Here is a 56,253-nt window from a genome sequence, read left to right as displayed (position 1 = left end):
CTCGGGCGGCACGGCCGCCCACCAGTGGCCGGCCGGCCCGTGCCGCGCGACCGCGCCGGCCTGCGACCACGAACCGGCGACGGTCGGATGCGTGGCCAGCCAGAAGAACCCCTTCGAGCGGACGACGCCCGGCCATTCGCTGTCGACGAGATCGAAGAAGCGCTGCGGATGGAACGGCCGCCGCGCACGATAGACGAAGCTGCGGATCCCGTATTCGTCGGTCTCCGGCGTGTGCGTGCCGCGCAACTCCTGCAACCAGCCCGGCGCGCGCGACGCCGCGTCGAAGTCGAACAGGCCGGTATCGAGCACACGTTCCAGCGGCACCTTGCCGAATTCGGCGATCTCGATCCGCGCACGCGGGTTCAGCCCGCGCAGCAAGGCAATCAGCCGCTCGCGCGCGCTGCCGTCGATCAGGTCGATCTTGTTGATCACGAGCACGTCGCAGAACTCGATCTGGTCGATCAGCAGATCGACGACCGTGCGTGCGTCCTCGTCGCCCATCGATTCGCCGCGCGATTGCAGGCTGTCGCGCGACGCGTAATCGCGCAGGAAATTGAACGCGTCGACCACCGTCACCATCGTGTCGAGCCGCGCGACTTCGCCGAGGCTCCGGCCATCCTCGCCTTCGAACGTGAACGTCTCGGCCACCGGCAGCGGCTCCGAGATGCCGGTCGATTCGATCACGAGCTGATCGAAGCGCCCTTCGCGCGCGAGCCGGTCGACCTCGATCAGCAGATCCTCGCGCAACGTGCAGCAGATGCAGCCGTTGCTCATCTCGACCAGCTTCTCGTCGGTGCGCGACAGCCCCGCGCCGCCGTCGCGCACGAGCGCGGCGTCGATGTTGACCTCGGACATGTCGTTGACGATCACCGCGACGCGCCGGCCTTCCCGGTTGTTGAGGATGTGGTTGAGCAGCGTCGTCTTGCCCGCGCCGAGAAAGCCGGACAGAACGGTCACGGGAAGCCGCGTGGACGGATGAAGGGCGGGGCGCATCGGGCGACTCCGGAACAGGACGTTGGGGATGAGATGATATATTGTATCGCTACGATATAACATATCATCTTGGACGTCCAGCGGGCCGTTCAACGATGTGCTTGCTGATAGCGAAGGCAGTACGCGGCGCCGTGCCGGTACTGCCCCGCTGCCCATTACGTATAGAGCGACGCCGGCGGCAACTCGCCCGTCAGCGCGAACCGGCCCACGTCGCGCAGCCGGTAGTCGAGCGGATCGTGCAGCGTATGCGTGCGCGCGTTCCGCCAGAAGCGGTCGAGGCCGAGCGACGCGGCCGTCGCGCGCGCACCGCACGCATCGAACAGCGCCTCGCCGTTATCCAGCGCCGCGCGCTGCGCGACGATCTTCGCTTCCGATACCGCGAGCGCGACTTCGGCGCGTTCGTCGGCAGTCAGCGCATCCTGCCGCGCCCACGCGTGCTGCAACGCGCTTGCCGCGCGATCGGCCAGCGCCGCCGCGGCAACCGCGCGCACGCGCATGTCGCCGAAGCGCTGCAGCGTGTACGGATCGTCTTCGGCCCGCTCGACGTCGGAGTGAATCCACGGGCGGCCATGCTGGCGCACGTAGTCGCGCGCCTCGGCCAGCGCGCCTTCCGCGAGGCCGACGAACAGGTTCGTCAGCACGAGCTGCGACACGAGCGTGCGCAGCGTCGCGCGCGGCGTCGGCGGCGCTTCCGACCGGTGCAGCACTTCGTCCGGCGCGAGCGTCACACCGTCGAAGCGCACGCTGCCGCTGTCGGTCTGACGCTGGCCGATCGGGTCCCAGTCGTCGTTGACCGTGATCCCCGCACGATCGGTCGGCACGACGCCGAACACGGTGCGGCCGATGGCCGGATCGTGCGCGGACACCGTCATCCGCTGCGAGCCGCGCGTGCCGGAACAGAAGCCCTTCACGCCGTCGAGCCGGTAGCCGCCGTCGGGCGTCGCCGTCGCGACGAGCCGCGTATCGAGCGGATTGACCGCGTTGCCCCACCACCAGCGCCCGTCGACCGTGCCGCGCAGGTAGCGCTCGCGCTGCGCGGCGTTGCCCCACACGTCGACGCTCACCACCTGCAGGCACTGGAAACCGACCAGATGCGCGAGCGCACTGTCGACTCGCGCGACCTGCCGGATGACGTCGTAGATCGCGGGCCACGCCGCTTCCTGCCCGCCGAACGCACGCGGCACCGCGAGCGTCAGCAGGCCCGCCTCGGCGAGCCATTGCTTCTCCTGGGCGGCATGACCGCCCGCGCGGTCGCGCTCGGCGGCGCTCACGCGCAGCGCATCGATCGCGCGCGCCAGCGCGGCGCGGTCGACGGCCGGTGTGTCGGTATCCGGCGCCAGCGTCGCCGGGCCGCGTGGATCGTTCATGCGACAGCTTCCTGTTCAACGGTTTCGCCCGACAGCGGCACGAGCGCGCCAAGCTGACGGCCGGTCAGTCGCGACAGGATCTCGCGCCGCCAGTCGTCGTAGACCGCACGATATTCGGCGATATCCGCGCCGAACACCAGTGCGGTATGCGCGTACTCGTCGTGCAGATAGCCGTCGAGCCGCGCCTGGGTCTCCTCGTCGGCCGCGATCACGCGATCGATCAGCGCGTCGCGCTCGGCCACCGGCAGCGCCTGCAGCGTGTCGAACCACCACTGGACGATCTGCACGCGATGCCATTCCTCGTCCGGGCGAATCCGGTTCTCGCCGTGCTCGCGCATCGCGCTGTCGCCGATCCGGCCGGTCTTGCGCTGGATCCACAGCTTCGCGAGGATGTGCAGCTCGTAATGCCATTCGAACGCGAGAAAGCCCGCGACGTCGCGCACCGCGATATCGCCGATGCGCGCCCAGTGCGCGGCGACGAGCTGGTCGACTTCCGGCAGCGGATCGCGCCCGGTCAGTTCGGTCACGCGTTCGCGGCCGATCACCGCATGCGCGCCATCGTCGCCGAGCTGGCGCGACAAGATTAGCTGGAAATGCGGATCGTCGCGGAACAGCGTGTCGATCGCCTTCGCGACGACCTGCACGATGAACAGGTCGTGCGACGCCATCTTCGTGTAGTAGTCGGCGACGGCAGCCAGCTCGTCGTCGTTGCGCGGCTCGCGCGGCGGCGTCGCCACCTTGTCGGGGAAGTCCGGACGATGGCGTCGCGCCACCTCCAGAAACAGCGCTTCCTCGAATTGTCCGTTCCATTCGCGCGGCGCGCCGATGGGCAAGGTCATGGTTTTTCTCTCAGGATCAGGAATGGAACGAGCGGACGCTTGTGGCGTCGCTCAGGTACGCCGGGTCACGCGTCGGACCAGGCGGTCGCCCGTGATTTGCACGGCCGAGACGAGCGCGATCAGGATCACGATCACGGTCGCCATGACGGTAGTGTCGAAACGTTGATAGCCGTAGCGGATCGCGAGATCGCCGAGGCCGCCCGCACCGACGGCGCCCGCCATCGCGGTCGAGCCGATCAGCGCGACGACGGTGATCGTGAAGCCGCCGAGCATGCCGGGCAGCGCTTCGGGTAACAGCACGTGCCATACGATGTGGCGGCGCTTCGCGCCCATCGCGAGCGCGGCCTCGATCAACCCGCGATCGACTTCGCGCAGGCTCACTTCGGCGATCCGCGCGAAGAACGGAATCGCGGCGATCGACAGCGGCACGACGGCCGCCCACACGCCGATCGTCGTACCGATCAGCACGCGCGTGAACGGCAGCAGCGCGACCAGCAGGATGATGAACGGCGTCGAGCGGAACACGTTGACGAGCGCGCCGAGCACCGCGTTCACGCCGCGCCGCGCGTAGATGCCGCCGGGCGCGGTGGTCACGAGGATCACCGCGAGCGGGATGCCGATCAGCGCGGCGATCGCGGCCGACGCGGCGACCATCGACAGCGTGTCGCGGATCGCGTCGAGCAGTTCGGGCCACCAGAGGTCAAACATAGCCGAGCACCTCCGCGTGATTCGCATGACGGCGTGCACGTTCGAGCAACGCGGCGACCGCACCGCCGCGTGCGGCCGACGGGCCGGTGTCATCCGCTCGCGGCGTCGCCGCGATCACGAGCCGCCCCTGCGCGTGCCCCTGGATGCGTTCGATACCGCCGTGCAGGAACCGCACGGAGCCGCCGAGCGCCGCCGCGAGGGCGCCGACATCCGGCTCGCCGCCGCTCTCGCCCGTATAGCGGACGTCGAGCACGATCTGCGCGCCGTCGGGCAGCGCGGCCTGTTCGGGCAGCGGCCGCACGCGCGCGGCCAGCTCGGCCGGCAGGTCATGCTGCAGCGTGCTCAGCAGCGCGCGCGTCGCGCCGTGGCGCGGATCGCCGAATACGCGCCACACAGGGCCGGTTTCGACGACTTCGCCCTGTTCGATCACCGCGACCGTGTCGCACACCGCGCGGATCACTTCCATCTCGTGCGTGATCAGCACGATCGTCAGCCCCAGGCGGCGATTGATGTCCGCGAGCAGCGCGAGAATCGATTGCGTGGTTTCCGGATCGAGCGCCGACGTCGCTTCGTCGCACAGCAGCACCTCGGGATCGTGCACGAGCGCACGCGCAATGCCGACCCGCTGCTTCTGCCCGCCCGACAGGCTCGCCGGGTACGCATCGCGCTTCGCGGCGAGCCCGACGAGATCGAGCAGCGCCTCGACCTTGCGCACGCGCTCGGCCTTCGGCACGCCGGCGATCTTCAGCGGCAGCGCGGCGTTCTCGAACACCGTCTTCGCGGACAGCAGGTTGAAATGCTGGAACACCATCCCGGTACGGCGCCGCAACGCGACGAGGCCATCCTCGTCGAGCGCGCCGACGTCGACGCCCTGCACGCGCACGCGGCCCGAGCTCGGCCGTTCGAGGCCGTTCAGGAGCCGCAGCAGCGTCGACTTGCCGGCGCCGCTGCGGCCGATGATCCCGAACACCTCGCCGCGCCGCACGTCGAGCGTCACGTCGCGCAGCGCAGCGGCGTGGCCGCGCGGTGTCGCGAACACCTTGCCGACCTGTTCGAGCGACACAGCCGCGCCGTCGGCCGGCACGACCGTTTCCTCATGCGCCGTTGCGCCGACACCGGCACCGGCACGCACGGCCGATGCCTCGATGAAACCCAGCGTATCGAACAATTGCGTCATCGCTTCGCTCCGTCACGTTCAGGCATGCGCGGGATGCGCGGGTTCGGCTACGGCCGCCGGCCGATGCTGCGCGCCGGTATGCCAGGCGGGCAGGCGCGGGCCCGCGCCGAACAGCTTCTCGCGCAGCGTCGGCGCAGGATCGTAGTCTTCCTTGTAGACGCCGCGGTTCTGCAGCTCGGGCACGACCCAGTCGACGAAATCCTCGAACGACTCGGGCATCACGGTGCGCGTCAGGTTGAAGCCGTCGATGCCGGTCTCGTCGATCCACGACTGCAGTTCGTCCGCGACCTGCGACGGCGAACCGACGATCGGCGCATAGCGGCCGCCGAGCGACATCTGTTCGAGCATGCGGCGCACGGTCCACGTGCCGGTCGTGCTCTTGCGCGAGATCGCGTCGACGGCCGACTGGATCGAATCGGTCTTCACATACGAGATCGGCTCGTCGAGGCCGTATTTCGCGAAGTCGATGCCGGTCGAACTCGCGAAATGCGCGAGGCCGGCTTCCGGGCTTGCGTAGCGCCGGTACTCGTCGAACTTCTCGCGGGCGAGCAATTCGGTCTCGGCCGTCACGACGCTCACGCCGGCAAAGATCTTGATCGACGCCGGATCGCGCCCTTGCCGTGCGGCGGCGGCACGAATGTCGAGCGTCGCCGCGCGCGCCGCGGCCTTGCTCTGCCCGTTCACGAACACGCATTCCGCGTGACGGCCCGCGAACTCGACGCCGCGCGCGGACGAGCCGGCCTGGTACAACACCGGCGTGCGTTGCAGCGACGGTTCGCTCAGATGAATCGCATCGATCGAATAGAACGGCCCGTCGTGCTTCACGCGCCGCACCTTGCCCGGCTGCGCGAACACGCGCGCCTGCGCGTCGCGAATCACCGCGTCGTCGTCCCAGCTCTGTTCCCACAGCTTGTAGACGACGTCCATGTAGTCGTCCGCGCGCTCGTAGCGGTCGTCGTGACCGATCTGCTGCGCGAGGCCCATCCCGCGCGCGGCGCTGTCGAGGTAGCCGGTGACGATGTTCCAGCCCACGCGCCCTTTCGTCAGATGATCGAGCGTCGACATGCGGCGCGCGAACAGGTACGGCGGCTCGTAGGTCAGGTTCGCGGTCACGCCGAAGCCGAGATACCGCGTGACCTGCGCCATCGCCGGCACGAGCAGCAGCGGATCGTTGACGGGCACCTGCACCGATTCGCGCAGCGCGGCGTCCGGGCCGCCGCCGAACACGTCGTACACGCCGACGATGTCCGCGAGAAAGATCCCGTCGAACTTGCCGCGTTCGAGCGTCCGCGCGAGATCGGCCCAGTAGTCGAGGTCGGTGTAGTGCGCGGAGCGGTCGCGCGGATGCGTCCACAGCCCGTGGTTGATGTGCCCGACGCAGTTCATGTTGAACGCGTTGAGCAGGATCTTCTTGCGGTTCGCCGTCGTCATGCCGCCTCCGTCACCACGCGATCGCGTACAGCGAGCCGAACGCGTTGTCGAGCGCACGGCGCACCGCCGGCGAGTGCTGGTAGATCGAGATGAACTTGCGGATGCGCGGATCGTTCGCGCTCTCGGGCCGCACGACCCACTGGATCGCGAAGTTCTTGTTCTCGGTGCCGTCGAACAGCAGCGCGCTGTTCGGGTCCGTCGTGCCGGCGAGCTTGATGAAGCTCGGGTAGCCCTGCGCGAGATCGACGTCGTCGAGCGAGCGCGCGAGCTGCGACGCTTCGAGCGGGATGATCTTCAGGTGCTTCGGGTTGGCGACGATGTCGTGCGTGGTCGCGCGGTAGTCGGCGCCCGGCTTCAGCGTGATGAGCCCCGCGCGCTGCAGCAGCAACAGCCCGCGCCCGCCGTTGACCGGATCGTTCGCGATCGCGACGCGCGCGCCGTCCTTCAGCTCGGCGAAGCTTTTCACCTTCTTCGAATAGAGGCCGATCTTCATGATCGTGCCGGGCGCGATCGAGATGAAGTTGTAGCCGCCCTGCTTCTTCGCGTTCTCGAGAAACGGGATGTGCTGGAAGTAGTTGACGTCGATGTCCTTGTTCGCGAGCGCCGCGTTCGGCGTATTCCAGTCGGTGAATTCGACGATCTTCACGTCGAGGCCCTGCTCCTTCGCCTCCTTGGCGGCGATCTTCAGCGCCTCGATCTGCGGGCTGGTCGAGATGCCGACCTTCAGCGGCGCGGTGTCGGCGCGCGCGCCGTTCAGCAGCACGACGCCGAGCAGCGCGGCCGTCAGCAGGCGGGCGAGACGGGCCACTCGGCCGGCGGAAAAGCGGGCGGAAAACACGGGATGCAGCATGGGAACCACTCTCCTGTCCAAAGACGGTATCGATGGTTGAGCGAAGCCGCGGCGAACGCGCGGGCGTTCTCCGGACAGTCGTCGTTTCATCGGAAAAAGATCAGCCGATGATAGAGAGCGGCGGGAAGGCGGTCTACGAAGCGATTGTGCGAAGAAAATCGCGCGCGGCGATATGGCGGACGGTACGTCGGGCGGCGGGCATGGCCGGGCGCCCGGGCCGCCATGAGGCCGAAATCTCGGCCTGGCCGCCCCGGGAATTCCGAAATCTCGGCCAGCCTGCGCGGAAAATCCTTTCCGCAGACGAAATAAATCCCTTATGAATCAATGGATTAAAAATATTCCGGCGGGTCGGAATTCTGGCACGGGGGTTGCGTAATAGACGGCACACGATGCCGCGAAGCGATGCAGGCATTCCAAACATCAGGAGACACGTCTTGCAGACCTCTATCCATACCCCGTCCCATCCCGAGCCGATTGCCGAAGCCGGTCCCGCCACGCGCGAACGCTTCTGGCCGGAAGGCTGGTGGAAGCTGATGGAAATCCGCATCGGCATCATCCCGCTGCCGGTCTACGTGATCCTGTTCGGGCTGATCGTCGGCTTCGCGGTGACGGGCAAGGTGCCCGGCGAAATCTCGATGGCGATCGCCGTCCTCGCGTTCTTCGGCTTCACCTGCGCCGAACTCGGCAAGCGCCTGCCGCTGCTGCGCAACATCGGCGCGGCGGCGATCTTCGCGACCTTCGTGCCGTCGGCGCTCACGTACTACCACGTGCTGCCGAAGCCGGTGCTGAACCTGACGGTCGAATTCACGAAGTCGACCAACTTCCTGTACCTGTTCATCGCGTCGATCATCGTCGGCAGCATCCTGAGCATGGATCGCCGCGTGCTGATCCAGGGCTTCGTGAAGATCTTCATTCCGCTCGCGGCCGGCTCGGTCGCCGCGGCGATCGTCGGCACGGCGGTCGGCACCGCGCTCGGCCTCGGCGCGCGCCACACGCTGCTGTACATCGTCGTGCCGATCATGGCGGGCGGCGTCGGCGAAGGCGCGATTCCGCTGTCGATCGGCTATTCGGAACTGATGCACCTGCCGCAAGGCGAGATGTTCGCGATGGTGCTCCCGCCGGTGATGCTCGGCAGCCTGACCGCGATCATCCTGTCGGGCGCGCTCGACATGCTCGGCAAGCGCCTGCCGCACCTGACCGGCAACGGCCGCCTGCAGGTCGGCGAAAGCGGCGACATGACGCCGGAAAACGAGGAGATCCGCGGCCACGTCGACGTCACGCACATCGCGGGCGCCGGCATCACCGCGATCACGCTGTACCTCGTCGGCCTGATGGCGCACAAGCTGTTCGGCCTGCCCGCGCCGGTCGCGATGCTGTTCCTCGCGGTGCTGGTGAAGCTCGCGCGCGCGGTGTCGCCGCCGCTGCAGGAAGGCGCGTTCGTCGTCTACAAGTTCTTCTCGACCGCCGTCACGTATCCGCTGCTGTTCGCGATCGGCGTCGCGATGACACCGTGGGACAAGCTGACCGCCGCGTTCACGATCGTCAACGTCGTCACGATCGTGTCGACCGTCGCGACGCTGATGGGCACCGGTTTCGTGGTCGGCCGCACGCTGAAGATGTACCCTATCGACACCGCAATCGTGAACGCCTGCCACAGCGGGCAAGGCGGCACCGGCGACGTCGCGATCCTGACCGCCGCGAACCGGATGCAGCTGATGCCGTTCGCGCAGATCGCCACCCGCATCGGCGGCGCGATCGTCGTCACGGTGACGCTGATCCTGGTCGCGCACTTCGGATAACGCGCGGCCGCGCGCACCGTCGCGCCGGCTGCTTCGCACGCGCCGCCGCCGGCCTTGGCCGGCGCGCGGCGCGCGTCGTTCCGGGCGGCCATGGCGGTTCACGCCGATCGCGGGCTTCGATGAGGGCGAACGTGCAGAAGAGCTTCAAGGGAATCCCGTGGTGGGGCTGGGCCTCGGCCGCGGTGCTGTATGTCGGCGTGGCCGGCGCGGCCGTCGATTTCGCGTGGGAACGCGCGATCGACGCGCTCGAGGAAGCCGGCGCGCACCGGCTCGACCTGTATGCGTCGAGCTTGAAAAGCGAGCTCGGCCGCTTCGAGATCCTGCCCGGCCTCGTCGCACGGCAGGACGGCGTGCGCGCGATGCTGAAAGCCGCGCCGAACGATGCACCCGAGCTCGTGCATGCGGTGAACACCTATCTCGAAGCCGTGAACCGCGACGCGGGCAGCGGCGCGGTCGACGTGATCGACCTGCAAGGCAACGTGATCGCCGCGAGCAACTGGAACGAGACGATCAGCTTCGTCGGCACCAACGTGTCGTACCGGCCGTACTTCAAGGACGCGCTCGCGCGCGGCAGCGGCCGCTTCTTCGGGATCGGCACCAACACCGGCGTGCCGGGCGTCTACTTCGCGAGCGCGGTGCGCAGCGACGGCGCGCCGATCGGCGTGGCCGCCGTGAAGATCAGCGTCGACCCGCTCGAATCGGCGTGGCGCGCGCCGGGTGTCGCCGCGCTGGTCGTCGACAGCAACGGCGTGGTCGTGATCTCGACCGAGCCCGCGTGGAAATTCACCGCGCTGCGCCCGATCACCGCGCAGCAGCAGCGCGACATCCAGGCGTCGCGCCAGTACGCGGGACGCACCGTCGACGCGCTGCCCTATCGCCGCATCGGCGACCGCAGCTCGGCCGCGTGGTTCGGCACCTTCCCCGATCCGCGCCACGCCGGCCGCACCACGCGCTATCTCGTGATGTCGCGCCCCGCGCCGCAGGCCGGCGATTCGCTGATGGTGCTGCTCGACATCGCGGGCGCGCGGCGCCAGCAGCAGACGGCGTTCGTGTTCGTCACCGGCGCGTTCCTGATCGTCGCGCTGCTGGTCGGCTATGCGATTCAGCGCCGCCGGGCGATCCTCGCGCGGCTGAGCGCGCAGGACGCGCTGCGCCGCGCGAACGACCGGCTCGAACTGACCGTCGCGCAGCGCACGGCCGCACTGACGGCCGCGAACGAGCGGATGCAGCGCGAGATCGACGAACGCGAGCGGACCGAGCAGCGGCTGCGCGATTCGCAGCAGGAAGTCGTGCACGCGGGCAAGCTCGCGGTGCTCGGACAGATGGCCGCCGGCCTCACGCACGAGCTGAACCAGCCGCTCGTCGCGATCCGCACGCTGTGCGACAACGCGCGCACGTTCTTCGAGCGCGGCCAGCCCACGCCGGCGCTCGCGAATCTCGAACGCGTCGGCAAGCTGGTCGACGGCATGGCCGTGCTCACCGGCGAGTTGAAGACCTTCGCGCGCAAGCCCGACGTCGAGCGCGTCGCGGTGTCGCTGAACGAGGCCGTCGCGCATGCGCGGCTGATCTACGATGCGCGGATTCGCGACGAAGGCGTGCGGCTCGACGTGAACATCGCGCCCGGCACGACGGTCTCGGCCGAATCGAGCCAGTTGCAGCAGGTGATCGTGAACCTGCTCGGCAACGCGCTCGACGCGGTGCACGACGCGCCGGTGCGCCGCATCGTCATCGACGCGGCCGGGCCGGACGACGACGGCCGCGTGCGCTTCACGGTGGCCGATAGCGGCGCCGGCATCGCGCCCGACGTGCTGCCGCACCTGTTCGAGCCGTTCGTCACGACCAAGCCGCGCGGCCAGGGCCTCGGGCTCGGCCTCGCGATCACGTCGCGCATCGTCGAGGCGTTCGGCGCGAAGATCGCCGCGACGAACCGCGACGAAGGCGGCGCGCAGTTCACCATCGAATTCGCGGCGGCGACGCCGCAACAAAGGACAGAGCATGGAAGATGAGATTCGGGTGCTGGTCGTCGAGGACGATGAAAACGTCCGGATCGGCGTCGAGCAGGCCGTCGCGCTCGCCGGGTTCCCGGTCGACGCGTTCGCGTCGGCCGCCGACGCGCTCGCGCATGTCGCGCCCGGCGCGCCGGTGGTGATCGTGTCGGACGTGCGGATGCCTGGCATCGACGGGCTGCAGCTGCTCGACCGCGTGATGGCCATCGATGCGCAGATTCCGGTCGTGCTGATCAGCGGCCATGCGGACATCTCGACGGCTGTCGGCGCGATGCAGGTCGGCGCGTACGACTTCATCGAGAAGCCGTTTTCGTCGGACGTGATCGCCGGCCGTGTCGCGCGTGCGGTCGAGAAGCGCCGCCTGACGCTCGAGGTGCAGGGCTTGCGCGCGGCGCTGAACAACTGGCAGGGCATCGAGGCGTTCGTGCTCGGCAAGTCGCCCGCGATGGCCGACGTGCGCAAGAAGATTTTGCGCCTCGCCGATACGTCGGTGTCGGTGCTGATCACCGGCGAGACGGGCACCGGCAAGGAGCTGATCGCGCGCAGCCTGCACGACTTCGGCAGCCGACGCGACGCGCATTTCGTCGCGCTGAACTGCGGCGGCCTGCCCGAGCAGGTGTTCGAGAGCGAACTGTTCGGCCACGAGGCCGGCGCGTTCACCGGCGCGATCAAGAAGCGCATCGGCAAGATCGAATGGGCGGATGGCGGCACGCTGTTCCTCGACGAGATCGAGACGATGCCGATCACGCTGCAGATCAAGATGCTGCGCGTGCTGCAGGAACGCGTGGTCGAGCGGCTCGGCGCGAACGACCTGATTCCGGTCGACTGCCGCGTGGTCGCCGCATCGAAGGCCGATCTCGCCGAACTCGCGGCCGACGGGCGCTTTCGTGCGGACTTGCTGTATCGCCTCAACGTCGCGCAGATCGAGCTGCCGCCGCTGCGCGAGCGGCGCGAGGACGTGCCGCTGCTGTTCGAGCATTTCGTGCTCGCGGCCGCGCGGCGCTTCGGGCAACCGGCGCCGGTCGTCACCGCCGCGCAGGTGTCCGAACTGATGACGCACGCGTGGCCCGGCAACGTGCGCGAGCTGCAGAACGTGGCCGACCGCTTCGTGCTCGGGCTGACCGGCGACAGCCTGCTGTCGTCCGGCGGCACGCCGACGGCCGGCAGCACGCTCGCGGAACAGCTCGCGTATTTCGAGCGGATGCTGATCGAGGACATGCTGCGGCGTCACAACGGCAACGTCGCGGACGCGAGCGAGGCGCTCGGCATGCCGAAGAAAACGCTCTATCACAAGCTGCGCAACCTGCGGATTCCCGCGCGCGGCGACGCGGCGGCCGACGGCGGCGAATGACGCGCACGAGGACACGCACAACAGCATGGATCGCATCGAAGTAACCGGACACGGCCGTATCGCCGGCCACCTGATCCGCGGCATCACGCGCGCGCAGAAAACCTTCCGCCCGAGCGACTGGCCCGAGCGCCTCGCGGGCGTCATCACGCTGTTCGTCGGCGAACGGCGGCCCGGCTATCCGTGCGCGCTGTCGCGGCTCGCGATGCCGGTCGTCGACGGCGGCGTCAAATGCCTGTTCGTGTCGGACGAATTGCGTGGCGTGTGCGCGGACGCATTCGAGTTCGCGATGCAGTTCGCGGCCGACAACGACCTGCCTGTCGAGCTTCAGGGTGTGCCGGCGTTGACGGTGCGGTGATGCGCCCCCTTCCCCGCTCTGATGCAAAAGCGCGTGCGCGCAGGCCGCCGCACGCCCCTTTCGGCACCGCAATCAATCGTCAGATGATTGAAGGCTTCGACACATGACCACGCTCCGACAGGGGTCTCCGGCGCAGCCATCAATAAAATTGATCGTCACGATGAAAATTATGCGTTTTCCTTGCAGGTCGCCGTGATGCATAGTTGCGTCGTGTTGACGCACCTTTGAGTCTTTCAGTCATGAACATGCGAATCGAGCCGTCCGTGCTCGCGAACCCCGACCTGCAATTTGCGACGCTTTCGTCAGGCATCAGCCTGCCGTATGTCGAGCGGGGCAGCGGTGCGCCGATGGTGTTCGTGCACGGCTCGCTGTGCGACTACCGCTATTGGGATCCGCAACTGGCGGCGCTGTCGACGCACTACCGCTGCATCGCGCCGAGCCTGAGCCACTACTGGCCGGCCGTCGAAGCGGGCATCCAGGACGAGTTCAGCTGGCAGAACCACGTCGACGAGCTCGCCGAATTCATCGACGCGCTCGATCTCGGCCCCGTGCATCTGGTCGGCCATTCCCGCGGCGGCAGCGTCGCGTTCAACGTCGCGCGCCAGCATCCGCACCTCGTCGAATCGCTGACGCTCGCCGATCCGGGCGGCCCGCTGCAACAGCCGGGCGTGCGCGAAGCCGCGCTGCCGGCCGCCGCGATCGCGCTGCGCACGAAGGCCGTGAACCTGATCGATCAAGGTGAAGTCGAAGCCGGCCTCGAGATGTTCGTCGATTCGGTGAGCCTGCCCGGCGCATGGAAGAAGAGCACGTCGCGCTTCCGCACGATGGCGATCGACAATGCGAGCACGCTGCCGAAGCAGCTGCGCGACCCGCTGCCCGCGTATTCGCAGCACACGGCCGGCGATATCGCGTGCCGCACGCTGCTGATCGACGGCCAGCGCAGCCCGAAGATGTTCCGCCACAACGTCGATACGCTGTCGCAGTGGATCGGCCATGCGCAACGGCAGACGGTTGCCGGTGCATCGCACGGGATGAATGCGGCGAGCCCCGCCGTGTTCAACCGTTACGTGCACGAGTTCGTCGCCGCGTAACGTCGCGGGCGGCATGCGCGCCGCCCGGCCTTCCTCTTTCTTGCAGAAGCGAAACGGCGCGGGCTGTCCGCATCGTTTCGCATCCCGCTGCATCCTTCTGCATCACGCCGCCGACGCCGCCTTGCGCGTCACCGCATCCGGCAACCCGAACACGCTGTCGAACGCCCAGTTGTACGCGAACGTGAAGATCGGGAAGAACACGATCAGCACCGCGTCGTACAGGAGCGCCTGCCATAACGACACGTCGAGCCACCACGCGATCAGCGGGATCAGGAACGTCACGAGCGCGACCTGAAACCCGATCGCATGCACGACACGCCGCCCGACGGTGCGCGTCGTTTCCGCACGCCGCCGCTCCCACGCCTCGAACCCGAGGTTGTACAGAAAATTGACGATGACGCCCGTCGTCGAGATCATCACGCCGAGCAGCCCGCTCGTCGCCGCGCTCGCGCCGCTCAGCATCCCGAGCACCGACGACGCGACGAGGATGCCGAGCACCTCGAACATCACGACGTAGACTATGCGTCTCTTCCATCCTTGCATGACCGACCACCTTCGTTTCGAACAAGGTGGCGAGACTACAGCGGGCACTGCGTCCGCCAAAGTCAGGTCCTTTCAATTTTTCTGACAGGAGGCGGCGGACCATGCTGACCAGCGATCACATCGACATGCTGCTGACCGTCATCGACAAAGGCTCGTTCTCGGCGGCCGCGCGTGCGCTCGGCCGCACGCCGTCGGCGGTCAGCATGGCGATCGCGAACCTCGAGGCCGAGCTGGACCTCGTGCTGTTCGATCGCGGCTCGCGCGAGCCGACGCCCACCGCCGCGATGACCGCGCTGCTGCCCGACGCGCGCGCAATCGCCGAACGGCTGCATGCGCTGCGTGCGCATGCGCAGCACTTGTCGGAAGGTGTCGAGGACACGCTGCGGCTGGGGCTCGCGGCCGAAGTCGACGGCGCGCCGATTGCGCGCGCGCTGACCGCCGTCGCCGCGAAATATCCGGCGCTCGTGGTCAGCGTCGTCACCGCGCCGCAGGATGCGATCGTCGATGCGCTGCATCGCGGCGCCGTCGATCTTTGCGTCGCGTACGGCGGGCTCGATCTTCATCCGCAGGAACAGATTCACGCGCTGTGGACCGAGACGCTGATCGCGGTTGCCGCGCCCGGTCATCCGGCGATTGCCGACGCCGCGCATCCGGAGGCGATCGAGCGGCTGTCGGGGTTTCGGCAGATCGTGATCGCCGATCCGGAGCGGCCGCTCACCGACGTGCGGCCGCTGATCGGCAACCGCACGTGGAAGGTGACCGACATGGCCACCGCGATCGCACTCGTGAAGGCCGGGCATGGCTGGGCGAATTTGCCGGAGTCGGTCATCGGCCGGTATGTCGACGGCGGCGAACTCGCGCCGCTCGTGTTCGCGAACATCCGCAACGGGTTGCCGCTGCCTGTGTATTTGCGGCGGCCGAAACATACGGGGCTCGGCAAGGCCGCCGGAGAACTCGTGCGGGCGCTGCGGGCTGAAGGCTGAAGACGGCCCGCATTCAGCGGTGCGGCGATGGCGTCGCCGCACCGTTCGTCAACGCATAACGGCTTGACCGTTAGTTGCGATCACTGCACCGCCGCCGCGCTCTGGATGGAATCGACCAGCGCCGCGTTGTCGTAACGGCGTCCGGCGATACCCCATCCGCCGTCGACCGCGTGAACGACGTTGACCCACACCTGCGTGGGCGTCAGCCGCCCGCGCGCGCGGCGCAGCACGATCTCGGTCGCCCGTTCGACGAATCGCCGCTGCGTGTCCGGCGCGGCAAGCGCGACGGCCGGCAGCTTCAGTTCGACGAACGCCGCCGCCTCCGCGCGGCCCTGCACGAAGGTCCGGTCACGCGGCAGCACGTTCAGCGTGCCGATCACGTTCGGCGCCAGGAACGCGTTCCCGGTCAATCCTTCAACCTCCAGCAGCGCATCGGTCAACTCGGCAAACACCGGCCCTTCGTCTTCCTGCGTGAAAACCCCTTCTGATACGGTCAGCGTAATCGGCATCGCACTTTCTCCAGGTCAGGTCATCGGGATCGTGACGTGATATAAATACCAGTCACTCTCTATACATTAGACACTGATCGCTCTCTATACAAGCAATAAAGAGCGATCGCTCTGAAGCGAGCCTGTCATGCGTTATTCCGCCGAGCACAAGAATGAAACCCGCACCCGCATCCTCGAAGCCGCGAGCCGCCTGTTCCGGCAGGAAGGGTATGGCGGCTCCGGCATCGGTCCGTTGACGAAGGCGGCAGGCGTCACCAACGGCGCGTTCTACGGGCATTTCAAGTCGAAGGGCGAAGCGTTCCGCCAGATCGTGCTCGACGGCCTCGACCAGCTCCGGCAAGGCGTCGCGACGTTCAAGGCCGAGCATGGCGCGCGTTGGCGGCGCCCGTTCGTGGCGTTCTATCTCGGGCCGCGACGCACCTGCGCCCTCGGCGAAAGCTGTGCGCTGCCGAGCCTGTCGCCCGAAGTGATGCGCGCCGACGACGACACGCGCGACGCCTATGAACAGGCGTTGCGGCAGATCGTCGACGAAGTGTCGTCCGGGCTCGGCGACACGCCCGACGACGATCGCGCGATCGCGTTCCTCGCGCTGCTGTCAGGCGGCGTCACGCTCGCGCGTGCGGTGCGCGACCCCGAACTCGCGCAGCGCATCGCCGATGCGGTCGGCCGTTATGCGGTGGTGATCGCCGAGCCTACCGACGTACGGCCCGAGTCGGCATGACGTCACTTATCGACACGTTGCTCGGAAAGTCAGCGGATAAGCTGTCCGGAAACCCGAGCCCACACCGCCCGAAGACGTCGCGCGCGGTCTTCTAATAGATATGAGGCTGCAAGCGTCAAGAGACCTGAAATCGCACCCGTCACGATGTGCTCGACATAGGGAATCCGGTAATGACTCGTGTGCGAGTAGGCGTCGCCCAACGTCGTCAGGACACCAACGACCAGCGCATTGCCGTATCGATGCGCGTAGAGTTTCCCTACAGGCGTGAAAGTCAACAGTACAGCCAGGAGTCCGGTAAGCAGACCGGTATGAAATGCGATGCTCCAGTGGGAAAGGCTCATGATGTTTCCCCAACTCCCCGGCATGCAGGTCATGCACGCACTGGTCGGCTGCCAGAAACGCTGGACGAACAGTCTGACGCGGTGCTTCCACTCGGTTGACATGATGCGTTCCCATCAATGCCGTTGCAACGGCTGGCGCGCCACTACACGTAGTGTTGAAGCAGTTTCCAAACTCTTGACGGACTCGCCGCTGTCGTCACCGATGGGTCGGCTGCGCGCCGTAGAGGCCGGGCAATCACCTGGACATGGGGGAATACTACTCCGCGATCAGACGGCCGCTGTTCTCTCGTCACCGCTCTTGACTTGAAGTTTGCTTGAATTTTTATCATGACGCTCATCCCTTCGATTGAGAGACGGCAATATGCGCGACGACTCCGACTCTGTTCGCCTCAAACTGAACGAGCTTCTCGATGCGAACGCACGCTTCGATCTTGCTGCCAAAGGTACGACGAACCACTGCCCGATGGCGCTCATTGCATTGGCCAATATGGGCGCCTCGTCAGCTCGTCTGCAGGAATTTTTCGATATGTGGGAGCGCAAATTCGCGTTACTTGCGCCACCAGTCGACACGATGATTTCTCGCGGGGACTGGACAAAACATTTGGGTAACCGGGCCGCGTTCGGCGCTCTGCGTCTTTGCTTTCAGGACTGGATAACAGATGCCGGCATCGTTCCAGTGATCGCGGCCGTGCTGCAAGCGGTTCCGTTCGCCCCCGCTAGCGGGGCCTTTCACGCCGTGATCCGACTGGCCTACGGCATTGAGGTCGGACATGCCGGCGAGATTGCTTCGGGCCTTGCATCGTTGATTTCGTCGCACCTGCCAATTGACGTTATTCCGGACCAAAACCCCACGGCGGACAGCATCGATGCCGGATTCGACCATGTCGCACAGGCATTGAGTGGTGTAACACTCCCGCGCGACTCGATCACGTCGCGTTTGCGTGCTGTTGCCGCCGATGTGCGGTTTGGCAAGGCGGTCCTTGCGCCTCCGACCAATGTCGCGTTGCTGGACGATCTGGCGCAGGCGACCATCGGCGCTTACTGGCGTAAGCCGAACTTCACACTGCTCCATACCGTTACCGCAACCCGTGCCGCACGAATCGTCTTTGCCCAGCTTCACGAAGACCTGATCAAGCAGTTGCTGCCGAACCTCTGGATTGCGCTATGCGCCGCTTACGCAACGGTCGGGAGACTCCCCCTCGCAGAAGCAAATGTTCCAGATATCGACATCGACTGGAGCGACGTCTGCCGGATGACGGTCGCCTCGGACGACGATCACGTGATCAAGATGACATACACCTGTCTTTGCGAGGACCGACGCGATCCATCATCGCGTTACCTCGCTGCAGCGGCAAGGCTCGTATCGTAGCCGGCTTACGTTTGCGACCAAAACCGTCGAGGATTTAGCTGCGCTCGTCGAGCGACCGTTCCTGGCCGATCGCCAACATCCCGCGAAATTTGCGAGCAACCATGAAAACCCCGGCACACAGACCTGAGCCTGCATACCGGGGTTTTTCGCTTCACGACCAGCGAGCAACGAATCGCCCGCCGTCCGCGCTTACCGCGCCGCCACTTCCGCCTTGACGGCCCCCGCATCGCCGACCGCCGTCGGCGCCGGGCCCCACCCGCCGCCCAACGCACGAATCAGATTGACGGTCGATACCGCCTGCGCCCCCGTCAACTGGTTCGCCTGCAACTGCGACTGCAACACCGACCGCTCGCTGTCGATCACATCCAGATACGCGACCTCACCTTCCTGATACTGCGTGCGCGACAACGTCGCCGCCCGGCGCGACGCGTTGACGGCCGCATCCTGCGCGCGGATCTGATCGTCGAGCAGACGCAGATCGGCGAGATTGTCCTCGACCTCGCGGAACGCGACGAGCACCTGCTGCCGGTAGTTCGCGACCTGTTCGTCGTACTGCGCGCGCGCCTGCTGCACGCCGGCCGCACGCCGCCCGCCGTCGAACAGCGGCAGCGTCAGCGCGGTGCCGGCGAACGGCCCGAGCAGGAACGTGCGGCTCGACCACAGGAACAGGTTGCCGAGCGTCGACGCTTCATACCCGAACGCCCCCGTGATATCGAGCTTCGGGAAATACGCCGACTTCGCCAGCCCGATCCGCGCATTCGCGGCGGCCATCGCGCGCTCGGCCGCCGACACGTCCGGGCGGCGTTCGAGCAGCGCGGACGGCAGGCCCGGCGGAATCTTCACCGCGACCGGCACGATCGGCGTTTCCTTGAACGCGAAATCCGCGGGCGCCTTGCCGAGCAGAATGGCCAGCGCATGCTCCGACGCCGCGCGCCGGCGCGCGACGCCGACCGCATCGGCCTGCGCGCTCGCCAGTTCGTTCTTCGCGCGCGACACGTCGAGTTCGCTGATGTCGCCTTCGTTGAAGCGGCGCTGCACGAGCTTCAGCGCCTGCTCGCGCAGCTCCACCGTGCGGCGGTACAGGTCCTGGTCCGAATCGAGCTGGCGCAGTTCGAAGTAGTTCTGCGCGACGTCGGCCTGCAGCGCGAGCTGCACCGAGCGGAACAGCGCCTCGCTCTGCGCCTGGTCGGCGCGCGACGCCTCGACGTTGCGGCCGACGCGGCCGAACAGGTCGGCTTCGTACGACACCGTGCCCTGCGCGCGCCACAGCGTCGCGTTGGTCGGGCCGGTGCCCTGCGGCTGGAACTGCGACGCCGACGACAGCCCTTCGCGCGTCGGCCCGAACCCGGCGCCGATCTGCGGGAACCATTGCGAGCGCGCGGAACGGGTCGCCGCACGCGCTTCCTCGACCCGCGCGGCCGCGGCCTTCAGGTTCTGGTTCGCGGCGAGCGCCTGCGTCTCGAGCGAATCGAGCACCGGGTCGCCGAACACCTTCCACCATTCGCCGCGATGTTCGCTGTCCGACGGCTCGGCCGTCTTCCACGTGCCGGCCTGCTCGCCGGCGGCGAGGGTCGGCGCTTCCTTGAACGCGGCGGGCGCCGCCGCGTCCGGACGCTTGTAGTCGGGGCCCACCGCGCACGCGGCGAGCAGCGTCGCGAGCAGGGTGCTCGCGGCCGCCACCTTCGCGAAGCGCATCAGGCCGTTCGTGTTGTGCAAGTTATTCATTTTCTGGTCCTCAAGCATCGGGCGCCGGCACGCCGTACCCCGTCGAATCCTTGCCGGCGACGTGGATCTTGCCGCCCGCGAGCGTACGCAGCACGACGTAGAACACCGGCGTCAGCATCAGCCCGAACAGCGTCACGCCGAGCATCCCGAAGAACACCGCGACACCCATCGCATGGCGCATTTCCGAACCGGCGCCGGTCGACGTGACGAGCGGCACCACACCCATGATGAAGGCGATCGACGTCATCAGGATCGGGCGCAGCCGCAGCCGGCTCGCCTCGATCGCGGCCTCGAGCGGCGTCCTGCCGTCGTGCTCCAGTTCGCGTGCGAATTCGACGATCAGGATCGCGTTCTTCGCGGACAGCCCCACCAGCACCATCAGGCCGATCTGCGTGAAGATGTTGTTGTCGCCCTGCGTGAGCCACACGCCCGTCAGCGCCGACAGAATGCTCATCGGCACGATCAGGATCACCGCGAGCGGCAGCGTCAGGCTTTCATACAGCGCGGCGAGCACGAGGAACACGAGCAGCACGCTGATCGGGAACACATACATCGCCGAATCGCCCGCGAGGATTTGCTGGTACGTGAGGTCGGTCCATTCGAACCGCACGCCGCGCGGCAGCGTCTCGTGCGCAATGCGCTCGACCGCGGCCTGCGCCTGCCCCGACGAGAAGCCGGGCGCCGGGCCGCCGTTGATGTCGGCCGCCGTGTAGCCGTTGTAGCGCACGACCATTTCGGGGCCGAACGTCGGCGTCACCGTCACCAGCGACGACAGCGGCACCATCTCGCCCTTGTCGTTGCGGGTCTTCAACTGCAGGATGTCGTCCGCGCGCTGACGGAACGGCGCATCGGCCTGCACGCGCACCTGGTACACGCGCCCGAAGCGGTTGAAGTCGTTCACGTACAGCGAACCGAGATACACCTGCATCGTGTTGAACACGTCGGTCACCGGCACACCGAGCTGCTTCGCCTTCACGCGGTCGAGATCGACGTTGAGCTGCGGCACGTTGATCTGGTAGCTCGTGAACAGCGGGCCGAGCTCAGGCGCCTGCTGCGCGCGCTTGATGAAGTCGTTGGTCGCATCCGACAGCTTCGCGTAACCGACCGCGCCGCGATCCTCGATCTGCATCTTGAACCCGCCGAGCGTACCGAGGCCGAGCACCGGCGGCGGCGGGAACACCGCGACGAACGAATCCTTCATCGCGCTGTATTGCTGGTTCAGCGCCCCCGCGATCGCACCGGCCGACAGCGCCTTGCCGTGCCGCTCCGAGAACGGCTTCAGCGTGACGAACACGATGCCCGCGCTCGAGCTGTTGGTGAAGCCGTTCACCGACAGCCCCGGGAACGCGACCGCGCTCTCGACGCCCGGCTGCTTCAGCGCGATCGAACCCATGTCGCGGATCACCTTCTCGGTGCGGTCGAGCGATGCACCGTTCGGCAACTGCGCGAACGCGATCAGGTATTCCTTGTCCTGCGCGGGCACGAAGCCGCCCGGCACGACCTTCGACACGAGCACGGTCGCCCCAACCAGCACGAGGTACACGCCGAGCATCAGCGTCTTGCGCGACAGCACGCCGCGCACGCCGCGGCCGTAGTTCTCCGCGCCGCGATGGAACACCTTGTTGAAGCCGCGGAAGAAGCCGCCGAGCACGCGGTTCATCACGCGCGTGAGCCAGTCTTCCTTGTCGCCGTGCCCCTTCAGCAGGATCGCGGACAGCGCCGGCGACAGCGTCAGCGAGTTGAACGCCGAGATCACCGTCGAGATCGCGATGGTCATCGCGAACTGCTTGTAGAACTGGCCGGTCAGGCCCGACATGAACGCGAGCGGCACGAACACGGCGACGAGCGTCAGCGCGATCGCGATGATCGGCCCGCTCACTTCCTGCATCGCCTTGTAGGTCGCCTGCCGCGCGTTCATCCCGCCCTCGATGTTGCGCTCGACGTTCTCGACGACGACGATCGCATCGTCGACCACGATCCCGATCGCGAGCACCATCCCGAACAGCGACAACGCGTTGATCGAATACCCGAACGCGAGCAGCAGCGAGAACGTGCCGATGATCGACACCGGCACCGCGATCAGCGGAATCAGCGACGCGCGCCAGGTCTGCAGGAACACGATCACGACGATCACGACCAGCGCGATCGCTTCGAGCAGCGTGTGCACGACGGCCTTGATCGACGAGCGCACGAACTGCGTCGGGTCATAGACGATCTTGTAGTCGACGCCCGCCGGCATGTCCTGCTTCAGCTCGGCCATCGTCTTGCGCACTTCGTCCGAGATCTGCAGCGAGTTCGCGCCCGGCGACTGGTTGATCGCCATCGCGACGGCCGGCTTGTTGTCGAGCAGCGAGCGCAGCCCGTATTCGGATGCGTCGAGCTCGATCCGCGCGATGTCGCGCAGGTGCGTGACGCCGCCGTCCGGCGTCGTCTTCACGACGATGTCGCCGAATTCGTCTTCCGTCTGCAGACGGCCGCGCGCGTTCACCGACAGCTGCAGCGGCGTGCCGGGCAGCGACGGCGATGCGCCGATCACGCCGGCCGCGACCTGCACGTTCTGCTCGCGGATCGACTGCACGACGTCCTCGGCCGACAGCCCGCGCTGCGCGACCTTCTGCGGATCGAGCCACACGCGCATCGCGTAGTCGCCCGAACCCCACAGCTGCACCTGGCCGACGCCCTGGATCCGCGACAGGCGATCCTTCACGTTGATCAGCGCGTAGTTGCGCAGGTAGGTCATGTCGTAGCGGTTGTCCGGCGAGATCAGGTGGACCACCATCGTCAGCGTCGGCGAGCTCTTCACCGTGGTGATGCCGAGCCGCTGCACGTCTTCCGGCAGGCGCGGCAGCGCCTGGTTCACGCGGTTCTGCACGAGCTGCGTGGCCTTGTCCGGATCGGTGCCGAGCTTGAACGTGACGGTGATCGTCATGTTGCCGTCGCTGTTCGCCTGCGACTGCATGTAGAGCATGTCCTCGACGCCGTTGATCTGCTCTTCCAGCGGCGACGCGACCGTCTCGGCGATCACTTTCGGGTTCGCGCCCGGGTACTGCGCCTTCACGATCACGGAAGGCGGCACGACTTCCGGATATTCCGAAATCGGCAGCAGGAACATCGCGATCACCCCGCCGAGCAGGATGATCACCGATAGGACTCCTGCAAAGATCGGCCGGTCGATAAAGAATTTGGAAATGTTCATGTGTGGCTCTGTCTGGTTGAACGCGGATGCGAAGCGGCGCGCCGCTTACGAATCCGCCTTCGCCGGTGCGGCCGGCTTCGCGTTATCCGCGAGCGGCGCGGACGGATCGTCGCCGCCCGTCATCGGGACCATGTGCGGCTTCACCTGCGCGCCGGGGCGCACGCGCTGCGTGCCGTTCACGACCACGCGGTCGCCGGCGGCCAGGCCGCTCACGATCACGCGCCGGTTGCCGTGCTGCATCCCCGGCTGCACTTCGCGATACGACACGCGGCCCTGCTGATCGACGACGAACACGAACTTCTTGTCCTGGTCGGTGTTGATCGCCGCGTCGTCGACGAGCAATGCCTGGTGCGGCGCGCTGCCGCCTACCTTCACGCGGGCATAGAGGCCGGGCACGAGCGTGCCGTCCGCGTTGTCGAAGCGTGCACGCACGCGGATCGTGCCGGACGACGTGTCGAGCCGGTTGTCGACCGAATCGATCTCGCCGCTGCGCGAGTAGCCGGATTCGTTCGCGAGGCCGAGCTCGACCGGCACCTTGCGGCCGCTGCGCGCGCCGTTGATGTATTGCAGGTAGGTCTGTTCGTCCGCGTCGAACGACGCGTAGATCGGCGACACCGACACCAGCGTCGTCAGCGGCGCGGCCGATGCGCCGGCCGACACGACGTTGCCGAGCGTGATTTCCGCGCGCGACACGCGACCCGACACCGGTGCCGTGATGCGCGTATAGCCGAGGTTGATGCGCGCCGTTTCCAGTGCGGCTTCGGCGGCCTTCAGGTTCGCGTTCGCTTCGCGCGCCGCGTTCTGCTTCTCGTCGTAGTCGCGCTTCGCGATCGCGTTGTCGCCGATCAGCCGCTGCGCGCGCTGCCAGTCGGTCTGCGTATAGCCGTTGCGCGCCTGCGCGGCCGCGAGCTGCGCGGCGGCGCGGTCGACTTCCGCCTGGTACGGGCGCGGGTCGATCACGAACAGCACGTCGCCCTTCTTCACGAGCGCGCCGTCCTTGAAGTTCACCGCGACGATCGTGCCCGACACCTGCGGGCGCACGTCGACTTTCTCGACCGCTTCGAGGCGGCCCGAATAGCTTTGCCAGTCGGTGACGGTCTGCGGCACGACGGTCGCGACGTCGACTTCGGGCAGCGGCGCCGCCGCTTTCTCGGGGGCGTTCGCGTTCACGCGCATCGCGCCGAACGTGCCGAGGCCGACGACGGCGAGCGTGACGATCGCCGCGGTCGCGATTCGGGAACGGGAGGTGCGTAGGATGGCCATGTGGATCTCCAGGAAACGTGGATTGGTCTGGTTATTGGTTATTCGGAACGGTTCGGCTGGCGCGCCTGGAAGCGGCACTGGAAGAAGCGCACGGCTTCCTCGAATGCGGCTTCGTGCGTGGCGAGCGCGGCGTGCGTGATGTCCGGATAGCGGATCACCTGCGTGAGCACGCCCGACGAGATCAGGCAGCCCGCATATTTCTCCGCTTCGACGTGCAGCACGTCGTTCTGCGCGGTGACGACGAGCGTCGGCGGCAGCCCCGCGAGGCGCACCGATTCGATCGGCGCCGCGTACGGGTGCATGCGCTGCGCCGCCTGCGGCAGATACGCGCGATAGCAAGCCGCGCATTCGCGCGCGGTGATGTCGGACGCGAGGCGCTCGGCGTCGCCGATGCGCGTCATGCTCGGGTCGAGCATCGGCCCGAAGAGCGCCTGCGCGGCGATCGACACTTCGCCGCGGTCGCGGGCGATGAAGGCGAGGCAGTTCGCGAGCTGGCCGCCCGCGTCGTGCCCGGCGACCCCGATCTTCTTCGGGTTGCCGCCGAACGCACGGGCGCGCGTCGCGGCCCACACGGCGGCGCGATACGCATCCTCCGGCGCGGCCGGGAAGGGAAAGGCCGGCGCGAGCGAATAATCGACCGACACTACGAGAGCTGGTAAGCGTTCTGCTAAAAAGCGCGCGGCGAAATCCGCGTCTTCGAGCGAACCGCGGACGAAGCCGCCGCCGTGGAAATAAAGCACTACTGGTAACCCGGTCTTGTCCGGGCGGCGGTAGAGGCGCAGCACGATGTCCTGTGCGTAGCCGGGAATTTCCACTTCGGCAACCGTCAGCGCCGCGCCCGCTATGGCTTGAGCGGGCAGCGCGGCTTTCAGGAATTTGCTGAATTCAGAGGCGTCCATGACGATGCAGCATCCATTTCGAGATGGAACGAATTCTGGGTCCGGCAGACATTGGGATAAATGCCTATAATCCGGCAACACAATTCAACGCCCCCGAACAATCCGAGGCTGCGTTTACCCACGAGGTAGCGCAGCCTCTTTGTTCCGGCGGCAAATTAGATTGCGGAGGTTGTGATGGACCGGCTTCAGGCCATGCAGGTGTTTACTCGCGTCGTCGATACAAGCAGCTTCACCAAGGCAGCAGAAACGCTCGGCCTGCCGCGGGCGTCCGTCACGACGATCATCCAGAATCTCGAAGCCTTCCTCGGCGTGCGACTGATGCACCGGACCACGCGCCGGCTGTCGCTCACGCCGGACGGCGCCGCGTACTACGAACGCTGCGTGCGGATCCTCGCGGACGTCGAGGAAACCGAGGCAAGCTTCCAGGCCAACAACCGGAAACCGCACGGAAAGTTGCGTATCGACATGCCGGGCTCGATCGGGCGGCTGCTCGTGATCCCGTCGCTGTGCGAATTCCATACGCGCTATCCGGACATCGACCTGCAGCTCGGCCTGTCCGACCGGCCCGTCGACCTGCTGCAGGAAGGCGTCGACTGCGTGATCCGCGTCGGTGCGCTGCAGGACTCGTCGCTGGTCGCGCGCCGCGTCGGCCTGTTCGAATGCGTGACGGTCGCGTCGCCCGACTATCTCGAGCGCCACGGCGAGCCGCAGACGATCGACGATCTGAGCCAGCACAAGGCCGTCAACTACTTCTCGAGCCGCACCGGCCGCACGATCGACTGGACCTTCCTGATCGAAGGCAAGGAAGTCGAGATGAAGATGGAGGGCATCGTGTCGGTGAACGACGCGGATGCATACGTGACGTGCGGGGTCGAGGGCTTCGGGCTGATCCAGCCGCCGCTGTTCATGGTGCTGCCGCACCTGCGCGAAGGCCGGCTCAAGGAAGTGCTGCCCGGCGTCAAGCCGCTGCCGATGCCGATCTCGGTCGTGTATCCGCACAGCCGCCATCTGTCACCGAAGGTCCGCGTGTTCGTCGACTGGATCGCCGAAGTGTTCGACCGCTGCCCGCTGCTGAGCGGCAAGGGCAGCCTCGATGCGACGTGCAGCAAGCGCACGTTCGAGGAAGCCGAGCGCGCGCCGGCGCTCGATACGCCGGTCATCAACGAGTGGGTCGCCTGAACGGAGGGCATCGCCGCGTCACTTCGCCCGCCAGTTGCGGATGAACGCGCCGACCTGCACGTGACGCGCGACGCGGCCGGGCCGCACCTCGTGCGCCAGCAACCGCGCAAACTCGACGCGCTGCGTGTTCACATGCCGCGCGCAATGGCAATCGATCACCGCGATCTGGTGTTTCAGGAATGCGATCGTCTGCACGATGCCATTGCGCACGCTCGCGTGACACAACGTCAGCAGTTGATATTCCGCGATGTGCATGCGCGCCAGTTGACGTCGCCGCTGAACCAGGGCCTGCACGTGCGCCAGTTGCGGATCGGCTAGCGGCTCGACGAGGCGCCCGCACGACGGATGCCGGTCCAGCGCATCGGCGAGCGCCGCCAGCAGGCGCGCCCGCGCCCCTTTTCCGTCGAGCGGTAGCGTCGCCGAATCCGGGAGCCAGTCCCGCGCCTGATGCGGCTTGACGATGGCAAGCGGCAATCGCAGCGCCTGCAGCGCGCACGCCACCTCATGCTCGGCCCCGCCGGCCGATTCCAGCACGATGAGCGCGGGCGCCCATCCGGCGACCGCATCGGCCAGCGACTCGATGCCGAACGTCTCGTTCCGGTACCCGAAAATCGCGCTCACCGACGAAATACACATCTCTAGCGTGTCGTGTGTCACGCCGATACCCACGCAAATGGGTTCGGGCGCCAGCCCCGGATGATCCCGACCGGTCATTCCGTCGTTCATACGCATTTCCCCTCGCTACGACCCCGTATCCCGCCTCGTTGCCGGCAGGACCTTGGTCAGTTTCACGAAATGTCACAATGAAGATGTAATATGTTTGCATTGGAACCGGTCCCATTTATGATGGCGATCGGGCCCTGGCAAGCCAGCCAACCGACCGGCGATCGCGCTGTCGGTGACCGGCCTGCCGGGCGGGAGGAACGCACGGGGAAACATCAGCGTTACCGCACCGCCCGCACCCACATGCCGATTCATCATTCATACAAGATCAGGAGTACTCAGGTTGATTCGAATCGACGGGCGGCGCATCGATCGCGAACCGGCTTCGATCCTGACCGCGTATCCATGCCGGTTCACGGCCGACGCCGGACCACGTCTGTCCGGTCTCCGGATTGAAGTATTTCGCGCGACGCCTTCTTCCGGGTGTACCGCCGTCACCGGAAAAAATCTCGTGCGGCGTGAAACCGAACTCTTCGACACAACGTCGCACTTCGATCAATACCGTCGCCGCAATGGCAAGACGTTCCCGCTCCAGCTGGGCCTCGAGCAGCGCCTTCTTTTCCACAAACGACTTGTAAATCAACATGCCCGCCCCCCTGAATTCCTCGTTCCTGTCATTGCGCCGACCTGCTGCCGACACGATCAAGCGTAATCGCGCCGTTCGCGGAAATTGACAACCTTTGTCAACAAAGAGACCCAACCTCGTGCCTTCCACACACCCAAAAAAATGATCAATAGCACTAACTTAACGAATTCCACACGTTCAAAATCGTTGACAATTTTTCCGACGCATCGAGACGAATATCGCGGCAAATTACGTGCTGACGATCGTCGCGTGCGTGAGCCGGATCTCCCTTTCCCGCCCGGACGCTCGATACGGATTGGCCGTTACGATCAATATTGAAGGAGTCCGTAACATGAACGTTCTCTATCTCGAGGACGATCCCGCCTATGTCGAGTTGATCACGTCGATACTGGAACCGGCCGGCTATCGCATGCACGTGGTCAGCAACGGAGATCAGGCCATTCGCCATCTGGAGAGTTCGGTGGTCGATCTGCTGATACTCGACTGGCGGGTGCCCGGCATGTCCGGATTCGAAGTGCTCCAATGGACACGCGAACGCATCGGCGGCCATCTGCCGATCCTTTTTCTGACCAACCGGACGCGGGACGACGAGATCTTCTCCGCGATCAACGCAGGCGCGGACGACTACATGTCGAAGCCGATCAATCGGTTCGAACTGCAGGCACGGATCAATGCGCTGCTGAGGCGCGCCTATCACGGCGGCGGCAGCCGGCACGATGCGCTCAATCTCGGCTGCTACCTGATCGACACGAAGACGCGCACCGTGCTGTTGAACGGGGCGCCGGTCAAGCTGACGCCGCGGGAATTCGATCTCGCCGTGCTGCTGTTCCGCAATCCCGGGCGGATCATGCCGCGCGACGCGCTGATTCGCTCGCTCTGGGGGCGCGACATGGCTGGCGTGTCGCGCAGCCTCGACACGCATATCTACCGGCTGCGCATGAAGCTCGCGCTGCAGCCGTCGAACGGCGTGCGGCTCAGCGCGGTGTACACGTTGGGCTACCGGCTCGAAGCGATCTGACCCGTCGCCCACCATCGTGCGGCGTAACCGGCCGTTCCCGTCGGCACGACGCGCGATGAACGGCACGCGCCGCGGCATCCTGCCACCGTGCGCAAAGGACTATTGCCGCACTCGCACCGATCGTCGCGGCGCGCTCCGTCCGACCTGCCGTATCCCGCTGTCGGCGCCGCCGGGCAAGGCTATGCGCATGTCCTCACTGCGCGTGCGGATTCCAATTGTTCCTGTACAGCGACAATTCAATTCGCGTCTGCCGCATTTATCGCGACGGAACGGACACCTAGAGTAAACCCTGTCGCGCACCTCGTTGCGCATCGGACAGATCCCGCCTGGCGGGACCGGAGCCAACGCTCAGGCGCCAGCTCCGACATCTCTAGGAGTTACGCCATGAACCGCCGCCATCGTCTCTCGGCCCTTGCTCTCGCTCTCGCCGTGTCCGCCCCGGCTTTTGCCGATTCGGGCACCCCGCACGCCGGCGACTACGCCAACACGTCGTGGTACGCGCAACACAACGGCCCGCGGACGCGTGCCGAAGTAAGCGCGGAAGTCGAACAGGCACGCAAGGACGGCACGCTCGCATACCTGCGCAAGGCCACTTCGTATCCGCAAGGGCTCGAACTCGCCCAAGGTCCGTATCGCCCGATGCCGGAAGGCAATCAGCTCGCCGGCGGGGGCCGGTAAACGCGCGACGCCGCGCAGCGGGTCGGCCCGCGCGCGGCGTCTCAAACGACCTTGTCGACGACTCGCTGAGTCAGTGAGTTGCAGGAGCACATGATGAACGATCAACTTCCTTCGCCGCTCGATCACTGGGACGACACCACGCCGGTGTGGACGCCGTTCCGTTCCGGGCAGCAATCGCATTAAGGCTCGCGTCGACGCGTCGCTGATGCCGTCCTGCGGTGGTCAGCGACGCGGCACCCCATCACGCCATTCGCCCCAGTGCGTGACGATGTCCTGCACCAGCGGATTGCCCGCGCGGTACAGGTTTTCGGTCGCCGGCGCGAAGCCGCCCTGGTCCGCGTAGTTCAGCAGGTTGTCGGCGCTCGTCTGCCCCGCGTACGGCCGGTCGAAATCGGACCCCGTGCGCAGCACGGCCACGCGCGACAGGTCGACCCGCTTCACGCTCGCCGCGCGCTTGAGCGCTTCGAACGTCGCGTTGTCTTCCTGCGCGGTCATGCAGTAGGTGCCCGTGCCGTCCGTCAGGATCTTGGTCCACTGGCGCGCGCGCTCGCCGATCAGCGTGCCCGAGAACCACGTGTTGCCCGACGACGTGTCGCACTGGATCACCGTCGGCGGCCGGTTCGCCGGCGCATACGTGAATTTCGCGCGCGCGGCTTGCGCCTGTGCGCTGTCGGCGAGCACGACGTTGCGCGACAGCGCATACGCGGCATCGGTCAGCTGCGGGTTGAGCTGGAACACTTCGGTGCGATAGTCGAGCGGCGGCTTGTCGTTCGGGCTCTTCGTGTTGATGCCGAGATAGCCGGTGTTCCACCCGGCCGGAATCTCGCGCGCATCGAGCTCCCACTGCAGGCTGAAATCGACGAGGTATTTCGACCACGCGGCCGATCCGACCGTGCCCTGTGCCGGGTCGACGCCCGCGATGCCCGAGACCAGGAAATACGTGCGGCGCAGATCGAAGCGCTGCGAGAACGTGAGCGCCATGATCGTCGCCGACGCGTTCGCATAACCCATGCCGGTCGTGACCACGCACACGTCCTGCTTGTTGCAGTGGACGGCCGGATAGTCGGGCGACAGGCCGGGCACGGTAATGTCGCGCCACGGGCCGAGCCGGTCAAGCCATGCCTGGCCCTCCGGGCCGAACATCGTGATGATCATGACCTTGACCGGGCGCCCATGCGAGCCGGTCTCGGCGAATGCTGCGTTGCCTGCATCGTTGCCCTGGTTGTCCTGCGCGATCGACGGCGCGGTCGCACAGGCGGCAAGCGAGAATGCAGCAGCGGAAAGGATGGAGCGAGTCAGCATCGGCGTTCCTTGTTTCGATGATGTTGGGTGAGAACGGCTGTCGGAGACTGCGCGACGAGTATAGAACGGGCGTGCGCGGTGCGGAACCCGACTACGAAACGGCCGGCGGTGTTTCGTGCGAACGGATGCGTGTTGCGTGATCGAAAATCGCGCGTTCGTCGCGGCCCTGCAAACATCAGGAATGCTATTGGGTGCGCCGCCACGTGCGACGTCGGCCGCTTCTCACCGTGCTACACGCGCATCAGCCCCGCGACGCCATAACCGAGCACGACGAGTGCGGCGACCACATGGCTCGCCGCGAGCCACCCCGGCGATTTCACGAAGCGCCCGATCGCGCTGCCGCCGAACGCGAACACGAGCTGCCCCGCGAGACTGCCCGCGAACACGCACGCGGCGCCGAGCAGCCAGTGCCGGTGCGCACCGGCGGCAGCGGTCGCATAGCCGTAGAACAGCAGGATGGTCAGCGGGTTCGCGAGCGTGACGAAGAACATTGAGATGAACGGGCGATCGCCCGGCGGCGTCGGTACGTCGCCGTCGAGGGTCCGGCGCCGGTCACGCAGCGCCTGCCACAGCATCCGTGCGCCCATCGCGAGCAGCACGAGCGCACCAACGATGCGGAACAGCGACAGATGCGACGCCAGCGTGCTCGCGAGCATCGCGCCGATCGTGAACGCGACGACTGCATAGCAGCCGTCTGCAGCGGCCACGCCGATCGCCGCGCGCACGCCGGTCGCGGTGCCGGCGCGCATGCCGTAGTTCGCGATCATCAGCGCGACGGGCCCGACCGACAGCGCGATCATCAGCCCGAACAGGAAGTCGTTCATCGGTCGTCGATGCCTTCAACGGAAGGCATCGATTCTATCGACCGACGGCGCTTCAGCGTGAGAAAAAACGCGTCAGGCGACGTCGACGCGCGACGGCCCGTCCACCATCTCGCCGATCACGGCCGCGCGGTCGAAACCGTCGGCGCGGAAGCACGCGAGCACGTCATCGACGGCTTCGGGCGCGCAGGCGACCAGCAGCCCGCCCGACGTCTGCGGATCGGTCAGCAGCGCCTGCGCGACGGGCGGCAGCCCGTCCGCGAGCCGTACATCGGTGCCGTACGCGGCCCAGTTGCGGCCCGACGCGCCGGTGAACACGCCATCGGCAACGAACGTCTCGACGCCGGCGAGCCACGGCAGCGACGCGTAGTGCACGCGCGCGGTAAGCTGTGCGCCGCGCGCCAGTTCGAGCGTATGGCCGAGCAGCCCGAAGCCCGTGACGTCGGTCAGCGCATGCACGCCCGGCAGCGCGGCGAGTTCGGCGCCCGGCCGGTTCAGCTTGGTGGTGGTCGCGACCATCTGCGCGTAACCGTCGGCATCGAGCTGATTCTTCTTCAGCGCGGCCGACAGCACGCCGACGCCGAGCGGCTTGCCGAGCACGAGCACGTCGCCCGCGCGCGCCGCCGCGTTGCGCTTCACGCGCGACGGATGCACGACGCCGATCGCCGCGAGCCCGTAGATCGGCTCGACCGAATCGATCGAATGACCGCCCGCGACCGGAATGCCGGCCTCCGCGCACACCGATTCGCCGCCGCGCAGCACGGCCGCGATCGTCTCGTGCGGCAGCACGTTGATCGGCATGCCGACCAGCGCGAGCGCGAGGATCGGCTTGCCGCCCATCGCATAGACGTCGGACAGCGCGTTGGTGGCCGCGATGCGGCCGAAGTCGAACGGATCGTCGACGATCGGCATGAAGAAATCAGTGGTGGCGACGATCGCCTGCTCGTCGTTGAGCCGGTAGACGGCCGCGTCGTCGGACGTCTCGGTGCCGACCAGCAGATCGGGGAACAGCGCGGGCGGCGTCGCGCGCTTGAGCAGCTCGGACAGCACGCCCGGCGCGATCTTGCAGCCGCAGCCGCCCCCGTGCGACAGGCTCGTGAGGCGCGGAACGGCGGGCGGGGTGAGGGTGGCTTCGGTCATCGTCGGCATCCGGTGAATAACAACGTTCCATTATCGACAATTCCGCGCGAGTGCGCCCGCCAGGCGCTCCACGTTGCGGAGCGCATCGACCGTCCTTGACGGAATCGCAACGAGTCGATATTGCCGGGTTCACCCGTCAAGCCAGCGCTACGGCCCCGCCGAACGCCCGCTCGTCGATCGCCTCGGCGAGCGTCGCGAACGCCGTCCCGATCTCGTCTTCCGGCACGCACGCATAGCCGAGCAGCAGGCCCGATGCGGCGCGCGTGCGATCCGCGTAGTAACCGGACAGCGGCCGCACGACGATGTTGCGCTCCAGCGCGGCCTGCGCGACCGCGCGATCGTCGACGCCCGCCGGCAACTGCGTGACGAGGTGCAGCCCCGCATCGCTACCGAGCGCGTGCAGCGTGTCGCCATAGCGGCGCGCGACCGCGTCGAGCAGCACCTCGCGGCGTTGCCCGTACAGCGTGCGCATCTTGCGGATATGCGATACGAAATGCCCTTCCGCGATGAATTCGGCGAGTACGGCCTGCTGAAGCAGCTGCCCTTCGCGATACAGCTCGGCGCTCGCGGTCGCGAAGCTTTCCGCGAGCGGCTCCGGCGCGACGAGGTAGCCGACCCGCAGCCCCGGGAACAGCGTCTTGCCGAAACTGCCGACGTAGATCACCTGCCCGGCCGTGTCGAGCCCCTGCAGCGACGCGAGCGGCCGGCTGCCGTAGCGGAATTCGCTGTCGTAGTCGTCCTCGATGATCCAGCAGCCGTGCTGGCGCGCATATTCGAGCAGCATCCGCCGCCGCGCGAGGCTCATCACCATCCCGAGCGGATACTGGTGCGACGGCGTGACGAGCATCAGCTTCGGCGGCTCGGCGAGATCGGCGGCCGACGGCGCAATGCCTTCGTCGTCGACCGGAATCGGCCGCGTGGTCAGCCCCGACACGTTGAGCACGCTGCGCACGCCCCAATAACACGGATCCTCGGTCCAGATCGCGTCGCCGGGATCGGTCAGCAGCCGCACCGCGAGGTCGATCGACTGGTGGATGCCGGTCGTGATCACGATCTGCTCGGGCGTGCAGCGCACCGAGCGCGACGTGCGCAGGTAGTCGGCCAGCGCCTCGCGCAGCAGCGCGAGCCCGCCGCCGGGCGCATAGGTCAGCAGGTCCGGGCGCAGGCGCCGCCAGTACTTGTTGTGCAGCCGCGTCCACACGCGCGCCGGAAAGCGCGACACATCGGGCACGCCCGGCATGAACGCGCCGCCCTGGCGCTTCGACACGCCGGCCCCTTCGACGAGCCGCGTGCCGCGCGCGGACAGCCGCCGCGCGGACGGCGTCACGACAGCCGGGCCTGCGCCCGCGTCGGGCGGTGCGCCGACGATCTCGTCCGGCGCGCTGTCGGCGACGAACGTGCCGCGCCCCGTCGCCGAATTCACATAGCCTTCGAGCGCAAGCTGTTCGTAAACCTGCGTGACCGTGTTGCGCGCGATCCCGAGCTCGGCGGCCAGCAGCCGCGACGACGGCACGCGCGTGCCGGCCGGCAGCTCGCGCGACAGGATCGCCTGTTGCAGCAGCCGGTGAAGCTGCCGGTAGATCGGCTGTTCGCCGCCGCGCACGAGACGCTGCGCCAGCCAGTCCGACAACACGCTCGCGCGCATGATTGGCTCCTGAATATTTATTGAAATGGCTCTGATTGCCAGAGCCAAATGTGATTATAGTCGCCTCCATGGGCTGCCAACGCGCCCGATTTCTACTCACCGGAAAGAACGTCAAGGAGATGACCGTGAAGAATGCCGACCTGCAGGCCCGCAAGAACGCCGCCACCCCGCGCGGCGTCGGCGTGATGTGCGATTTCTACGCAGCCCGCGCCGAGAACGCGGAACTGTGGGACGTCGAAGGCCGCCGCTTCATCGATTTCGCCGCCGGCATCGCGGTGCTGAACACGGGCCACCGTCACCCGAAGATCGTAAAGGCGATCGCGGATCAGCTGAACAACTTCACGCACACCGCTTACCAGATCGTCCCGTACGCGTCGTACGTCGAGCTGGCGGAAAAGATCAACGAACGCGCGCCGGGCGACTTCCCGAAGAAGACCGCGTTCTTCACGACCGGCGCCGAAGCCGTCGAGAACGCGGTCAAGATCGCGCGCGCGGCCACCGGCCGTCCGGGCGTGATCGCGTTCTCGGGCGGCTTCCACGGCCGCACGATGATGGGCATGGCGCTGACCGGCAAGGTCGCGCCGTACAAGCTGAACTTCGGCCCGTTCCCGGGCGACGTGTTCCACGCGCCGTACCCGAACGCCGTGCACGGCGTGACGACGGCCGACTCGATCAAGGCGATCGAGATGCTGTTCAAGGCCGACATCGATCCGAAGCGCGTCGCCGCGATCATCTTCGAACCGGTCCAGGGCGAAGGCGGTTTCTACGCGGCGCCGGCCGAATTCGTGCGCGCGCTGCGCAAGATCTGTAACGAACACGGCATCCTGCTGATCGCCGACGAAGTGCAGACGGGCTTCGCGCGTACCGGCAAGCTGTTCGCGATGCAGCACTACGACGTGCTGGCCGACCTGATCACGATGGCGAAGAGCCTCGCGGGCGGCATGCCGCTGTCGGGCGTCGTCGGCCGGGCGGACGTGATGGACGCGGCCGCGCCCGGCGGCCTCGGCGGCACCTACGCGGGCAACCCGCTGGCGGTCGCCTCGGCGCACGCGGTGCTCGAGATCATCGACGAAGAGAAGCTGTGCGAGCGTGCGACGCAACTCGGCGACGTGCTGAAGGCGAAGCTGAATGCGCTGCAGGCCGACGTGCCGCAGATCGCCGACGTGCGCGGCCCGGGCGCGATGATCGCGGTCGAATTCCTGAAGCCGGGTTCGGGCGAGCCGGATGCCGAATTCACGAAGCGCGTGCAGACGCGTGCGCTCGAGCGCGGCCTGCTGCTGCTCGTGTGCGGCGTGTACTCGAACGTCGTGCGCTTCCTGTTCCCGCTGACGATCCCGCAAGCCGTGTTCGACGAAGCGCTCGTGATCCTCGAGGAAGTGCTGAAGGAAACGGTCGGCGTGCCGGCCTGAGTTCCCGTCCCCTTCCACTGAATGCGCCGCCGCCGTCGTGAAGACGGCGGCGGCCGTTTTCTTCCGTCCTTTTCAAAGCAGGCGATTCATATGAGCACTGTTCAGGAAACCCTGGCACTGAAAGATCCGTCACTGTTCCGCCAGCAGGCGTACGTCAACGGCGAATGGCAAGGCGCGGCGAACGGCGAGTCGTTCGACGTCCGCAACCCGGCCACCGGCGGCCTGCTCGGCACCGTGCCGGCGATGGGCACGGCCGAGACGCGTCACGCGATCGAAGCCGCGAACGCCGCATGGCCGGCGTGGCGCAAGAAGACCGCGAAGGAACGCGCGGTCATCCTGCGCAAGTGGCACGACCTGATGATGGAGAACGCCGACGACCTCGCGCTGATCCTGACGACCGAGCAAGGCAAGTCGCTGGCCGAAGCGAAGGGCGAGATCGGCTACGCGGCATCGTTCCTCGAATGGTTCGCGGAAGAAGGCAAGCGCGTGTACGGCGACACGATCCCGACGCCGGCGAGCGACAAGCGCATCGTCGTGACGAAGGAAGCGATCGGCGTGTGCGCGGCGATCACGCCGTGGAACTTCCCGGCGGCGATGATCACCCGCAAGGTCGGCCCGGCGCTCGCGGCAGGCTGCCCGATCGTCGTGAAGCCGGCCGAAGCGACGCCGTTCTCGGCGCTCGCGATGGCCGTGCTGGCCGAGCGCGCGGGCGTGCCGGCCGGCGTGTTCAGCGTCGTCACGGGCGACCCGAAGGCGATCGGCGGCGAACTGACGTCGAACCCGATCGTGCGCAAGCTGTCGTTCACCGGCTCGACGCCGGTCGGCCGCCTGCTGATGTCGCAATGCGCGGCGACGGTCAAGAAGGTGTCGCTGGAGCTCGGCGGCAACGCGCCGTTCATCGTGTTCGACGACGCCGATCTCGATGCGGCCGTGCAGGGCGCGATCGCGTCGAAGTACCGCAACAGCGGCCAGACGTGCGTGTGCACGAACCGTTTCTATGTGCACGAAGCCGTGTACGACCAGTTCGCGCAGAAACTCGCGGCGGCCGTCGGCGAGCTGAAGGTCGGCCGCGGCACGGAGCCGGGCGTCACGCAGGGCCCGCTGATCAACGAAGCAGCGGTGCTGAAGGTCGAGGCGCACATCGAGGACGCGCTCGCGAAGGGCGCGACCGTCGTGACGGGCGGCAAGCGCCACGCGCTCGGCCACGGCTTCTTCGAGCCGACCGTGCTGACGGGCGTGACGCCGGCGATGAAGGTCGCGAAGGAAGAGACGTTCGGGCCGCTCGCGCCGCTGTTCAAGTTCGGCAGCGACGACGAGGTGATCCGCCTCGCGAACGACACCGAGTTCGGCCTCGCCGCGTACTTCTACAGCCGCGACATCGGCCGCGTGTGGAAAGTGGCCGAAGCGCTCGAGTACGGGATGGTCGGCGTGAACACGGGCCTGATCTCGAACGAAGTCGCGCCGTTCGGCGGCGTCAAGCAGTCGGGCCTCGGCCGCGAAGGCTCGCACTACGGCATCGACGACTACGTCGTGATCAAGTACCTCTGCCTGGCCGTCTGACGGTTCGGGGCCTGCCGCCTCGGCGACAGGCCCTGGCCGCCCGGCCGGAACCGGGCGGCCCGACGCGGGCCGGCTCCCCTCTCCGTCGCGCCCGCGTCACCTTGATACGCGCGATGCCTCCCCCCTCTGTGCACGCGATTCGACGCGGTATTCGTCGATATCTCATATCGCGCACGTATTTCGTTCAAGTCTCATTTCCCGTTTCGCTGCAAGCCACTAGATTGAGCGCTCCGCCTCGATCAGGTTTGCTCGCGCATGAAAACCTTACCTGACGACCCAACGTACGCAAGGCCAGCATGGCGTACGGACGAGCGCATCTCCGCCGCGCCCGGGTCATCTCTTTACGTACTCACCGAAACACGCTCACCGTATCCACGAGCCGCGTCGCCTGCTGCCCCAGGCGTAACCGACGCTGCCGCGCCCTGCTCGACCTCCCTTCTCCCCAGCCTCGACGATCGCTTCATAGCATCAACTTACGTCGCACTTCGAACTAAAAATCGTACTCGTTCTATAGACGGAGAAAATCTTACCGGCCACTGTTCATGGCTCACCCATACACACGATATCCCAATCCATGGAAGAAGAACACGCCGCCAGCTCTTGCTTTCTTCGCACATCGATCCGGCAGGTCGAGAACGCTCGCGGGCCGGTAACCGCATATGCGATCCATGACCCCGGGTCGGGAATGGAACATTGCCAACTTCAATTGAGGACGTAGCCATGAGCCGACGAGCGATCAGAAACGGCGACCCAACGACGACAGGCGGAATCGTCATCGCGGGCACTGCAAGCATATTCGTGAACAACAAGCACATTGCCTTGGACGGCGACAAAGCGACATGTGGAAATTGCGAGGGCAAGTTTCCGATAGCAGGAAGCGCCGTATCCGTTGTCGGTAGAGGACGTGCGGTAGCCGTCGAAGGCGATGCAGTGCTGTGTCCATGCGGGCAAAACCTTTTAGTCGCGGGCAACGACTGCACGTTTTTCATTGGGGGCGGTAGCCCCGGTTCAGCGAACCCTTTCGCCAGATACTCGGCATTCACACCTACACCATACGCACCGGCATCGGACATTCATAACGATCAATTCGTGATCCGCGACGTGAGGACGAAGCAGCCGTTAAGCAACGTGCGCTACTGGATCAAGGATCGATCTGGGAACGTGCTGGCATCCGGCGTTAGTGATCGGCGCGGCTGTACCGTGCGAGTGCGGACCGAACGAGCGCAGACATTGAAGCTTGTAATCGAGGACTGAAACGATGGGAAACCAAACTACCGTCGCCGAGACGACGACAAACACCATCGCGGGATCGCAGACATTCGCGGATGTCGACTTACGACCTATCTGCGAAAACATGACCAACTCGGAATTCCGTGCCGTATTCGCAAAGGCACAAGCTAAAGCCGTCGAGAAGCTAGGCGCGCGCATCGCCGCTCTGCAAAAATGGTCGAAAACCGAAAAAGATCGCGTGTTCAAGTGGTTCGGTTGCAACGACGAACGAACGCGTATGCGCCTGCTCACCGGCTTAACGAGAGTGCTCGACGTAGTTCGAGCGTTCAACGAAAACAATGTCGTTCGAAGCGGCAGCGCTGGTGATTTGGCGACGGGTTGCACGCCTCATCCGCGCGGAACGGCTGACGAAGCCGCACACGTATGCGCACCGGACACGGCGACACATACCATCGCCATCAGTGCGCGATTCTGCACGATGCGCCCGTGGACCGATGGTGCTGATTCTCACGTATCTACTATCATCCATGAAGCAACTCACTTCCACGACACCATGTCTTCGACGGACGATCAATATACGATCACGCCATTTCTTGCGCCTTGGGGCCGGTCAAATCCTGACTTGGCAATCCACAATGCCGAGAGCATCGCCGGGTATGTTGTCGATGGCGACTAAATTCCTGACCACCGTCTTGCTCACATTGAGCTGTGCACATGCGACGTTCGCCTGTGACGGCGCGTCGAACATGCCCGCCCATTACATCGATATTGTTTTCGATGCCGATTCGAGCGTGATTTCTCCGACCGAACTGTCAAGGCTGTCGGCATGGTCGACCGACATGCACAAACGCTTTCCGATCATTGACACGGTATGGTTGATCGGACTGGCGGAACAAACCGAACGCGATGCGCAACAGCTCGCAACGCAACGAGCGGAAAGCGTGATGGCCATTCTGGATCAGCATTCGATCCGTGGCGAGAAAAGCGCGTTGACGGGGAAAATTTTCAAGCCGGACGAGTTCGAACAATCCGGGCGACGCGTCGAAGTGAACGTCAGTCCGGGATGCCCCAACCACTGTTGCCCAAACCTGAATCCCGTACCCAAGGTGCGATGACGTAGCAGCCCCTCACGTCGGCCCGCGCAATGCGGGCCGCCTTCCGCATCATCCGCTCCCGCGATCAGCGAAACACGTTCACCGCCTCGACCAGCCGCGTCGCCTGCTGCTTCAGGCTTTCCGACGCCGCCGTGCTCTGTTCGACGAGCGCCGCGTTCTGCTGCGTGATGTTGTCCAGGTGCACGACCGCCTGGTCGACCTGCGCGACGCCCGTGCTCTGTTCGGCCGTCGACGAGCTGATCTCCGCAATGAGATCCGATACACGCTTCACCTGAGTGACGATATCTTCCATCGTCTTGCCCGCGCCATCGACGATCCGCGCGCCCGACTCGACCCGCTCGACGCTCGCGCCGATCAGCGTCTTGATCTCCTTCGCCGCGTTCGCGCTGCGCTGCGCGAGCGCGCGCACTTCGCCGGCCACCACCGCGAAGCCGCGCCCCTGATCGCCCGCGCGCGCGGCCTCGACGGCCGCGTTCAGCGCGAGGATGTTGGTCTGGAACGCGATGCCGTCGATCACGCCGATGATGTCGGCGATCTTGCGCGAGCTGTCGGTGATGTCGTTCATCGTCGCGACGACTTCGTTCACCGCCTGCCCGCCGCGCCCGGCCGCCTCGCTCGCGGAAACGGACAACTGGTTCGCCTGCAGCGCCGTTTCCGCATTGCTCGATACGGTCGCCGTCATCTCGGCCATCGACGCGGCCGTCTGCTGCACGCTCGTCGACGCCTGTTCGGTGCGCGCGCTCAGGTCGCTGTTGCCCTGCGCGATCTCGTTGCTCGCGCGCTGCACGTTCAGCACCTGTTCGCTGACGTCGTCGACGAGCCAGCGGAACATCAGCCCGAGCTGATTGATCGTGCGCAGCGTCATGCCGATCTCGTCGACACGGTTCATCCGCACGCCGCTGCGGCTTTCGCCGGTCGCCACGCGCAACGCCTCGTCGCGCAACTGCCGGAGCGGCCGCACGATCTGCGCGTCGAGCCACAGCCCGGCCGCCGCCGTCACGCCGGCCGCCGCACCGGCAAACGCCGCGAGCGCGCCGCCGGTCAACCCGGCCGCCCAGCCGGCGCCGATGACGGCCGGCGCCAGCACGCACAGCGTCGACACCAACCGGGCCCGCACCGACATCGTCTGGAACAGCGACGCGACCCGCATCATGCCCGTGCGGACGATCAACCCCTTGTGGAACCGGCGGCTGCCGGCCTTGCCTTCGCGGAAATCGCGATACAGCGCCTCGGCGGCCGCGATCTCGTCGCGCGTCGCCTTCGTGCGCACCGACATGTAGCCCTTCGGCTGCCCGTTGCGCATCACCGGAATCGCGTTCGCGCGCACCCAGTAGTGATCGCCGTTCTTGCGGCGGTTCTTCACGAGCGCGGTCCACGGCTCGCCGCCCTGCAGCGTCGCCCACATGTCGGCGAACGCCTCCTTCGGCATGTCCGGATGCCGCACCACGTTGTGCGGCTGGCCTTCGATCTCCTCGGGAGAAAAGCCGCTGACCTGGATGAATGCCGCGTTCGCGTACGTGATATAGCTGTCGGCGTCGGTCGTCGACATCAGCGTCGCATCATCGGCAAATTCGAATTCGCGTTGCGTGACAGGCTGGTTGTTGCGCATGGTGTGGGGCTCCGGGTGACGGATCTTGCGTCCGCTCGTCGATTGATTCGAGACCCCGCGCATCGCGATCGATTCGCATGCGCGTGAGTCGGCTCCTGCGCTTTCGGCAAATTCGGTGAAAACATTATGCCGTGTTCGGGTAAATATGCATTAAAAATGCATCATCTTGTTTTTATCGAATACTTTGTTTATGGATAAAACAAAAATGCATTGCCGGGAGACATTTCCCGCTTGATGCCATTCGATTGAATCCGCAAACCTGAATATGCGCCGCGCGCGACACCCGGCATGCATCGATCGAAGCCGCGCGTCGCGCACGTTTCGCCCATCACCTGAACACGTTCACCGCATCCACCAGCCGCGTCGCCTGCTGCTTCAGGCTTTCCGACGCCGCCGTGCTCTGTTCGACCAACGCCGCGTTCTGCTGCGTGATGTTGTCCAGATGCACGACTGCCTGGTCGACCTGCGCGACGCCCGTGCTCTGTTCGGCCGTCGACGAGCTGATCTCCGCGATGAGGTCCGACACGCGCTTCACCTGCGTGACGATGTCCTCCATCGTCTTGCCCGCCCCATCGACGATCCGTGCGCCCGATTCGACGCGCTCGACGCTCGCGCCGATCAGCGTCTTGATCTCCTTCGCCGCGTTCGCGCTGCGCTGTGCGAGCGCGCGCACTTCGCCGGCCACCACCGCGAAGCCGCGCCCTTGCTCGCCTGCGCGCGCCGCCTCGACCGCCGCATTCAGCGCGAGGATGTTGGTCTGGAACGCGATACCGTCGATCACGCCGATGATGTCCGCGATCCTGCGCGAGCTGTCGGTGATCTCGCTCATCGTCGTGACGACCTCGCTCACCGCTTGCCCGCCGCGCTCGGCCGCATCGCTCGCGGACACCGACAACTGATTCGCCTGCAGCGCCGTCTCCGCATTGCTCGATACGGTGGCCGTCATCTCGGCCATCGACGCGGCCGTCTGCTGCACGCTCGACGCGGCCTGTTCGGTGCGCGCGCTCAGGTCGCTGTTGCCCTGCGCGATCTCGTTGCTCGCGCGCTGTACGTTGTGCACCTGCTCGCTGACGTCGTCGACGAGCCAGCGGAACATCAGCCCGAGCTGGTTGATCGTGCGCAGCGTCATGCCGATCTCGTCGACGCGGTTCATCCGCACGCCGCGCCGGCTCTCGCCGGTCGCGACGTTCAGCGCCTGCTCGTGCAGCCGCTTCAGCGGCCGCACGATCTGCGCGTCGAGCCACCAGCCGGCCGCCGCCGCCACGCCGACCGTCACGCCGGCAAACGCCGCGAGCCCGCCGCCGGTCAGCCCGAAAGTCCACCCCGCACCGACGACGGCCGGCGCGAGCACGCACAGTGCCGCATGAACGCGCGCACGCACCGACATCGTCTGCGGCAGCGAGGCGATCCGCAGCAGCCCGGTGCGGATGACGAGCCCCTTGTGGAATCGGCGCTGGCCGGCGTTGCCGTCGCGAAACGCGCGATACAGCGCGTCCGCGGCTTGGCTCTCGTCGCGCGGCGCCTTCGTGCGCACCGACATGTAGCCCTGCGGCGCGCCGTTGCGCATCACCGGAATCGCGTTCGCGCGCACCCAGTAGTGATCGCCGTTCTTGCGGCGGTTCTTCACGAGCGCGGTCCACGGCTCGCCGCGCCGCAGCGTCGCCCACATGTCGGCGAACGCCTCCTTCGGCATGTCCGGGTGACGCACCACGTTGTGCGGCTGGCCGACGAGCTCCTCGGTCGAGAAGCCGCTTACGTGCGCGAACGTCGTGTTCGCGTAGGTGATGATGCTGTCGGCATCGGTTGTCGACATCAGCGTGACGTCGTCGGGAAAATCGAATTCCTGTTGGGTAACGGGCTGGTTGTTGCGCATGCAAGGCTCCGAAAGGCGGATCTATCGTCCGCGCCGCGCTGAAATCGCGCTCAGTAGCCGAAAAACGGTAGATCGCTTTACGACACTCTCGTCCTTACTGTCGGCAATTCACCGGGAAACCTTAATCCTGGTGCGCGTAAAACCGACGATTCGGCCATTGCCATGATTTCGATCAAATAATCCGGCGATAATCACCGCGCACGTTTATTTGTCTGTCACGAAGCGCCACATGGCATTGACAATACCGGCAGCCGTTGCATGCGGCGAAACGATTGGCCTATCCCGCTCCATTTCACCCGAATCCGAATTCGATGAAAAAGGCATTGCATGAACTGAATCGGCTGTCCTCGACTACGGTGACGACTGTGTATGACCGCCATCAACTCAGTCAGGCCGCGTTTTTCCGTCGTGGCGGCGCCACGCGGTTTCCGGAACAACGCGAACCGGCCGGCCATCGGACGGCCTCGCCCGACGGCATGCCGCGCCTGCCGCTGATGATCGCCATCGCCGCGCACCGGATCGCCGCATGACGCGCCGCACCGCCGCCGAACGCGACGCGCTGTCGGCCCGCCCGCTTGCGCGCGACGACGTACCGCTCGTATGGACCATCGACCGGCGCGAAATCATCGAACACCTGTACGTGCTGCGCGACGGCGCGCTGCATCTGGTGCCCGAGTTCTACGACGTGGCCGGCTGGCCCGACGGCGAAGCCGACCACTACACGCCGATCCTGCTCGACTGCCACGACCGCGGCGGCTGGTTTCTCGGCAGGTTCGACGGCGCGCGGCTCGTCGCGGCGGCGATCGTCGACAGCCGGCCGCTCGGCCCACGGCGCGACATGCTGCAATTGAAGTTCCTGCACGTGAGCCACGACTGGCGCGGCTGCGGGCTCGGCGAACAGCTCTACCGCGCGGCCCGCGCGCAGGCGCGCGCGATGGGCGCCGAGCGGCTGTACGTGTCGGCGACGCCGTCGCGGCGCACGATCGACTTCTACCTGCGGCTCGGCTTCACGGTCAGCACGGCGCCCGATCCCGAGCTTTACGCGCTCGAGCCCGAGGACATTCACCTGGAAGGGCCGACGGCCTGACAGCCCGGCACGCGGATGCCGCGTAGAATTTTCCGCTCCGCCACAGCCGCTATCAGACGCCATCAGCCATCACGGAGCGCGACATTGAAGAACGACCCGCCACCGCCCGCCACGCCGAAGATCCTCGTCAGCATGTGCGTGATCGGCCATCCGGTCCGTTACAACGGCTCGGCGAAGAGCGCCGCGCACAAAGCGCTCGAACGGTGGCAGCGCGAAGGGCGTCTCGTCGCGGTCTGCCCGGAACTCGCGGGCGGCCTCGGCGTGCCGCGCCCGCCTGCCGAAATCGCCGGCGGCGCATCGGGGCAGCAGGTGCTGGCGGGGCACGCACGCATCGTCGACGTGAACGGCGCGGACGTGACGGCCCCATTCGTTTCCGGCGCGCGGACCGCGCTGGCCGTCGCACAGGCACACGACTGCCGCTTCGCGATCCTCGCGGACGGCAGCCCGTCGTGCGGCAGCACGTTCATTTACGACGGAAGTTTCGAGAGCCGGCGGCACGCGGGCGCCGGCGTCACGGCCGCGCTGTTGCGCGAGCACGGCATCGAGGTGTTCGCGGACACCGAGATCGACGCGCTCGACGCGCGCCTCAGGCAACTGTCGCAGGCCGGTTAACGACGAAGGGCGGCACGAGCAACCTCGTGCCGCCCTTCGTGGCGGAAACAGCTCAGCGGTAAAGCGGCGCGTATCCGGCCGCTTCACCCTATCACGCCGCTCAGACGCGTTCGATCGCGATCGCGATGCCCTGGCCGACGCCGATGCACATCGTGCACAGCGCAAAGCGGCCGTTCGTGCGATGCAACTGATACATCGCGGTCGTCACGAGCCGCGCACCCGATGCGCCGAGCGGGTGGCCGAGCGCGATCGCGCCGCCGTTCGGGTTCACGCGCGGATCGTCGTCGGCGACGCCGAGCATGCGCAGCACCGCGAGACCTTGCGATGCGAACGCTTCGTTCAGCTCGATCACGTCGAACTGGTCGATCGTCATCCCGAGCCGCGCGAGCAGCTTCTGCGTGGCGGGCGCCGGGCCGATCCCCATCACGCGCGGCGCGACGCCGGCCGTCGCGATGCCGAGCACGCGGGCGCGCGGCGTCAGGCCGAAGCGCTTCGCGGTGGCCTCGTTCGCGAGCAGCAGCGCGGCGGCGCCGTCGTTCACGCCCGACGCGTTGCCGGCCGTGACCGAGCCGTCCGGGCGCACGACGCCCTTCAGCTTCGCGAGCGTCTCGAGCGACGTTTCACGCGGATGTTCGTCGCGCGACACGACCAGCGGATCGCCCTTCTTCTGCGCAATCGTGACCGACACGATTTCTTCGGCGAGCGTGCCGTCCTGCTGCGCCCGCGCGGCCTTCTGCTGGCTGCGCAGCGCGAACAGGTCCTGATCCGCGCGGCTGATGTTGTAGTCGACCGCGACGTTCTCGGCGGTTTCCGGCATCGAATCGACACCGTGCAGCTGTTTCATCAGCGGATTGACGAAACGCCAGCCGATCGTCGTATCGTAGATGTCGGCCTGGCGCGCGAACGCGCTCGCGGCCTTGCCCATCACGAACGGCGCGCGCGTCATGCTCTCGACGCCGCCCGCGACCATCAGCGCGGCTTCGCCCGACTTGATCGCGCGCGCGGCCACGCCGACCGCGTCCATTCCGGAACCGCACAGGCGGTTGATCGTCGAACCCGGCACGCCTTCCGGCAAGCCCGCGAGCAGCGCGGACATGCGCGCGACGTTGCGGTTGTCCTCGCCGGCCTGGTTCGCGCAGCCGTAGATCACGTCGTCGATCGCCGTCCAGTCGACGTCGCGGTTGCGCTCGACGAGCGCCTTGAGCGGCACCGCGCCCAGATCGTCGGCGCGCACGCCGGACAGTGCACCGCCGTAACGCCCGATCGGCGTACGGATCGCATCACACAGAAAAGCTTCGGTCATCAGTGTCTCCGGTCCCGTGAAAGGCTGGGAAATGAACAGGGCGCGCCCCTTGCATTGCCCGCCGGGATGCGCTTAAATGTTCTATATACGAACATAAGATCGTGTATCGAACGTTCAACGCATCATAGGGAGTGCGGGGACGACCTGTCAAGCGCGCGGTCCGCCGGGCGGTTGGCGTGTCAGGCCCCATGCGCTATCTTCTCGGCTGCACGACAAACCAACCGTTCATGACAACCGAAGACATCCAGAAACCCGGCGACTCCTATGTGCAGTCGTTCGCGCGCGGCCTCGCGGTGATCCGCGCGTTCGACGCGCAGCGCCCGGAGCAGACGCTCACCGAGGTCGCGTCGGCCACCGGCCTCACGCGCGCGGGCGCGCGCCGGATCCTGCTCACGCTGCAGACGCTCGGCTACGTCGAGGCCGACGGCCGGCTGTTCCGGCTCACGCCGAAGATCCTCGAGCTCGGCTTCGCGTACCTGACGTCGATGCCGTTCTGGAATCTCGCCGATCCGGTGATGGAACAGTTGTCCGAGCAGATCCACGAAAGCTGCTCGGCCGCGGTGCTCGACCGCACCGAGATCGTCTACGTGCTGCGCGTGCCGACCCGCAAGATCATGACGATCAACCTGTCGATCGGCAGCCGGCTGCCCGCGTACTGCACGTCGATGGGCCGCGTGCTGCTGTCCGCGCTCGACGACGCGGCGCTCGACGAAACGCTCGCGCAGAGCGGCATCCGCGCGCATACGCCGCGCACGATCACCGACCTCGGCGAGCTGAAGGCGGCGATCGCGCAGGCGCGCCAGCAGGGCTGGGCCGTGGTCGACCAGGAACTCGAAGTGGGGCTGATGTCGCTGTCCGCGCCGATCCGCAACCGGCGCGGGCAGATCATCGCCGCGATGAACATCAGCGGCAACGCGCAGCGGCATACCGCGAAGCAGATGGTGAAGGAGTTTCTCGGGCCGCTGCAGCAGGCCGCGCAGACGGTTTCGGAACTGGTGGCGCGGCGCGGGTGAGCGGTTACTTCGCTCGCGGGATAAGCGCGACGGCCATTCGCGGATCGCGCGGATAAAAAGACGGGCGGCATGCGCCGCCCGCTCAACTCTCTGACTCTGCTTGCAACGTCCTTCTCACGGAACACGGAGCGCGCTCCGCATCACCCAATTTAGGGGTACGGCAACGCCCGGTCAATTTGACGAGAACGAAATTGCGTGGCGCCACTCGGACACGCGCCCGTCCCGCCGCTCACGCGCCCAGCAGCATCCCCTTGCGCACCGGCACCGTGCCCGTCACGCGCCCGAGCGGCGCGCCGACCGTCACGAAGCGGATCGCGCGGCGCATGTAGAACACGCCGTCGGTCGCGCTCGAGATCGTCGTGACCGCATCGGTCAGCGGATCGACGATGTCGAACAGCGGATCGCCCGCCCGGATCGTCGCGCCGATCGCCGCGCGGTGCACGAGAATCCCGCTCACCGGCGCGTAGAACTGCTCGCTGCCCGCGAGTGGCGTGGCCGGCGCGGCCAGCGGCGGCAGCGGCGCGGGTTCGCCGCGCACCGCGCCGCACCACACGAGATAGTCGACGAGCGCGTCGGCGTCGCGTTGCGCGTATTCGTACGTCACGTCGCGCTGGCCGCGGCACTCGACCGTCACGGCCACCGTGCCGGCCGCCATCGGCGTGCCGTTCGGCAAATGCGCGCGCAACTGTGACCACAGCAGGTGATGCGCATCGTCGAACGCGTGCCCGCCCGAATCCTCGGCGAGCAGCGATACCTGCGCACCGAGATACCGCGCGAGCGGTTCGACGTCCGGCCACGCGGTATCGCTCGTGTACACGTGCATCACCGCTTCGAGCGAGCAATGCAAGTCGATCACGACGTCGGCGTCGTGCGACAGCTTCAGCAGCGCAAGCTGCAGCGCATCGAATTCGGTGCGCGGCGCGATTTCCGCGAGCGCCGCGCCGACGCATTCGCGCACGATCGCGCGATTGCGTGCGCCGTCGTCGCCGAGCCGGTCGCGCGCACGCGCGGCGATCTCCGCGAGCGGCAGGAAGCCGCGATTGAAGTTGCGGCCGCTCGCGAGATCGAAACGGCCGATGAACTGCCCGAGCAGATGATGATTGAGGCCGACCGGGTTCGACACCGGCACGAGCACGATCTCGGCCGCGAGCCGGCCTTCGGCGTCGAGCCGCGCGAGGCGCTGCTTCAGCACGACCGCCGCGAGCATCGCGGGCGTCTCGTCCGCGTGCAGCGCGGCCTGCAGATAAATCTTGTGGCCGCTGTCGGCCGGCCCGAAATGAAAGCTCGTCAGCGTGCGCTGCGTGCCGATCGACGGCGACAGGAGCGGCGTGGTGCGAATCTGCATCGATGGTCTCGAACGGATGAAAACGGGGAAATCGGGGGTATCGGCAGAATGGGCCTACACGGCGCTCAGTCGCCGTACGGGTTGAAATCGAAATACTGCTTCGCGATCCGGTCGTACGTGCCGTCCTTCAGCATCGACGCGATCGCGCCGTCGATCGACGCCTTCAGCACGGTATCCGACTGCCGCATGCCGATGCCGACGCCGCGATCGCCCATGTCGAGCGGCGCGCCGACGAACGCGAAGCCCTTGCCGCGCGGCTGGCGCAGGAACCCGTAGTCGGCTTCCACGGTGCCGAGCAGCGCCGCGTCGAGGCGGCCGTTCACGAGATCGGCGAACACGTCGTCCTGGCTCTTGTACGGCACCACGCCGACGCCGGCCGGCGCCCAGTGCGCGAGCGCCCACGATTCGAACTGCGTGCCCGACTGCACGCCGACGCGCCTGCCGGCCAGCGACGCCGCCGTGCCGTCGAGCCCGCTGCCGGGCCGCGCGACGAGCCGCGACTTGAAGCGGAACAGCTTCGACGAGAACAGGATCTGCTTCTCGCGCTTCGCGGTGATCGCCATCGACGACAGGATCGCGTCGATCTTGCGCGCCTGCAGCGCGGGGATCATCCCGGAGAATTCGAGCTCGACCCACTGGCAGCGCAACTGCGCGCGGCGACAGATCTCGTTGCCGAGATCGACGTCGAAGCCCTTCAGGCTGCCGTCGGGCGCTTTCGCATCCATCGGCGGATAGGTCGGGTCGATGCCGAGCCGCACCAGGTGCGCGTCGAGCGCGGACGCGGACGTGGCCGCGAGGCCAAGGCACAGCGAAACGAGCAGGATAAGGAAACGTTTCATGGTCGACGATGGGCAGGAAGCGGGACAAACGGCACGAGCCGGACTGCCTGCGATCGTAGGGGCCGCGGGCTGTCGCCGGAACCATCGGCTGACTTATCATGATCGGTATTTCCGATCACCGGCTTCGCGGCTTCCCATGGCGTTCACGCTGTCCCAGCTCCGCATCTTCCAGGCCGTCGTCGAGCACGGCAGCCTGCGCGCGGCCGCACGCGCGCTCGATCTCGCGCAAAGCGGCGTCACGCAGCAGTTGCAGGGCCTCGAGGCAACGCTCGGCGCGACGCTGTTCACGCGCACCAATCGCGGGATCGTGCCGACGGCGGTTGGCCAGCGGCTGCTCGCGCGTTCCGGTTCGATCCTCGGCGAATGCGAGCAGGTCGAGCGGGAAATTCGTCAGTTGAGCGGCGCGTACGAAGGCACCGTCACGCTCGGCCTCGTGGCCGAGCCGCTGATCGACGCGTTCGCGCCCGTGCTGACCGCGTTCCGCGCGCGCTTCGACAAGGTGGACGTGCACCTGCGCACCGGCACGTCGCGGATGATGATCGGCTGGCTGCGCGAAAGCGCGGTCGATTTCGCGATCGCGCTGGTCGCGAAGCAGACCGACACGACCGATCTCGCGGTCACGCCGCTGCGTACGTCGGCGCCGGTGGTCGTGTGCCGCAACGGGCACCCGGCGATGCATGCGCAATCGCTCGCCGAGCTGGCCGACTATGGATGGGTGTCGACGCGCTCGCCGAACCTCAGCGCCGACCCGGTCGTCAACCGGCTGCTCGCGTACTTCGACGCGCACGGCCAGCCGCCGCCGACGATACTCGCGACCGTCGAAGGGATGTTCGAGACGCTGCAGATCGTCACGCAGACCGATTCGCTCGCGCTCGAGACCGAAGCGATCACGCGGCACGGGCCGTTCGCCGGCGCGCTGGCGAAAGTGCCGGTGCGCGAACAGGCCGAAGCGCAGGACGTGTGCCTGCTGCAGCGCGCGGCCGTGCCGCTGACGCCGGCCGCGCAGGAACTCGCGACGATGCTCGCGTCGTATCTGAGGGTGGTGCGCGGGCGGTAACGCCGCCCGCCTCGCGCGTCAGTCCAGCGATTCCCGCGCCGTCTCGCGCAGCATCGCGACCGCGATCAGCGACAGCACCACGCACGCGGCCACGTAGCCGGCCGGCGCGAGCTTGCTGCCGGTCGTCTTCACGAGCCAGGTCGCGATCAACTGCGCGGTGCCGCCGAAGATCGTCACCGCGAGCGCATACGCGATCGAGATGCCCGTCGCACGCACGTGGCGCGGCAGCGACTCGCACATCAGCGCCATTTCCGATGCCGAGCCGAGCGAATAGAACAGCAGCATCAGCGCCGTCAGCGGCAGGATCACCGACAGCGTCGGATGATGGTTCATCAGCCAGAACGCGGGGAACAGCAGCGCGACCAGCACGCCGCGGCCGACGAAGATCGGCAGGCGGCGGCTGCCGAGCTTGTCCGACAGCCAGCCGAACAGCGGGCACGTGACCAGCATCACGCAGCCCGACGCGACGCCGACGAACATCGACAGCTTCATCGGCAGGCCGAGGGTGTGGATCGCATAGGTCGGCATGTAGAAGGTCAGGATGTAGGTCGACACCGTGCCGCCCATCACCGTGAGCATCAGCAACAGCACCGTGCGCGTGTGCTTCGAGAACAGCTCGCGCAGCACGCCGCGTTCGATGCCGTGATGGCGGTCGCCGGGCGCGTCGTCCGCGAGCCGGCGGCGCAGAACCATCCCGACCGGCGCGATCAGCACGCCGACGAGAAACGGCAGCCGCCAGCCCCAGCCTTCCAGTGCATCCTTCGTCATCGTGTTCGACAGCAGCGCCGCGAAGCCGGAGCCCATCAGCGCGGCGCCGCCCTGCGTCGCGAGCTGCCAGCTCGCACGGAACCCGCGGCGCGACGTACCGCCCTGTTCGAGCAGCGTCGACGTCGCCGCGCCGAATTCGCCGCCCTGCGAAAAGCCCTGCAGCAACCGCGCGAACACGACGAGCAACGGCGCGGCCACGCCGACCTGCGCATAGGTCGGCGCGATCGCGATCAGGCCGGTGCCGAGCGCCATCAGCATGATCGTCAGGTTCAGCGCGGCCTTGCGCCCCTTGCGGTCCGCGTAGACGCCGAGCACGACGCTGCCGAGCGGCCGCGTGAAGAAGCCGGCCGCGAACGTCGCGACCGACAGCAGCAGCGACGTGGTCGGGTCGCTCGACGGGAAGAACAGCTTGCCGATCAGCACCGCGAAGAAACCGTACACGGTGAAATCGAAGAATTCCAGCCAGTTGCCGACCACGGCCGCGGCGATCGCGCCGCGCCGCGTGACGGCAGGCGCGCCGGTTTCGGCGGCGCCCGCCGACGCGGGGTGCAGCGCGAGATGATCTTTCTGCATCGCTATCCTCTCCTGTCAATGCGCCGGAAGCGCCGGCCGCGCGCCGCCGCCGCGATCACTGTCCGAGGTAACGCTCGACGAGGCGCGTCCAGAACGCCGCGCCGATCGGCAGGTTGCGATCGTTGAAGTCGTATTTCGGGTTGTGCACCATGCAGCCGTCCTCGCCTTCGCCGTTGCCGAGCCGCACGAACGAGCCCGGCCGCTGCTGCAGCATGAACGCGAAATCCTCGCTGCCCATCAGCAGGTCGGTCTGCTCGACCACGTGCGCATCGCCGACGAGTTCGCGCGCGACCTGCGCGGCGAAATCCGTTTCGGCATCCGTATTGACGACGACCGGATAGCCTTCGATGTACTCGACGTTCGCGGTCGCGCCGTAGCTCGCGGCCTGCGATTCGGCCAGCTCGGTGATGCGGCGCTTGAGCAGTGCGCGCACTTCCGGGCTGAACGAACGCACGCTGAGTTCGAAGCGCGCGCCGTTCGGGATCACGTTGTTCGCGGTGCCCGCGTGCATCGAACCGACCGTGACGACCGCCGGCTGCGACGGGTCGACGTTGCGCGCAACGATCGTCTGCAGCGCCATCACGATGCTCGCCGCGACGACGACCGGATCGACCGTCAGGTGCGGCCGCGCCGCGTGGCCGCCGACGCCTTCGATCGTGATGATCGCCTTGTCGCCGGCCGACATGAACGGGCCGCGCCGCGTGAGGAACACGCCGGGCGCCGCGCCCGGATGGTTGTGCATGCCGAACACCGCGTCGCACGGGAAGCGTTCGAACAGGCCGTCGTCGATCATCTTCTTCGCGCCGCTGTCGACGCCGTGCTCTTCCGCCGGCTGGAAATACAGGTGCACGGTGCCGGAGAAGTTGCGCGTCTTCGCGAGATGCTGCGCGGCGCCGAGCAGCATCGTCGTGTGGCCGTCGTGGCCGCACGCGTGCATCTTGCCGTGCGTGCCGCTCGCATACGGCAGGCCGGTCGCCTCGACGATCGGCAGCGCATCCATGTCGGCGCGAATGCCGATGCTGCGCGCGCCGTCGCCCACCCGCAGCGTGCCGACCACGCCCGTCTTGCCGACCCCGCGCGTCACCTGCCAGCCCCATTGCTCGAGCTTGTCCGCGACGAGCGCGGCCGTGTCGTGCTCTTCGTACGCGAGTTCGGGGTGGTGATGGATGTGGTGACGGATCTCGCGCAGCCCGCCGGCGGCGGGCATCAGATCTTCGACTTCGGTGAAGCGGGTATCGGTGGTCATCAAGGGGCTCCTGCCGTTCGTCTTCGCACGCCGGGGAGGCGTGCGGGAAAGCGAGCCACTATAGCCAGCCGATATCGGTTCAAGAAGATGCGGAATTTTTCACCGTGATAAGTGTTTTTAATCAGGGTTAGTACGGAGTCAAATGAGATCCTCTGCCTGCAGACGGATTGGTATGTGCGCAGACAGACTGCTCCGTCCAACCAGAAGCGGCATGTCAAGATTATCGAGCACCGGCCGTTATTTACCGATGTACAGGGGTACCAAGGCGACTTGGACTGTTTTCCGCAACCATCACAAAACATTCCAACATGAAAACCAGCGAAATCGGGAAGATGATTGGCAATACGGCAATTTTCTTCAAACGACTATACATAACGTACAGATGGTCCACCACCCTATCACGAGAAAGACTATCCAAGGTAAAGAACCGCAATCATTTGACGTGGTGGGCATACGCCCTTGTTACGTCGGCATTGGCAACGGCGATCACAATATGGGGAACCATCGCAGCATTTCGCTTAAATTTCCTGTCAATCTATTCCCCTCATACTTACGGCATAGCCGGCGCCGTGTTCGACATAAGCCAAATCAACCATAAGGTCTGGGAAGAACTAGAAACGCTCTCAATCGGCGACGAAAGCATCATATTTGCTGCATCGACATTGATCTGCTTTTGCGCAATCCGCTTATTCGCAAAACTTCTTCGCCCCTCCAAACGAATGGTCGATATGGAGATTCAGATCACGTTCATAATATCAAGCATCATAATAAAATTTTCTATAATTTGGATTGTCCTATCCTTGATAGCAATGATGCTGCGCCCCATGCTCGAGATGCAGTTCAGGAAGCATGATTCCACCATATACTTCTCATTCATTACCGCAACGGTAGTCATTACACTCGTGAGCAGCATATTCGAGAGAAATAGCATTCTAAAACTAAAAAAATCCAACACCTTCCTCATCTTGGCTGGCATAGTTTGCGCCATGACCTCCATCGCTGCCTAAACCTGCTTGGCTAGCGCTATCTCGGCAAATAATAAGCCAAACTTCGAAATCGTCGCAACCCAAAAATGCGATCACGAAGCGTGCATTGTTTTGATACGCTCAAACAATATCGACAATCAAATTATCACCTCAAGACTTCGCCTCCAAGTCAACTTAGTCGCATTGGACGGACAAGCCTCAAAAAATATGGCCGGATTTATTGACATTGAATTCTCCCCAAACGAATCCGGTCCCGGCGCCCTTGTGTTGAATACAAAAACGGAGCAAATCGCCTTCGTTAGAAACATCAGTTTCGTTTGCCCTCTTAATCTGGATGCGATGAAATTACATCTCGTGTCTGAATTAAAGGGCAACGGTCTCTTGCATGTCTTACAGTCTCGTGACACTGATACCATGGCCATGGCAAATTTTGAGATAAAGGGTAATCGGGATTCCTTGCTACGGCTGGCAAAGCCTGCGTGCACCAAGTTCTGAACGCGACGAAAGGCCCGATACGTCGCAAGGCCCGTGACGCATCTCCGAGCCAACGAAGCGGGACATGTGTGGCACATTGGAAGAGCGCTCATGGCTCGATATAGCCATGCCCTTCATTCCACGCTGCGTCACACTCATGGGTGTCGACAGCGCCATCCCAGGCGGCTTGAGCGGCACCATGCCGCGCGGCGAGAAGTTGATGAACAACCTGATGTGCGGCCGCATCATCGTCGACGTCAACGCATGACGCCACTGGCAACCGGCGATGTTTTCTTTTTCCGGCAGGCGGCTCGTACATCGAGACCGCCCATGCCTGTTCTATCAAGGAGACCTCATGACCGCTTCCGACAACGCGCCCGTCAGCCGCTTCCCGGTGCCGGCGCTCGAAGACCTGCCCGACGACATTCGCGAACGCATCGCCGCCGTCCAGGAAAAATCGGGCTTCATCCCGAACGTGTTCCTCACTCTCGCGCATCGCCCGGACGAGTTTCGCGCGTTCATGGCGTACCACGATGCGCTGATGGACAAGCCGGGCAACCTCAGCAAGGCCGAACGCGAAATGATCGTGGTGGCTACCAGCGGCGTGAACCAGTGTCAGTACTGCGTGATCGCGCACGGCGCGATCCTGCGCATTCGCGCGAAGGATCCGCTGATCGCCGACCAGGTCGCCACCAACTACCGCAAGGCCGACATCACCGCGCGACAGAAGGCGATGCTGGACTTCGCGATGAAGGTGTCGCAGAGCGCGCATCAAGTGGGCGAGCCGGACTTCGACACGCTGAAGTCGCACGACTTCACCGAAGACGACATCTGGGACATCGCGACGATCTCGGCCTTCTTCGGGATGTCCAATCGCATCGCGAACGTGACCAACATGCGGCCCAACGCGGAGTTTTACGCGCTGGGCCGCTGAGAACATCGGTCGCGACGTCCGGCGACCCGGCTTGCGCGCTCGACGCGCTCGCCCCGCCGCCCACGACGATGGCCGCCGTTACTCGACCGCCTTGAACGCCGCCTCCAGCCCGTCCGGCAGCTTCGCGTCCGGAAACTGCGTCGACAGCGTCGCGTCCCGCCACCGCGCCGCCTCTTCCGCGCGCTGCCGTTCCGCCTGCTCGCAGACGAACAGCGCATCGCCGCCGAGCAGCAGGCGCATCGGCACGTCGTCGCGGCGCGACAGGTCGACGATCAGCGCCGCGATCCGTGCGGGATCGCCGATTTCGTGGCCGCCGTACGCGCCGAGCAGCTCGAGGATCTTGCCGACCGACGGCTGATAGTCGGCCAGCAGATCGTCGACGCCGCGCTTCGCCTGCGCGGCCCATTCGGTCCGCATCCCGCCCGGTTCGAGCGTGCACACGCGCACGCCGAACGGCGCGACTTCCTTCGCGAGCACGTCGCTGAAGCCGCCGACCGCCCACTTCGCGGCCTGATACGCGGACAACCCGGGCGTCGACGTGCGCCCGCCGACCGACGACACCTGGAAGATGTGCCCCGCGCGCTGTGCACGCATCGTCGGCAGCACCGCGCG

Annotated in this window: 53 protein-coding genes (2 of these 53 cut by a window edge); 25 read left to right on the top strand and 28 right to left on the bottom strand. The window is 66.2% G+C overall.

The features are described 5' to 3' along the window. The 7 genes from zigA to HWX14_RS22580 all read right to left on the bottom strand — a co-directional run. Positions 1-993: the 5' portion of a zinc metallochaperone GTPase ZigA gene (zigA, locus tag HWX14_RS22610; RefSeq protein WP_208456188.1), read on the bottom strand. Its footprint begins 216 nt before the window's first position; only the first 993 of its 1,209 coding nucleotides appear in the window; its start codon is at positions 991-993; the stop codon falls past the left edge of the window. Between the two features lie 155 nt (positions 994-1,148). Further along, positions 1,149-2,360, bottom strand: coding sequence for an acyl-CoA dehydrogenase family protein (locus HWX14_RS22605; RefSeq protein ID WP_175884571.1), 1,212 nt, complete (start codon positions 2,358-2,360; stop codon positions 1,149-1,151). Next, the gene (locus tag HWX14_RS22600; protein ID WP_175884570.1) at positions 2,357-3,199 is read right to left on the bottom strand and encodes a hypothetical protein; all 843 of its coding nucleotides are present in this window, start codon (positions 3,197-3,199) and stop codon (positions 2,357-2,359) included. Before HWX14_RS22600 ends, HWX14_RS22605 begins: the two co-directional genes overlap by 4 nt. Positions 3,200-3,250: 51 nt before the next feature. Next, the gene (locus tag HWX14_RS22595; protein ID WP_006491339.1) at positions 3,251-3,907 is read right to left on the bottom strand and encodes a methionine ABC transporter permease; all 657 of its coding nucleotides are present in this window, start codon (positions 3,905-3,907) and stop codon (positions 3,251-3,253) included. Then, entirely contained in the window at positions 3,900-5,084 is a 1,185-nt protein-coding gene (locus HWX14_RS22590; protein ID WP_175884569.1) for an ATP-binding cassette domain-containing protein, read from the bottom strand. The genes HWX14_RS22595 and HWX14_RS22590 overlap by 8 nt, the downstream gene beginning before the upstream one ends. Before the next feature lie 18 nt (positions 5,085-5,102). After that, the gene (locus tag HWX14_RS22585; protein WP_175884568.1) at positions 5,103-6,515 is read right to left on the bottom strand and encodes an LLM class flavin-dependent oxidoreductase; all 1,413 of its coding nucleotides are present in this window, start codon (positions 6,513-6,515) and stop codon (positions 5,103-5,105) included. A 10-nt stretch (positions 6,516-6,525) separates the two neighbouring features. Further along, positions 6,526-7,365, bottom strand: coding sequence for a MetQ/NlpA family ABC transporter substrate-binding protein (locus HWX14_RS22580; RefSeq protein WP_074805377.1), 840 nt, complete (start codon positions 7,363-7,365; stop codon positions 6,526-6,528). 434 nt (positions 7,366-7,799) lie between these two features. Between HWX14_RS22580 and HWX14_RS22575 the strand changes: the two genes are divergently transcribed. The 5 genes from HWX14_RS22575 to HWX14_RS22555 all read left to right on the top strand — a co-directional run bounded on the left by HWX14_RS22575 (position 7,800) and on the right by HWX14_RS22555 (position 13,967). Further along, on the top strand, positions 7,800-9,164 hold the full coding sequence (locus HWX14_RS22575) for a 2-hydroxycarboxylate transporter family protein (RefSeq protein ID WP_175884567.1): 1,365 nt from the start codon (positions 7,800-7,802) through the stop codon (positions 9,162-9,164). Between the two features lie 119 nt (positions 9,165-9,283). Further along, entirely contained in the window at positions 9,284-11,170 is a 1,887-nt protein-coding gene (locus tag HWX14_RS22570; RefSeq protein WP_175884566.1) for an ATP-binding protein, read from the top strand. Then, positions 11,160-12,521, top strand: a complete 1,362-nt coding sequence (locus HWX14_RS22565; RefSeq protein WP_175884565.1) for a sigma-54 dependent transcriptional regulator — start codon at positions 11,160-11,162, stop codon at positions 12,519-12,521. Before HWX14_RS22570 ends, HWX14_RS22565 begins: the two co-directional genes overlap by 11 nt. Positions 12,522-12,546: 25 nt before the next feature. Then, on the top strand, positions 12,547-12,876 hold the full coding sequence (locus HWX14_RS22560) for a DUF3579 domain-containing protein (RefSeq protein WP_175884564.1): 330 nt from the start codon (positions 12,547-12,549) through the stop codon (positions 12,874-12,876). A gap of 239 nt (positions 12,877-13,115) precedes the next feature. After that, complete coding sequence (locus tag HWX14_RS22555) at positions 13,116-13,967, top strand: alpha/beta hydrolase (RefSeq protein WP_175884563.1); 852 nt, start codon at positions 13,116-13,118, stop codon at positions 13,965-13,967. 102 nt (positions 13,968-14,069) lie between these two features. Here the strand turns inward: HWX14_RS22555 and HWX14_RS22550 are convergent, their stop codons facing one another. After that, positions 14,070-14,510, bottom strand: a complete 441-nt coding sequence (locus HWX14_RS22550) for a PACE efflux transporter (protein ID WP_175884562.1) — start codon at positions 14,508-14,510, stop codon at positions 14,070-14,072. Positions 14,511-14,611: 101 nt separating this feature from the next. Here HWX14_RS22550 and HWX14_RS22545 point away from each other — a divergent pair, with 101 nt between their 5' ends. After that, complete coding sequence (locus tag HWX14_RS22545) at positions 14,612-15,493, top strand: LysR family transcriptional regulator (protein ID WP_175884561.1); 882 nt, start codon at positions 14,612-14,614, stop codon at positions 15,491-15,493. Between the two features lie 80 nt (positions 15,494-15,573). Here the strand turns inward: HWX14_RS22545 and HWX14_RS22540 are convergent, their stop codons facing one another. Then, complete coding sequence (locus HWX14_RS22540; RefSeq protein WP_175884560.1) at positions 15,574-16,002, bottom strand: Tautomerase enzyme; 429 nt, start codon at positions 16,000-16,002, stop codon at positions 15,574-15,576. Between the two features lie 127 nt (positions 16,003-16,129). Here HWX14_RS22540 and HWX14_RS22535 point away from each other — a divergent pair, with 127 nt between their 5' ends. Further along, the gene (locus tag HWX14_RS22535; RefSeq protein ID WP_175884559.1) at positions 16,130-16,723 is read left to right on the top strand and encodes a TetR/AcrR family transcriptional regulator; all 594 of its coding nucleotides are present in this window, start codon (positions 16,130-16,132) and stop codon (positions 16,721-16,723) included. Between the two features lie 29 nt (positions 16,724-16,752). On the opposite strand, the gene HWX14_RS22530 is transcribed toward HWX14_RS22535, so the two are convergent. Next, the gene (locus HWX14_RS22530; protein ID WP_175884558.1) at positions 16,753-17,166 is read right to left on the bottom strand and encodes a hypothetical protein; all 414 of its coding nucleotides are present in this window, start codon (positions 17,164-17,166) and stop codon (positions 16,753-16,755) included. Positions 17,167-17,425: 259 nt separating this feature from the next. On the opposite strand from HWX14_RS22530, the gene HWX14_RS22525 reads away from it, so the two are divergent. Beyond that, entirely contained in the window at positions 17,426-18,433 is a 1,008-nt protein-coding gene (locus tag HWX14_RS22525; RefSeq protein WP_175884557.1) for a questin oxidase family protein, read from the top strand. 189 nt (positions 18,434-18,622) lie between these two features. Here HWX14_RS22525 and opcM read toward each other — a convergent pair whose 3' ends face one another. From opcM to HWX14_RS22505, 4 genes are read right to left on the bottom strand one after another with little or no spacing between them, the layout of a single operon-like run. Next, on the bottom strand, positions 18,623-20,158 hold the full coding sequence (gene opcM, locus HWX14_RS22520) for a multidrug efflux transporter outer membrane subunit OpcM (RefSeq protein ID WP_175884556.1): 1,536 nt from the start codon (positions 20,156-20,158) through the stop codon (positions 18,623-18,625). 10 nt (positions 20,159-20,168) lie between these two features. Next, on the bottom strand, positions 20,169-23,354 hold the full coding sequence (gene ceoB, locus HWX14_RS22515; RefSeq protein ID WP_175884555.1) for a multidrug efflux RND transporter permease subunit CeoB: 3,186 nt from the start codon (positions 23,352-23,354) through the stop codon (positions 20,169-20,171). A 45-nt stretch (positions 23,355-23,399) separates the two neighbouring features. Beyond that, complete coding sequence (ceoA, locus tag HWX14_RS22510; protein WP_175884554.1) at positions 23,400-24,617, bottom strand: multidrug efflux RND transporter periplasmic adaptor subunit CeoA; 1,218 nt, start codon at positions 24,615-24,617, stop codon at positions 23,400-23,402. A gap of 38 nt (positions 24,618-24,655) precedes the next feature. Next, a complete protein-coding gene (locus tag HWX14_RS22505) occupies positions 24,656-25,516 on the bottom strand; it encodes an alpha/beta hydrolase (protein ID WP_050017334.1) in 861 nt (286 codons plus the stop codon). Between the two features lie 174 nt (positions 25,517-25,690). Here HWX14_RS22505 and ceoR point away from each other — a divergent pair, with 174 nt between their 5' ends. Next, the gene (gene ceoR / locus HWX14_RS22500) at positions 25,691-26,695 is read left to right on the top strand and encodes a putative multidrug efflux transcriptional regulator CeoR (RefSeq protein ID WP_175884553.1); all 1,005 of its coding nucleotides are present in this window, start codon (positions 25,691-25,693) and stop codon (positions 26,693-26,695) included. Positions 26,696-26,713: 18 nt separating this feature from the next. On the opposite strand, the gene HWX14_RS22495 is transcribed toward ceoR, so the two are convergent. Continuing rightward, positions 26,714-27,331: a hypothetical protein gene (locus tag HWX14_RS22495; protein ID WP_175884552.1), complete on the bottom strand. Its 618-nt coding sequence runs from the start codon at positions 27,329-27,331 to the stop codon at positions 26,714-26,716. 355 nt (positions 27,332-27,686) lie between these two features. Next, positions 27,687-28,004 (bottom strand): H-NS histone family protein, encoded by a 318-nt coding sequence (locus HWX14_RS22490; RefSeq protein ID WP_175884551.1) that lies wholly within the window; start codon positions 28,002-28,004, stop codon positions 27,687-27,689. A 331-nt stretch (positions 28,005-28,335) separates the two neighbouring features. On the opposite strand from HWX14_RS22490, the gene HWX14_RS22485 reads away from it, so the two are divergent. Both HWX14_RS22485 and HWX14_RS22480 read left to right on the top strand, forming a co-directional pair. After that, positions 28,336-29,022: a response regulator transcription factor gene (locus HWX14_RS22485; protein ID WP_175884550.1), complete on the top strand. Its 687-nt coding sequence runs from the start codon at positions 28,336-28,338 to the stop codon at positions 29,020-29,022. 384 nt (positions 29,023-29,406) lie between these two features. Then, positions 29,407-29,700: a DUF4148 domain-containing protein gene (locus HWX14_RS22480; RefSeq protein ID WP_175884549.1), complete on the top strand. Its 294-nt coding sequence runs from the start codon at positions 29,407-29,409 to the stop codon at positions 29,698-29,700. Between the two features lie 222 nt (positions 29,701-29,922). Here the strand turns inward: HWX14_RS22480 and HWX14_RS22475 are convergent, their stop codons facing one another. The 4 genes from HWX14_RS22475 to HWX14_RS22460 form a co-directional block, all read right to left on the bottom strand. Then, a complete protein-coding gene (locus HWX14_RS22475) occupies positions 29,923-31,002 on the bottom strand; it encodes a purine nucleoside permease (RefSeq protein ID WP_175884548.1) in 1,080 nt (359 codons plus the stop codon). 230 nt (positions 31,003-31,232) lie between these two features. Further along, positions 31,233-31,826 (bottom strand): LysE family transporter, encoded by a 594-nt coding sequence (locus HWX14_RS22470; RefSeq protein WP_175884547.1) that lies wholly within the window; start codon positions 31,824-31,826, stop codon positions 31,233-31,235. Positions 31,827-31,898: 72 nt separating this feature from the next. Further along, positions 31,899-32,963, bottom strand: a complete 1,065-nt coding sequence (gene selD, locus HWX14_RS22465; protein WP_175884546.1) for a selenide, water dikinase SelD — start codon at positions 32,961-32,963, stop codon at positions 31,899-31,901. 136 nt (positions 32,964-33,099) lie between these two features. After that, complete coding sequence (locus HWX14_RS22460; protein WP_175884545.1) at positions 33,100-34,608, bottom strand: PLP-dependent aminotransferase family protein; 1,509 nt, start codon at positions 34,606-34,608, stop codon at positions 33,100-33,102. Between the two features lie 125 nt (positions 34,609-34,733). On the opposite strand from HWX14_RS22460, the gene HWX14_RS22455 reads away from it, so the two are divergent. From HWX14_RS22455 to HWX14_RS22435, 5 genes are all read left to right on the top strand, one after another. Next, positions 34,734-36,017: a 4-aminobutyrate--2-oxoglutarate transaminase gene (locus HWX14_RS22455; protein WP_175884544.1), complete on the top strand. Its 1,284-nt coding sequence runs from the start codon at positions 34,734-34,736 to the stop codon at positions 36,015-36,017. A gap of 90 nt (positions 36,018-36,107) precedes the next feature. Next, positions 36,108-37,577: an NADP-dependent succinate-semialdehyde dehydrogenase gene (gene gabD / locus HWX14_RS22450; protein ID WP_175884543.1), complete on the top strand. Its 1,470-nt coding sequence runs from the start codon at positions 36,108-36,110 to the stop codon at positions 37,575-37,577. A gap of 720 nt (positions 37,578-38,297) precedes the next feature. Next, complete coding sequence (locus HWX14_RS22445; protein WP_175884542.1) at positions 38,298-38,831, top strand: PAAR domain-containing protein; 534 nt, start codon at positions 38,298-38,300, stop codon at positions 38,829-38,831. 4 nt (positions 38,832-38,835) lie between these two features. After that, on the top strand, positions 38,836-39,483 hold the full coding sequence (locus tag HWX14_RS22440) for a M35 family metallo-endopeptidase (protein ID WP_175884541.1): 648 nt from the start codon (positions 38,836-38,838) through the stop codon (positions 39,481-39,483). After that, a complete protein-coding gene (locus HWX14_RS22435; RefSeq protein ID WP_175884540.1) occupies positions 39,473-39,922 on the top strand; it encodes a hypothetical protein in 450 nt (149 codons plus the stop codon). Before HWX14_RS22440 ends, HWX14_RS22435 begins: the two co-directional genes overlap by 11 nt. Positions 39,923-39,986: 64 nt before the next feature. On the opposite strand, the gene HWX14_RS22430 is transcribed toward HWX14_RS22435, so the two are convergent. Next, positions 39,987-41,531, bottom strand: a complete 1,545-nt coding sequence (locus HWX14_RS22430; RefSeq protein WP_175884539.1) for a PAS domain-containing methyl-accepting chemotaxis protein — start codon at positions 41,529-41,531, stop codon at positions 39,987-39,989. A gap of 328 nt (positions 41,532-41,859) precedes the next feature. Further along, entirely contained in the window at positions 41,860-43,404 is a 1,545-nt protein-coding gene (locus HWX14_RS22425; RefSeq protein WP_175884538.1) for a PAS domain-containing methyl-accepting chemotaxis protein, read from the bottom strand. Between the two features lie 272 nt (positions 43,405-43,676). On the opposite strand from HWX14_RS22425, the gene HWX14_RS22420 reads away from it, so the two are divergent. From HWX14_RS22420 to HWX14_RS22410, 3 genes are all read left to right on the top strand, one after another. After that, positions 43,677-43,934 carry a hypothetical protein gene (locus HWX14_RS22420; RefSeq protein ID WP_175884537.1) on the top strand — a complete coding sequence of 86 codons (258 nt, stop codon included), beginning with the start codon at positions 43,677-43,679 and terminating at the stop codon, positions 43,932-43,934. Then, the gene (locus tag HWX14_RS22415) at positions 43,931-44,491 is read left to right on the top strand and encodes a GNAT family N-acetyltransferase (protein ID WP_175884536.1); all 561 of its coding nucleotides are present in this window, start codon (positions 43,931-43,933) and stop codon (positions 44,489-44,491) included. The genes HWX14_RS22420 and HWX14_RS22415 overlap by 4 nt, the downstream gene beginning before the upstream one ends. A gap of 84 nt (positions 44,492-44,575) precedes the next feature. Further along, entirely contained in the window at positions 44,576-45,103 is a 528-nt protein-coding gene (locus tag HWX14_RS22410; RefSeq protein WP_175884535.1) for a DUF523 domain-containing protein, read from the top strand. A gap of 100 nt (positions 45,104-45,203) precedes the next feature. On the opposite strand, the gene pcaF is transcribed toward HWX14_RS22410, so the two are convergent. Beyond that, on the bottom strand, positions 45,204-46,406 hold the full coding sequence (pcaF, locus tag HWX14_RS22405) for a 3-oxoadipyl-CoA thiolase (RefSeq protein ID WP_175884534.1): 1,203 nt from the start codon (positions 46,404-46,406) through the stop codon (positions 45,204-45,206). A gap of 227 nt (positions 46,407-46,633) precedes the next feature. Here pcaF and HWX14_RS22400 point away from each other — a divergent pair, with 227 nt between their 5' ends. After that, the gene (locus HWX14_RS22400) at positions 46,634-47,419 is read left to right on the top strand and encodes an IclR family transcriptional regulator (protein WP_164725520.1); all 786 of its coding nucleotides are present in this window, start codon (positions 46,634-46,636) and stop codon (positions 47,417-47,419) included. A gap of 229 nt (positions 47,420-47,648) precedes the next feature. On the opposite strand, the gene HWX14_RS22395 is transcribed toward HWX14_RS22400, so the two are convergent. Both HWX14_RS22395 and HWX14_RS22390 read right to left on the bottom strand, forming a co-directional pair. Further along, positions 47,649-48,764, bottom strand: coding sequence for a succinylglutamate desuccinylase/aspartoacylase family protein (locus tag HWX14_RS22395; RefSeq protein WP_175884533.1), 1,116 nt, complete (start codon positions 48,762-48,764; stop codon positions 47,649-47,651). Between the two features lie 65 nt (positions 48,765-48,829). Further along, positions 48,830-49,603, bottom strand: a complete 774-nt coding sequence (locus tag HWX14_RS22390) for a transporter substrate-binding domain-containing protein (protein WP_175884532.1) — start codon at positions 49,601-49,603, stop codon at positions 48,830-48,832. Between the two features lie 136 nt (positions 49,604-49,739). Here HWX14_RS22390 and HWX14_RS22385 point away from each other — a divergent pair, with 136 nt between their 5' ends. Further along, a complete protein-coding gene (locus HWX14_RS22385; protein WP_175884531.1) occupies positions 49,740-50,660 on the top strand; it encodes a LysR substrate-binding domain-containing protein in 921 nt (306 codons plus the stop codon). Between the two features lie 18 nt (positions 50,661-50,678). Here HWX14_RS22385 and HWX14_RS22380 read toward each other — a convergent pair whose 3' ends face one another. Both HWX14_RS22380 and HWX14_RS22375 read right to left on the bottom strand, forming a co-directional pair. Beyond that, positions 50,679-52,001, bottom strand: a complete 1,323-nt coding sequence (locus HWX14_RS22380; RefSeq protein WP_175884530.1) for an MFS transporter — start codon at positions 51,999-52,001, stop codon at positions 50,679-50,681. A 55-nt stretch (positions 52,002-52,056) separates the two neighbouring features. After that, positions 52,057-53,247: a M20 aminoacylase family protein gene (locus HWX14_RS22375; RefSeq protein ID WP_175884529.1), complete on the bottom strand. Its 1,191-nt coding sequence runs from the start codon at positions 53,245-53,247 to the stop codon at positions 52,057-52,059. Between the two features lie 308 nt (positions 53,248-53,555). On the opposite strand from HWX14_RS22375, the gene HWX14_RS22370 reads away from it, so the two are divergent. The 4 genes from HWX14_RS22370 to HWX14_RS22355 all read left to right on the top strand — a co-directional run bounded on the left by HWX14_RS22370 (position 53,556) and on the right by HWX14_RS22355 (position 55,641). Then, complete coding sequence (locus HWX14_RS22370; protein WP_175884528.1) at positions 53,556-54,254, top strand: hypothetical protein; 699 nt, start codon at positions 53,556-53,558, stop codon at positions 54,252-54,254. Between the two features lie 6 nt (positions 54,255-54,260). Next, the gene (locus HWX14_RS22365; protein ID WP_175884527.1) at positions 54,261-54,728 is read left to right on the top strand and encodes a hypothetical protein; all 468 of its coding nucleotides are present in this window, start codon (positions 54,261-54,263) and stop codon (positions 54,726-54,728) included. 106 nt (positions 54,729-54,834) lie between these two features. Then, the gene (locus HWX14_RS22360) at positions 54,835-54,975 is read left to right on the top strand and encodes a hypothetical protein (protein WP_175884526.1); all 141 of its coding nucleotides are present in this window, start codon (positions 54,835-54,837) and stop codon (positions 54,973-54,975) included. An 87-nt stretch (positions 54,976-55,062) separates the two neighbouring features. After that, the gene (locus HWX14_RS22355) at positions 55,063-55,641 is read left to right on the top strand and encodes a peroxidase-related enzyme (protein ID WP_175884525.1); all 579 of its coding nucleotides are present in this window, start codon (positions 55,063-55,065) and stop codon (positions 55,639-55,641) included. A 78-nt stretch (positions 55,642-55,719) separates the two neighbouring features. Here HWX14_RS22355 and HWX14_RS22350 read toward each other — a convergent pair whose 3' ends face one another. Further along, positions 55,720-56,253, bottom strand: partial view of an SDR family NAD(P)-dependent oxidoreductase gene (locus HWX14_RS22350; RefSeq protein WP_175884524.1) — the 3' portion only. Its footprint extends 345 nt past the window's final position; only the last 534 of its 879 coding nucleotides appear in the window; its start codon lies beyond the right edge, outside the window — the gene reads right to left on this strand; the stop codon is at positions 55,720-55,722.

The sequence above is a fragment of the Burkholderia sp. BCC0044 genome, assembly GCF_902832955.1.
Lineage (GTDB): Bacteria > Pseudomonadota > Gammaproteobacteria > Burkholderiales > Burkholderiaceae > Burkholderia.
Note: the sequence above shows the minus strand (reverse complement) of the source record. Positions and strands in the feature narration are given on the sequence as shown.

Coding starts and splice junctions, on each gene's coding strand:
- HWX14_RS22530 (WP_175884558.1), bottom strand. CDS start 17,166: ATGTCAACCGAGTGGAAGCACCGCGTCAGACTGTTCGTCCAGCGTTTC.
- HWX14_RS22525 (WP_175884557.1), top strand. CDS start 17,426: ATGCGCGACGACTCCGACTCTGTTCGCCTCAAACTGAACGAGCTTCTC.
- HWX14_RS22395 (WP_175884533.1), bottom strand. CDS start 48,764: ATGCAGATTCGCACCACGCCGCTCCTGTCGCCGTCGATCGGCACGCAG.
- HWX14_RS22355 (WP_175884525.1), top strand. CDS start 55,063: ATGACCGCTTCCGACAACGCGCCCGTCAGCCGCTTCCCGGTGCCGGCG.
- HWX14_RS22485 (WP_175884550.1), top strand. CDS start 28,336: ATGAACGTTCTCTATCTCGAGGACGATCCCGCCTATGTCGAGTTGATC.
- ceoB (WP_175884555.1), bottom strand. CDS start 23,354: ATGAACATTTCCAAATTCTTTATCGACCGGCCGATCTTTGCAGGAGTC.
- HWX14_RS22415 (WP_175884536.1), top strand. CDS start 43,931: ATGACGCGCCGCACCGCCGCCGAACGCGACGCGCTGTCGGCCCGCCCG.
- HWX14_RS22480 (WP_175884549.1), top strand. CDS start 29,407: ATGAACCGCCGCCATCGTCTCTCGGCCCTTGCTCTCGCTCTCGCCGTG.
- HWX14_RS22555 (WP_175884563.1), top strand. CDS start 13,116: ATGAACATGCGAATCGAGCCGTCCGTGCTCGCGAACCCCGACCTGCAA.
- HWX14_RS22570 (WP_175884566.1), top strand. CDS start 9,284: ATGAGGGCGAACGTGCAGAAGAGCTTCAAGGGAATCCCGTGGTGGGGC.
- gabD (WP_175884543.1), top strand. CDS start 36,108: ATGAGCACTGTTCAGGAAACCCTGGCACTGAAAGATCCGTCACTGTTC.
- selD (WP_175884546.1), bottom strand. CDS start 32,963: ATGACCGAAGCCACCCTCACCCCGCCCGCCGTTCCGCGCCTCACGAGC.
- HWX14_RS22460 (WP_175884545.1), bottom strand. CDS start 34,608: ATGCGCGCGAGCGTGTTGTCGGACTGGCTGGCGCAGCGTCTCGTGCGC.
- opcM (WP_175884556.1), bottom strand. CDS start 20,158: ATGAATAACTTGCACAACACGAACGGCCTGATGCGCTTCGCGAAGGTG.
- HWX14_RS22580 (WP_074805377.1), bottom strand. CDS start 7,365: ATGCTGCATCCCGTGTTTTCCGCCCGCTTTTCCGCCGGCCGAGTGGCC.
- HWX14_RS22380 (WP_175884530.1), bottom strand. CDS start 52,001: ATGCAGAAAGATCATCTCGCGCTGCACCCCGCGTCGGCGGGCGCCGCC.
- HWX14_RS22595 (WP_006491339.1), bottom strand. CDS start 3,907: ATGTTTGACCTCTGGTGGCCCGAACTGCTCGACGCGATCCGCGACACG.
- HWX14_RS22585 (WP_175884568.1), bottom strand. CDS start 6,515: ATGACGACGGCGAACCGCAAGAAGATCCTGCTCAACGCGTTCAACATG.
- ceoR (WP_175884553.1), top strand. CDS start 25,691: ATGGACCGGCTTCAGGCCATGCAGGTGTTTACTCGCGTCGTCGATACA.
- HWX14_RS22425 (WP_175884538.1), bottom strand. CDS start 43,404: ATGCGCAACAACCAGCCCGTTACCCAACAGGAATTCGATTTTCCCGAC.
- HWX14_RS22430 (WP_175884539.1), bottom strand. CDS start 41,531: ATGCGCAACAACCAGCCTGTCACGCAACGCGAATTCGAATTTGCCGAT.
- HWX14_RS22560 (WP_175884564.1), top strand. CDS start 12,547: ATGGATCGCATCGAAGTAACCGGACACGGCCGTATCGCCGGCCACCTG.
- HWX14_RS22495 (WP_175884552.1), bottom strand. CDS start 27,331: ATGTGTATTTCGTCGGTGAGCGCGATTTTCGGGTACCGGAACGAGACG.
- ceoA (WP_175884554.1), bottom strand. CDS start 24,617: ATGGCCATCCTACGCACCTCCCGTTCCCGAATCGCGACCGCGGCGATC.
- HWX14_RS22540 (WP_175884560.1), bottom strand. CDS start 16,002: ATGCCGATTACGCTGACCGTATCAGAAGGGGTTTTCACGCAGGAAGAC.
- HWX14_RS22600 (WP_175884570.1), bottom strand. CDS start 3,199: ATGACCTTGCCCATCGGCGCGCCGCGCGAATGGAACGGACAATTCGAG.
- HWX14_RS22360 (WP_175884526.1), top strand. CDS start 54,835: ATGCCCTTCATTCCACGCTGCGTCACACTCATGGGTGTCGACAGCGCC.
- HWX14_RS22505 (WP_050017334.1), bottom strand. CDS start 25,516: ATGGACGCCTCTGAATTCAGCAAATTCCTGAAAGCCGCGCTGCCCGCT.
- HWX14_RS22550 (WP_175884562.1), bottom strand. CDS start 14,510: ATGCAAGGATGGAAGAGACGCATAGTCTACGTCGTGATGTTCGAGGTG.
- HWX14_RS22590 (WP_175884569.1), bottom strand. CDS start 5,084: ATGACGCAATTGTTCGATACGCTGGGTTTCATCGAGGCATCGGCCGTG.
- HWX14_RS22375 (WP_175884529.1), bottom strand. CDS start 53,247: ATGACCACCGATACCCGCTTCACCGAAGTCGAAGATCTGATGCCCGCC.
- HWX14_RS22605 (WP_175884571.1), bottom strand. CDS start 2,360: ATGAACGATCCACGCGGCCCGGCGACGCTGGCGCCGGATACCGACACA.
- HWX14_RS22400 (WP_164725520.1), top strand. CDS start 46,634: ATGACAACCGAAGACATCCAGAAACCCGGCGACTCCTATGTGCAGTCG.
- pcaF (WP_175884534.1), bottom strand. CDS start 46,406: ATGACCGAAGCTTTTCTGTGTGATGCGATCCGTACGCCGATCGGGCGT.
- HWX14_RS22535 (WP_175884559.1), top strand. CDS start 16,130: ATGCGTTATTCCGCCGAGCACAAGAATGAAACCCGCACCCGCATCCTC.
- HWX14_RS22565 (WP_175884565.1), top strand. CDS start 11,160: ATGGAAGATGAGATTCGGGTGCTGGTCGTCGAGGACGATGAAAACGTC.
- HWX14_RS22490 (WP_175884551.1), bottom strand. CDS start 28,004: ATGTTGATTTACAAGTCGTTTGTGGAAAAGAAGGCGCTGCTCGAGGCC.
- HWX14_RS22370 (WP_175884528.1), top strand. CDS start 53,556: ATGAAAACCAGCGAAATCGGGAAGATGATTGGCAATACGGCAATTTTC.
- HWX14_RS22545 (WP_175884561.1), top strand. CDS start 14,612: ATGCTGACCAGCGATCACATCGACATGCTGCTGACCGTCATCGACAAA.
- HWX14_RS22445 (WP_175884542.1), top strand. CDS start 38,298: ATGAGCCGACGAGCGATCAGAAACGGCGACCCAACGACGACAGGCGGA.
- HWX14_RS22390 (WP_175884532.1), bottom strand. CDS start 49,603: ATGAAACGTTTCCTTATCCTGCTCGTTTCGCTGTGCCTTGGCCTCGCG.
- HWX14_RS22475 (WP_175884548.1), bottom strand. CDS start 31,002: ATGCTGACTCGCTCCATCCTTTCCGCTGCTGCATTCTCGCTTGCCGCC.
- HWX14_RS22440 (WP_175884541.1), top strand. CDS start 38,836: ATGGGAAACCAAACTACCGTCGCCGAGACGACGACAAACACCATCGCG.
- HWX14_RS22470 (WP_175884547.1), bottom strand. CDS start 31,826: ATGAACGACTTCCTGTTCGGGCTGATGATCGCGCTGTCGGTCGGGCCC.
- HWX14_RS22385 (WP_175884531.1), top strand. CDS start 49,740: ATGGCGTTCACGCTGTCCCAGCTCCGCATCTTCCAGGCCGTCGTCGAG.
- HWX14_RS22435 (WP_175884540.1), top strand. CDS start 39,473: ATGGCGACTAAATTCCTGACCACCGTCTTGCTCACATTGAGCTGTGCA.